The organism is Streptomyces sp. UF-297 (assembly GCF_058245575.1).
On the sequence record NZ_JBSIBZ010000035.1, the window covers coordinates 1 to 56294 of the forward strand.

Sequence of the window (56294 nt, forward strand, 5' to 3'; positions counted from 1 at the left end):
TGGAACGGTGTACCCCCGCACAAGCCGAAGATCGTGACGGACAAGCGGGACAAGGCCACCAACTCGGCGGCCGACACCGTGAAGAGCAAGGTCAAGCTGCCGGACACCCGGCCGCAGGTCCTCACCATCAAGAGCACCAACAACGGCACCGAGCCGCTGACCAAGGTCCGGCAGTCGGACAAGGTCACCCGGGGCAACGCGAAGGTCACCAACCTGCGCTGCTTCTGGCCCGACGGCACCAGCAGCTTCGATCCTGCGGGCAAGTCGGTGCGGTGGGAGAACACCTTCCCCTCGGGCCCGAAGAGCAAGCCCAAGTCCCGGTTCCGCGTGGGTGACAGCTTCACCTGCACCGCCCTGCTGACCGGCCTGCGGCCCGGTGAGCTGCACGCGGACCAGACCCGGGTCGACGGCGAGGGCGAGTTCTCCGGCATCCCCGTGCACGACGACAACCCGTGGCACGGCCAGCCGCCGGCCACGATCACCGTCCTGAAGCGGGACGCGAAGACCGGCAGGCCGCTGATGGGTGCCGTCTTCGAGCTGTGGCGCGAGAGCAACGGCCTTCCCGGCCTGCAGCCCTGGGACACCAAGATCGGCCCCGGGCGCGCGACCAACGGCAGCGGACGGATCGTCTTCACGGTCAAGGACACCGGCTGGTACTACCTGTACGAGCGGTCCGTACCGGGCGGCTACAAGCTGCCCGCCAAGCGGACCTTCGGCCCGTACCACATCACCGGAAACCACGTCCACAACCCCGTCGTGACGCTCTTCAACCAGCGGTACGAGCCCCCCAAGAAGAAGTAGGGAGTAGCGTTCGAAAATCCCGGGCGGCGGCCCCCCTCACCAGAAGGGGGCTGCCGCCCGGCCGTTTGAGCCGATCGTGTCCCTCGCAGTGGTGTTCGGGATCAACTAGCGGTCGCTTTCGGGGTGTTGGGTAATGAGGGGGCGTTTTCGGGGAGTTCGGTGAGTTCGGGGTACAGGGTGTCCATGCTGACTTCGGGAGGTAGCGGCGGAGGCAGGCGATCCATTCGTCGTGCATCTCGAAGAGCACGGCGGTGACCATCCGCAACAGGGCGTCGTCGTAGGGGAAGACCGGGGTGGGGAAGTCCGCGAACGCGGTCAGGTCCTCCTTCGCCTCCAGCAGCATGGCTTTGACCTTGGGAAACTGGGTGCCGAGCGTGTCGGCGACGGTGTCGAGTTGGGTACGCACGAGGTCTGCGGTGTGCTGGGTGAAGATGGTGCGGATCGTCGCGGCGGCCGTCTCGCCGGGGTCCCGGTCGATCACGTTGAAGACGTTGCGCAGGAGATGCACCCTGCACCGTTGCCAGGCGGCGCCGAGCATGGCCTTGCGGACTGCGGCGACCAGGCCGGAGTGCTGGTCGGTGGCGACGAGGCGGACGCCGGACAGGCCGCGTTCACGCAGGCAGCACAGGAATTCCTTCCAGAACGTCTCGCTCTCACTGTCACCGACCATCAGGCCGAGGACCTTGCGGTTGCCGTCCTCGGTGATGCCGGTGGCGACCACGACAGCCCGCGAGACGATCTGGTGGTTCACCCGCGCTGTGCAGTAGGACGCGTCCAGGTAGTCGTAGGGGAAGCCCACATGATCCAGGGAGCGGGTGCGGAACGCGGTCAGCGGCTCGTCCAGGGCCGCGCAGATCCGCGATGCTGCGGACACGTACTCGATCCGCCGCCCGGACAGCCTGACGGCACTATGCCGTGCGGACCAGCCCCCGACGGCGCGTCACTTTGTCGGTGAGTGACCACCTGCGGTGGCGGGGGCCTGCTTCCTCTGACGCCGAGCACGGTGACGATCCCGACGCCTGCGGCCAAGGCGTTGGTTCAGTGTCCTGAATCGGTGGCTGCCTGGGCGGTGTGCTGCCGGGTTGTGCTGCCAGGGGGTGTTCCCTGGGGCGGTACGCGTGGTTCGGGTTCGATCAGGATGAGGGCGACGTCGTCGACGGCGGTGTGGCGACGGTGGCGGGCCAGGGGCCGCCAGGACCGCTTCGAGGGATTCATCCAGGCTCGGCCCGGTGCACAGGGTGGCGATGCGGGTGAGGTCGGGCATGTCGCCGTCCGGGTTGCGGGCTTCGGTCAGGCCGTCGGTGTAGAACAGCAGCCGGTCTCCGGGTGCCAGGGCCACCTCGTGCACCTGCGGGTCCGGGTGCAGGCCGAGCGGGGTGGTGGGTTGGGGCGGGGCCAGCAGGGCGGGCCTGCCGGTGGCGGGCAGGTGCAGGGGCGGGTGGTGGCCGCAGTTGGCCAGCCGTACGGAGCCCGGGGTGATCTCGGCAGCCAGGGCGGTGATGAAGTCCTCCGTTTCCAGGTCATCGGTCAGGCGACGGTCCAGCTCGCGCACGATGGCGGGCAGGTGGGGCTGGGTGTAGGCGGCGTCGCGGAAGTGGCCGATGGCGGCGGCGGACAGGCGTACCGCAGCCAGGCCCTTGCCCCGTACGTCCCCGATCAACAGCCGCAGTCCGGTGGGGGTGCGGGTGAAGGCGTATAGGTCGCCGCCGATGACCGCCTGGGGCGCGGCCGAGCGGTAGCGGGCGCACACCGCGATTGGGCCGGTCCGGAAGGAGGCCGGCTGCAGGATGGCGCGCTGGGCCACGGCCGCGACATCGCCCAGCTGCTGGTCGAGGCGGGCGTGCTGGTGCGCTGCCCAGGTTGCGTAGAGGGATGCGGCGATCAGTGTCAGCAGGCGGATCAGCACGTCGCCGTGGGTCAGCGTGTGCTCCCAGGTGCTGACGGCTAGGGCCAGCAGGACAGTGCCGGCGGATACGGCGGCGGTCGAGCGGCCGTCGAGTTGGACGGTGGCCAGCAGTGGGCAGACGAGCAGCAGGCCGGTGAGGCTGGTGCCGCTGCCCAGGGTGATGTCGACGGTGGCGACGGTCAGGCCGAGAGCGCTGGTGAGCCCGAGCCACCCAGTGGATGAGGCAGCGCGCATCCGCCCCTCCTCTTCCTGCGGGCATGGCGCGATCAACCATTTCCTACCAGCCGTTCCCGTCCGCGGTGGCGGCTGTGCGCATCGGATCAGAACTGACCGCTGTGACGCCTGGATGTGACCGACATGGTCGCCAAAGGGCCGGCCATGGTGGCCTATTGGAGGGTCACCCTGCACCTGGCCAGGTGGAACGCTCTTTCGTAGAGTTACGGACAAAGGGTGAAGACCCCCGGCAACTCCGGCCCCCGTCACGCACTGTCGGGCTACGGTCGGCGGCGTGAATGCGAGCCGCAACGATCCTGCAGAGGCCCCCCGCGCCCTCATCGCCCGTATCGTCGCCTGCGTCCGCAAAGGCGATGACGCCGCCCTCAACGCCCTGGTCCGCGCCTTCGCGCGCCGCGCCGACCTGCACGACCTCTTCGCTCTGCGCGCCGCCCTCCATGCCGATCCGCCGTCGCGGCGCCACGCCCCTGGCGGGGGAAGGCGGACACCGTGTTGATTTCAGTGGACGGTGCGGCGCGGCCTCCACCGCGATACCGCGACGGCCCGGTGGAGGCAAAGGTGACGTGGCGGTGCCGCGCGCGGGCCGGTTGCTTGACCTCACGCAGGTGTTGCGCGACAACTTGCCTTGTGTGCAACGACAGTGCGCGTGAGTCACAGCAGTCCCGGCTGGCGGTCGAGGTGGTGCCCGCTGCGGGCGAGAGCCATGTGGTGCTGCGTCTGCGTGGAGATCTGGATGCCGAGACCGTCCGGGCGCTGTGTGACGCCGTCGTTGAGGTGATGGCCGACCGCAGGTGTCACCTGGACCTGGAGCTGTCCTCGGTCACATCGTGCGACAACGCCAGCCTCTACACCCTGCTCGGCGTCCACAGCGCTCTCCAAGCCGCCGGCGGCGGGCTCACGTTCACTGCCGAAAGCCCGCCGGTCCGCAGCGCCCTGGACCGTACCGGACTGCATGAACGTCTCTTCCCCGCCCCAGGGACAGGCCACATCCCGCCGTCCTGACCGGCCAGTCGCCGGGGATAGGGGATATCTGGATGAGCGGGGACAAAGGTGTGGGGGAACCCGGTCTGTGACCGTGTGTGGTCCGGCGAGGCTGGACAGGGCCGGGGCCTGGGCGGACGATGACGCCCTCAGGTCCTGGCTGCGGATGCCGGGCGGTGTTGCCGGCACAGAGGTGGCGGCCGGCGGCAGCAGAACCGGCATCCGGCGGCGGCCGGGCGCCGGGGCGGGGCTCCCCCTCCTGCCTTGCGCGCATCCGCCCTTCCCGGCAGGCCCAGGGCGCGCGGGAGAGCCCTGGGCAGGGCAGGCCGGGAAGGGCGGGCCGCAGCCACGGTTCGCCGCATGCCGCAGACCTCCGGCCGTCCAGGAGCGGTGACGCACCTCGGGGGTGGGGAGATGCGGGCCGGGCGGCCAGCTGCCAGGTCCCGGAACGGAGCCCCGCCTCGTGTGTGGGGGCCGGCGTTCCCGTACGACAGCGCGGGGCGCGCGCCGGGGCGCCCCGCGCTGGCATTCGCGTCACCGGGCGGTCTTGGGTGGCCGGATCCGGGGTACCCGCAAGGGTCAGGAAGACCGCGACGGCGGCCGAACGGCCGTGCCGAAGAGGCGAGTCCGCATGCCCGACCCCGACCCCCTATCCGAGACCTCGCTGGCCCGGGCGCTGCTCGGCCTCGCCGACACCGAAGCCCACGACGGCGACACCGTCGGTCTCCTGCGGCGGCTGACCGACCACAGCCTGCGGCTGCCCGGCATCGAAGCCAGCGGCGTCCTCCTGGACGCCGGCGAGCGGGGCCAGGCGGTGATCGCCTCCGACGCAGCCGCCGACCGGCTTGAACGCCTTGAGGTCGAGTACGGGGAAGGTCCGTGCGGGGATGCCTGCCGCAGCGGCAGACTCCTCGCCGACCTCCCGCTGCCGCATCCGCACTGCCGTGCCCGCTGGCCGCACTTCACCCCCTGCGCGCTGGCCGAGGGCTTCACCGCGATCACCGCTCTGCCCCTCCGCCGCCGCGAGCAGACCTTCGGCGCCCTCAATCTCTTCCACCAGCACCGCAGCGTCGGCCCGGCCGGCATCCGCGCCTGCCAGGCCCTGGCGGACGCCGCCGCCCTCGGACTGGCCCACCAGCAGACCCTGAACGACCTGCACCGGCACGTCTCCCGGCTGGAGGAAGCACTCGGCAGCCGCATCCTCATCGAACAGGCCAAGGGCATCCTCGCCGAACGCCTGCGTATCGGCCCGGAGGACGCCTTCGACCGGATGCGGCGGCATGCCCGTTCGCACCGGCAGAAACTGACCGACCTGGCCCTCCACATCATTTTCGGGCCCGCCGACGCCGGTCCCTTCCCCCGCCCCGGCGACAACCGGAAAAGCCGTCCGCCCGGCTCCTGAACGGCCCAAGCGGGCAGCGGAACAGAAACGGGGCGCCCGTACCGGAGGACAGCACGCGCCCTCCGGCGGCCGTCGGTGCTGCGAGACGCTCGCCAGCCGGACGTCGGAAGAATCCTCTCCTGCACCAGCGCCCGGAGCCTGCCGTGATGGCCACGGTGCGCAGGAGATCTCCGGACCGGTGCACCAGGCGGGCACGCGCCAGAGTGGGGCGCGCAGGTCATGCATCAAGCCCTGGTGTGCGCCGATGTGCCCCCGGGCAGCAGGCGTCTGCGCCGCTGCACGTACCTGTGCTCTGAGCACGGGGCGGTGGCAGCCAACGAGGCGCCCGCACCCCCGGCGTCCGGGCTGCCGAACACCGCGCCCCTCGCCTGAGCGGCCGGGGCCGCGTGCTGCGCCGGCCACGCGCTCCGGCCTTTGTCTCCTCCGGCCTTCGGGACTACTGCTGGACGACTATTGCTGGACAGCGAGCAGCCGGTGCTGATGGCGCTGGGCGGCGCGGTGGCGCCGTTGGTGGCCATCCGGCTGCGGTCGGCGTTCGGGGCGGCGTCGGTGGGGTGGTATGTGAGCGCGATGGCGGTGGTGTCGCCGGCTTGTGTGCTCGCGCTTCCGGAGACGCGCGAGCGGGAGCTGGCCTGAGAGAAGAAGGCTCGTGCCCTCACGTCCTCAGCCACCAGCGCTCGTTGTCCTGGGACAGTTCGTGCCACAGGAGGTTGATGGGGTGGTTGAGGCCGTACGAGGCGCGGTCGCCGCGCCGGGTGAAGACGCCGACCAGGACCTCGGTGCGGGGCCCGACGTCGCCGACGATCTCCAGGGTGCGCAGGCCGCCGGCCTCGGGGAGGCGGCCGTCCTCCGCCGCCTCGCCGATGCCCTGGGTCACCAGCATCGCGCCGCTCACCACTCCTGAGCGCAGGAGTTCGAAACCGTAGTGGGCGGCTTCTATCTCGGCGGCTATCGAGAGGCGTTCGCGGTAGCCGGAGCCGTACCAGGCGGTCAGGAAGCGGGGGATGAGGCCGCCCGCCGAGATGACCAGGGGGAGTTCGGGGAGGTCGCCGGCGCGTACCGAGGGGCCGGGGAGGCGGTCGGGCGGGAGGTTGGTGAGGAGGGAGAGGCCGCTGCGGCGCCACTCCATGACCTCGTACGGGTCCAGTTCCGCCTCCCGGCCCGTCGTGACCACCACGCTTCCGCAGACCAGGTCGAGTTCCTTGCCGCGCAGTTTGGCGAAGAGGTCGGCGGTGCGGACATGGGTGACCTTCAGGTCGACGCGGTGGCGCTCGTAGGTATCGCTGAGGCGCTCCACGGCGTCCAGGAGAAAGCCCAGCGTGTAGCGGGTGGAGCCGACCGAGAGCGTACGGCCGAGGCGGCGCCGGGCGTCCTGCACGCCCATGGACCACTCCCCCAGCGTGCGCCGCGCCAGGTCGACCAGCGCCTCGCCGGTCGCCGTGAACAGCACGTCCTTTCCGCGCCCCTGTTTGAGGACCAGCGTCTCGCCGCACAGCGAGCCGAAGGTGCGGTTCATGGTGTCCAACTGCTTCTGGACGCTGGACTGTTCGCGCCCCAGTCGGCGCGCGGCGCCCAGTGCCGTGCCCTCCTCGCGCACCGCGAGGAGCGTACGCAGCTGGTCCATGGTGGTGTCCAACAGCGCCGAGGGGAACTCCAGCGGACCCTGTAAGGCCATACCGCGTTCTCGCTCCTTCTCGCTTTCCAACTCCCCCTGTTTTTACGGCCTCGCAGCATAGTGCACATCCGGAAACTGATCCGCAGAACAGCCGGAATCATCTGGGGATTTCTTCCGGAAAATGGTGGATGCGTTCGCGGTCCCCATGGAATGGTCGAGTGTCGGCACTGACCGCCGTCATCGGCGCGATCATCGTGTTCACCGGCGGCAACGAGCTGGCCGAGCAGAACATCAAGGACGTCATCCAGGAGCACCCCGATGTCATCGGACTGTCCGGCGCCACCTCCGCCGCGGACCTCAAGTCGCTGGCCGGCGGCCCGCTGTGGGAGGCAATGGTCAGTGAGTGCTACGGCTCCCTGTCGGCGCGCGCCGGAATTGCCGTTTTCACGGCTCTCTGCCTGCTGATATTCGGGCTCTGTGCCCGTAATGGCGCGACCTGGGCCCGTGTACTCATCACCATTTCGGGCGTGCTGGCACTGTTCCCGCATTTCCTCGTACTGGGAGATTACGAACCCACTTCCGTCGCCGCGCTGAGCCTGGTGGCGCTGCTCGCCGCCGTCGCCGCGATCGTGCTGTGCTGGCTGCCCGCGAACAGCCGCTTCGCCAGGCAGCGCAGGCAGGCCTCGTAAGCAGCCAGGCTTCGTGCGCAGGCAGGCCTCGTAAGCAGGCAGGCCTCGTGAGCAGGCAGCGTGAAGCCGCGTCCTGACCGCGGGGTGCGGCGGCCGGTTCCGGGGCGGGGGTCCGCAACCGGCCGCCGCGCCGTGCCCACCGGCCGCCGCGCCACTCCCGCCCCTCATCGCGCCGTGTCCACCCAAGGGCGCCCGCGCCCGCGCCCCCACCTGCGCTCCGGCCCGCGCTCCGGCCCGCACCAAGTGGCCGTGCGCGACGTATGGCCACCTCCCCGCCCCCGCAGGACGATGCGCTGCACAACCCAGAGCGACACAGCACGACCCAGGGGGACTGCCATGACCGCCACGACAGACATCGGCGTGAGGCCGTATTGGGAGCTGACCTTCGACGCCGAGGGCGATGTGGACCGCAGACAGCGCGACCGCCTGGTGGCGGAGGCCGCGCGGCTGCGCATCACGGACCTGGTGATCGTCGCGCACGGCTGGAACAACGACCGCTCGATGGCCAACCGGCTCTACGGGCGGTTCCTGGCCCCCTTCCCCGGCACGGTGGGCCCCGACGTGCGCCTGGGGTACGCCGGGATCCACTGGCCCGCGATGCGCTTCACCGACGAGCCGATCCCCGACTTCCCGCACACCGCGATGGGCCCGGCCGGCAGCCAGGCGCTGCTGGACGCGCCGACGCGCCAGTCGCTGGCGACCGTCTTCCGGGGCCGGGAGCTGACGATCGAGCGGCTGGGCCAGCTGCTCCAGGAACAGCCCGAAGGGCGCTCCCGCTTCGACGAGTTCGCGCGGCTGGTACGGGACCTGGTCTCCGTACGGGAGAGCAGCCCGGCGGCGCAGCTGGCCGACGACACCGGGCCCGGCGCGCCCGCGATGCTCACCGACGACCCGGCCGAGGTGTGCGAGGTGTTCGCGGCGGCGCTGGAGAGCTGTTCGCCGCAGCAGCAACTGCTCGGCGGCGTACCGGGACGGCTGTGGAACGGCGCCAAGGAGCTGCTGCGGCAGGCCAGTTACTACGCCATGAAGCGGCGGGCCGGTGTGGTGGGCGAGCGGGGCCTGGGCCCGGTGATCGGGCAGCTGGCCCGCGAGGTGCCGGACGCCCGGCTGCATCTGGTGGGGCACAGTTTCGGCGCGCGCCTGATGTCGTACGCGCTGCACGGCATGCCGCAGGGGGTGCGCGGCGTGAAGTCCCTGACGCTGCTGCAGGCCGCCTTCTCGCACTACGCGTTCGCGGAGCGGCTGCCGTTCGCCGACACCCGGCGCAGCGGTGCGCTGCACGGGGTGCCGCGGCTGGTGGACGGCCCGGTGGTGTGCTGCTTCTCGCGCCATGACACGGCGCTGCGGGTGATGTACCCGCTGGCGTCCAAGCTGGCCGGGGACGCCACCAGCTTCCTGGGCCTGTTCGACCGCTGGGGCGCGATCGGGTACGACGGCATCCAGGCGGTGGACGGCGCGCACCGGATGGGGCTGGACGGGGACCTGGGCGCGGCGGTGAAGCCCGGCAGGTGCGTGAGCATCGACGCCTCGTCGGTGGTCCGCAACGGGCCACCGCCCGCCGGTGCGCACAGCGACATCTGCCATGACCAGCTGGCGCGTGTCGTGCTCACCGCCGGGCGGGTGGCCGGCGCGTAATCACCGGACCGTGACCGTACAGGCCCTGACCGGCCACCTCGTGCGTCCCGTACGCTCCTCGTCCCGCCGACTCCTAACGATGCGCAGGGAATTCGACGACCTGCTGATAGGTGGGCCGGTTCTGCCAGCTGATGGTGTCGTGCGTGATGCCGCCCACCGCCCGGTGGACGATCGCGTCCGCGCACCACTGGTCGCCCGCCTTGCAGCTCGCGTCGCCCGGGTAGACCTGCTCGGCCGTCTTTCCCGCCGCCTGCTTCAGGGTGGTGAGCAGGGTGTCGCGGCAGGCCGCCAGGTCGCCGTTGCCGCAGTAGGGGCGCGCGAGCGGGCCGTTGACCTTGTCGCCGAGCAGCGAGCGCAGGTCCTTGTCGACGTAGTTCCACCACCCGTACTGGAAGGCGGAACCGGCGTGTCCGCCGGTGGGCCCGTGGCCCGCCGAGGGAGCCTCGTCGATGGCCAGATTGGCGCGCAGCGCGTCGTACAGACCGTCGCCGAGCCCCGGCTTGAAGGTGCCCTCCACCATCAGCGGCCACCAGGCGTCCATGATCCGTACGGCGTCGGAGTGGGCGTAGGCGCGCGATCCGGGCGTGCTCTCGCGGCGCTGCGCCCCGTCCTTGCGCCAGGCCTCCAACTTCTCGACGACGCTGTGCATTTGGGGGTCGGTGACCGGCTTGCTGCGCAGCACCCTGAGCAGTTCGGGCAGGACGTCCTCGCCGCGCAGATCGGTCACCGCGGCCTCGGCCATCGCCCGGGTCAGCGCGGCCCGGGTCACCCCGCCGCTCTTGACCAGCTCGCGCACCCGGCCGTCCAGCAGGTTGGCGCGGTGCACCGAGCCGTTGCCGAAGCCGGCCGAGTCGTAGTCGGTGGCCTGTTTGTTGTTCCAGGAGATGTAGTAGTCCTGGTTGACGGACTGCGGGTGCTGGGCGGGCGGGGTGTAGGCGGCGGTGTTGCCCGCCGGGTCGTAGTCCTTCCACTCGTACGCCTTCTCGGCCCGGACGGGCAGCGAGGGGTCCACCTCGGGGTTGCGGACCGGGTTGAGGCCGCTGTTGTAGTACGCGGTGTCGCGGGAGTCGGCGTAGAACCAGTTGAAGGCGTAGCCGATGTGCTGGGCCGCGCTCTGGAAGCTCTTGGCGTCGCGCACGTACGAGGGGTCGTTCATCATCTGGAAACCGATGATGGAGTCGGCCTCGTGCCGGTAGGTGGTGCGCTGGGCGGTGTAGGCGACGGGCTTGCCGCCGACGGTGGCGCGGTGGGTGACGGTGCCGTACTTGGTGCGGAAGACCTGCATCCGGTACGAGCCGGCGGCCGTGGGGTCGGCGACGGAGGGCTTCCAGGCGTTGGTGCGCTCCAGCTTCTCCATGGGCACACAGGCACCGCGGTAGCGGTAGGAGGTGGAGTCCTTGGTGGGCGCGGAGCCGTCCGCGTTGCACAGCTCGACGGCGTAGGTGTCGGTGATGTCCTGGCCCGCGGAGGTGGCGCTCCAGGCGTAGTCCTGGCCGCGGCCGAGCTGGACGTACATGCCGACGCCCGCGAAGGAGGCGCCGCGCGCGCTGATGCCGGGGCCCTGGATCTCCTGGAGCATCAGCAGCTGCGGCGCGAAGTACCCGGTCTGCGGGCCGAAGACGGCGACGGGGTTTCCACTGGCGGTGTGCTGGCCGGAGACGAGCAGGGCGTTGGACATGCCGCGGCGCTGGGACGGGTTGAGGCTGTCCTCGGGCAGCACCCCGTCCTTGAAGAGCCCTGCCAGCTTCTTGAGCTTGGCGGGTGCCTTGACCGGGGTCCGCTCGGGGGTCCTGCCCTGGGAGGCGGCGGCGCCGGTGCGGTCGAAGACCAGGGGCTCGGGGGTGACCGAGCCGCGGTCGGGCAGCGCGGTGCCCTTGGCGTGCTCCGGCTTGACGGCGTACGGGAAGCTGCTGCCGTCGTGCAGGGTCTTCACGGCCTCGGGGTCGTTGCGCTGGCGGAAGGACTCCCAGACCTCGGTGCCCTTGGCCACGCCGTATTTGTCCTGGGCCGCCAGCAGCGACAGGGCGTTGGTGACCTCCCCTCCCCCGCCGTTGCCGAACAGGCCGCCGACCACCGAGGCCAGCGCGATCAGGTCGGTGAGCTTGAAGGGGGCGATCTCGCCGGCGTTGGTGACCGCGTCGACGTGGCCGGTCAGCACGTACTCGCCGGGGAAGTAGCGCCCGTTCTTGGACTGTTCGCGGTAGGCGTTGATGCCGTCGACGTAGGCCTGCGCGTCCGCCATGGCCTGCTCGCCGCGCTCGCCGTTGCTCTGTCTGATCCGGTCGACCTGGTCCTGGAGGTCCTTCTCGGTGTACGGGGCCTGCGGCCAGAACGTCTGCTCCAGCCCCTGGTTGGCGGCCGCGCCGCCCGCGAAGGGCGTCAGCTCGCCGCGGCCGATGTGGCGGAAGAGGTCCATGAGCCACAGCCGGTCCTGGCCCGCGGCGTATCCGGCCCCGAACTCGGTGCCGTAGCGGGTGGTGCCCTTGATGTGCGGCACGCCGGTCTTCTTGTCGCGGGTGATCGTCACGTCCGCGCGCGGCGTGGAGACCTTGCCGACCTGGCCGTCGGGGACCCCGAAGGAGGCGTCGTTGAAGAAGTCGGCCAGCTTCTCGTCGGTGAGCGACTGGTAGCCGCCCACCAGGGCGTTGTACGGGGCGAGTTGGTCGGAGGCGTGCCCGGGGCGGGTGCCGAGGGCCTTGTGGGCGAGGATCTCCACCAGGGTCGCGTTGCCGTTGGCGCCCGGCGGCAGGATGTCGGCGCACCGGCCCTTGCAGAAGTCCGGGGCGGCGGGGTCGGCGGCGGCGGGTGCGCCGCTCGCCGGTCCTGCGGTCACTGGTGTGGCGGTCGCGAGCGGGAGCGGTGCCAAGAGCGTGGCACCCAAGGCGAAGAGCCCTGCCACGGCGGCAGCTCTGAGCCTTCCGGTACGTCGTCGCATTGCTGCTCCTCGGGTGACGGGTGCGCTGGAGGTTACCGGCGGTTAATCGAGGCCGGAAGATGAACAACCGTCACCTTCGTGAAATCCCCACAGACGGCCTACGGACGACCCGGCGGAGGGTCCGTCGCACGGCCCCGTGAACGGCCCGTGAATGGCCTGTGCACGACCCCGGAACCGGGGCAGGAGGCGTAAGAGAGGACCTACGGATCACCCGCAAACAAGTTCGATGGATCCATGCGGCAGTCCGCTACGTCCATTCCATGTCCAGTCGAGTCCTCCCCACGGAGGTGGGATGAAATGGCCGGTTTCAGAGCTCTCGCGCAACAAGTGCGCAATCCACGTCTCGTCGCGGCCCAGCGGCGGACGGCACTGCGCAAGTGCCTGGAGCGCTTCGCCCCCTACGGGCACCGCGCGACCTGGCACCATCTGTGCACCCGGGCGGGCATCGGGACCCAGGACCGCGAGGCCGACCCGGAGCGGCTGGTGGCCGCACTGGAGGAACTGGAGGAGGCCCGCGCCGTCTGGCTCGCGTACGAGAAGGAGTTCGCGGCCCGGCGCAGGCGTGAGAAGCACGACGGCATCCGCCAGCCCAGCGCGCTGGACGACTGGCACCGCAGGACCTGGGGCGGCTGCGACATCGTGCCGTGCGAGTCGCCGCTGCGGCACCCCTCGGCGCGGCTGGCGGTGGTGCTGCGCAGGATGATCGAGGCGATGGAGTCGGGCCGTGCGCGCAGGGGCTGCCCGGTGTGCGGCGGGGCGCGCCTGGTGTGGCGTACCGATCTGGAGCGCTACCCGATGTCCGGGCCGGTGTGCGCGGACTGCGGGATCGTGGCGCCGGTGTCCGTGCTGACGTCCGAGGCGCTGGACCAGGCCCGGCGGGCGGGGCCGCAGCGGCAGTTCGCGGCGGCCTGAGCCGCCGACGGGCCGCGCCGGCACCGGGCGGGTACGCGGAGAGAGCCGCGTGCGGCACTCGGGGGGCATTGTCAGACCTCGCTGTCATCATCGAGACATGATCCAGCCGATGCGCACGAGCCAGGGCCCGGACCTTGGTCCCTTCATCCAGGTGTGCCTCAACGGCCCCCGGAGCACAGCCGATTCACCGGCCGTCCCGATGTCACCGGGCGCGCTGGCCGAAGCCGCGGGGAAGGCGGTCGCGGCCGGGGCCCGGGATATCCATGTGCACCCCAAGACGCCGTGCGGGGACGACTCCCTCTCGGAGCGGGTGCTCACACCCGTACTGGAGGCGATACGGGCCGTGGTGAACGTGCCGGTCGGGGTGACCACGGGCGCGTGGGCCGAGCCGGACCCGGCGCGCAGGGTGGAGCGGATCCGGTCCTGGACGCTCCTGCCCGACCACGCCTCGGTGAACTGGCACGAGCCGGGCGCGGAGGCGGTGGCGGCCGCCCTGCTGGAGCGCGGCATCGGGGTGGAGGCCGGCATCTGGTCGGGGACGAACGGCGCTCGGCTCTTCGCCGCCTCGCCGCTGGGGCCGCGGGTGCTGCGGGTGCTGGCCGAGGTCATGGACACGGATGCCGGCTCGGCGCGCGGTACGGCGGCGGCGCTGCTGGCGGAGCTGACGGGGCTCACGGAACGGGCGGAGCGGACGGAGCGAGGAGACACTAAGGGGGCCGGAGCGGCGGGCGGAGCCGAAGGGGTGGGCGCGCCGGGCGGGTCTGCCGTCCGCGGCCGTCCGGTGCTGCTGCACGGCGAGGACGGCGGGGCCTGGCCCGTGCTGCGCCTGGCGCTGGAACGGGGCCTGGCGACGCGTACCGGCATCGAGGACACCCTCCTGCTGCCGGACGGCACCCCGGCCGCCTCCAACGCCGAACTGGTCGCCGCCGCACGGGAGATGGCCCGGGCACCGGCGGCCGGGCCAGGGGCCGTTCGGGCGACGGGAGGCGCGCGGCCGGGTGACGCCGGGCTTTCGGCGGGTGCGTGAAGCAGGTACGTTCCGCGGCATGCGCGCGCTCGCCCGATCCCGTACCGTCGCCCCGCCGGGCTGGAGCCGTTGGCTCGTCCCGCCCGCGGCCCTCGCCATCCACCTCGCCATCGGGCAGGCGTACGCCTGGAGCGTCTTCAAGCCGCCCCTGGAGTCCTCGCTCGGCCTGAGCGGCACCCAGTCCGCGCTGCCCTTCCAACTGGCCATCGTGATGCTGGGGTTGTCCGCGGCCTTCGGCGGCACCCTCGTGGAGCGCAACGGGCCGCGCTGGGCCATGTTCGTCTCGGCCGTGTGCTTCTCCAGCGGCTTCCTGATCTCCTCCCTGGGTGCGGCCACCGGCCAGTACTGGCTCGTGGTGGTGGGCTACGGCTTCATCGGCGGCATCGGGTTGGGCATCGGCTACATCTCCCCCGTCTCCACCCTCATCAAGTGGTTCCCGGACCGCCCCGGCATGGCCACCGGCATCGCCATCATGGGCTTCGGCGGCGGCGCGCTGATCGCCTCCCCGTGGTCGACCGGGCTGCTGGACCTCTTCGGCCCGGACACCGGCGGCATCGCGCGGACCTTCCTGCTGATGGGCGTGGTGTACGCGGTGTTCATGACGCTCGGGGTGCTGCTGGTGCGCGTACCGCCCGAGGGCTGGCAGCCGCCGGGCGGGCGTCCGGCCGCCGCCTCGGCCGCGGCCCGCCGTATGGTCACCACCGCCCAGGTCTCGGCCCGCAGCGCCCTGCGCACCCCGCAGTTCTGGTGCCTGTGGGTCATCCTGTGCATGAATGTCACGGCGGGCATCGGCATCCTGGAGAAGGCCGCGCCGATGATCTCGGACTTCTTCGCGCGCACCGCGGTGCCGGTGAGCGCGTCGGCGGCCGCGGGCTTCGTCGGTCTGCTCTCGCTGGCCAACATGCTCGGCCGGATCGTGTGGTCCTCCACCTCCGACCTGGTCGGCCGCAAGCACATCTACCGCCTCTACCTGGGCGTGGGCGCCCTGATGTATCTGCTGATCGCGCTGCTGGGCGACTCCTCCAAGCCGCTGTTCATCGTGTGCGCGGCGGTGATCCTGTCTTTCTACGGCGGCGGCTTCGCCACGATTCCGGCCTACTTGAAGGACCTGTTCGGCACGTACCAAGTGGGCGCGATCCACGGCAGGCTGCTGACGGCCTGGTCCACGGCGGGCGTCCTGGGGCCGCTGATCGTCAACGCCATCGCCGACGCCCGTGAATCCACCGGCCGCACCGGACCCGACCTCTACACCACCTCGTTCTTCATCATGATCGGCCTGCTGGCCGTCGGCTTCGTCGCCAATGAGCTGGTACGGCCCGTACACCCCCGCCACCACGAGCCGCCCGCCGAGGGCGCCGCACCGCCCGGCCCCCGGCCCACCACCGCCGCCACCCCCACCCCCAAGGAAGCGACCCCGTGACGACCCGGCGCTCTCTCCTGCTCGTCTTCGTCTGGTGCTGGGTCGGTGCACCCTTCGCCTACGGTCTTTACGAACTCGCCCTGAAGCTGAAACAACTGTTCATGGGCTGACCACCCGGTCGGCCACGACCACGAAGGGCGGACCCCCATGCCGGAGCTGCACGATCTGACGGCGCTGGAACAGGCCGAGGCAATCCGGACCGGCGCCATTTCGCCCGTCGAGCTCACCGAGCACTACCTGCTGCGCGGCGAGCAACTGGACAGCACCCTGGGCGCGTTCTTGACCCGTACCCCCGAAATGGCCCGCAAGCAGGCGGCCGACGCCGAGAGCGAGGCCGTCGCCGCCCGCCGCGAGGGCCGCCCGCTGCCGCCGCTGCACGGCGTACCGGTGCCGGTCAAGGACCTCTTCCAGGTCGCGGGCGTGCGCTGCACGATGGGTTCGCAGGCGCTGGCGGACTACGTCCCCACCCTGGACGACCATGTGGTCACCAAGCTGCGCGAGGGCGGCACGATCCACCTCGGCAAGACCAACACCCCCGAGTTCGGCCTGACCTGCTACACCGAGAACCGCCTCGCGCCGCCCGCCCGTACCCCCTGGGACCTTCAGCGTTCGGCGGGCGGCTCCAGCGGCGGGGCGGCGGCCGCGGTGGCCGGCGGGCTGGCGCCGGTCGCGCACGCCAGCGACGGCGGTGGCTCGATCCGCATACCGGCCGCCGCCTGCGGCCTGTTCGGCATCAAGCCCAGCCGCGGCCGGATCAGCTCGGGCCCGCTGCTGCACGACGTCACGGGACTGAGCACCTCCGGCCCGCTCTCGCGCACCGTCGTCGACGGCGCCGCGCTGCTGGACGTCCTGTCCGGGCCGATGCCCGGCGACCCGTACGCCGCCCCCGCGCTGCCGCCCGGGGAGACCTTCGCCGACCACGCCCGGCGCGCCCCCGGCCGCCTGCGTGTCGGCTTCCTGACCGCCGCCCCCTTCGCCGGGGCCGAGGTCCACCCCGACTGCCGTGCCGCGGTCACCGAGACCGCCGCCCTCCTGGCCGAACTGGGCCATCAGGTCGAGGAGTTGTCGCTGCCCACCGACGAGCAGCCGCGCTACGACTTCACCCGCGTCTGGTCCGTGATGGCCGCGAACCGCCCCGTCCCACCGGGCGGCGAGGAGCAGTTGATGCCGCTCACCCGCTATCTGCGCGAGCGCGGCGCCGAGGTGCGGGCGACGGAGTACGCCGCCTCGCTGTACGCCTTCCGGATGCTCGCCCAGACCGTCGCCGACGGCCTCATGGCGCCCGGCACCGGCTACGACATCCTCCTGACGCCGACCGTCTCCGGCCCGCCCCTCCCCCTGGGTGCGCCGCGCGACGACCACGACCCCCAAGCGGAGTTCCGTGCCATCGGCGACTACACCCCCTTCACCGCCCTCTACAACGCCACCGGCCAGCCCGCGGTCAACGTACCGCTCCACTGGAACGCGCAGAACCTGCCCATCGGCGTCATGCTCGGCGGCCGCTACGGCGCGGAACCCACCCTGATCGCCCTGGCGGCCCAGCTGGAACAGGCCCGCCCCTGGGCGGATCGCAAGCCCTCCGTGTGGTGAGGGCCCTCGCCCGCGCCGACAGCCCCGGAACCCGTCGGCCGGTGACCGGAACCGATGGCCGCCGGGTCAGTTCTCGGAGCAGAGCGGGGCGCAGGAGTCGGTGTCGGCCGCGGTGGGCGCGGCGGCCTTCGGCTTGCGGGTGCCGTTCCTGGCGGTGGAGCGGGCGGCGTCCTTGGGCTTGCGGTCCACCCGCAGCATCTGGGCGCCCGGGCCCTGTTCGCCCAGTTCGTCGTAGGGGTTGGAGAGGGCGCACTTGGACAGGGAGAGGCAGCCGCAGCCGATGCAGTCCGCGAGGCGGTCGCGCAGTTCGACGAGCTGCTTGATGCGCTCCTCCAGCTCGCCGCGCCAGACCTCGGAGAGCTGGGCCCAGTCCTCGCGGTTGGGGGTGCGCTCGTCGGGGAGTTCGGCCAGCGCGTCCCGGATCACCGCGAGCGGGATGCCGACCCGCTGTGCGGCCCGTACGAACGCGACCCTGCGCAGGGCGTCGCGGGTGTAGCGGCGCTGGTTGCCCGCCGTCCGGGTGCTGCTGATCAGCCCCTTGGACTCGTAGAAGTGCAGCGCGGAGACCGCGGCGCCGCTCCGCGCGGAGAGCTGGCCGACCGTGAGTTCATGACACTTGTAGGGAAGCTGAGGCACATCGGCAACCCTAACCGGAGGTGGGCTGTTGTTTACCCGGCCGGGTGCCACCGCCTTCCGGCCGGGTGCCTGCGCCGTCCGTGCCGGGTGCCTGCGCCTTCCGGCCGGGCGGGCGTTGACAGCGGCTCACCCGCTGCGCATCCTGAGCAAGCGCTTAGCCGGCGTGCGTCAGGGCGCGGCAACCCCGCGCGGTCGAAGCCCGAGGAGGCACAGGGACATGGCGGAACCCAAGGTGTTCGGCTCGCTCGACGAACTGCGGGCCGCGGTCGGTGAGGAACTCGGGCCCACCCCGTGGCTGGAGGTCGACCAGAAGCGGATCGATCTGTTCGCGGACGCGACGGGGGATCACCAGTGGATCCATGTGGACCCCGAGCGCGCGGCGGCCGGCCCGTTCGGCTCCACCATCGCCCACGGCTATCTGACGCTGTCGCTGCTGCCCACGCTCGTCCCGCAGCTGATGCGCGTCGAGGGCGTGCAGATGGGCATCAATTACGGCCTGGACAAGGTACGTTTCCCCGCCACCGTGCCGGTCGGCTCGCGGCTGCGGGCGCTGGCCCGCATCGAGGAGGTGACCGAGGTGCCGGGCGGGGTGCAGCTGGCGACCGCGGTGACGGTCGAGCGCGAGGGCGGCCAGAAGCCGGTGTGCGTCGCGCGGACCCTCAGCCGCTTCTACCTGTGAGGGCCGCGCGGGCCTCCCCGCGCGCCGATTTCCGTACGCGGGACGTGAATGCGCCGGGGCGCGTCCGGCCACCCCGGCGACGCTTTCACGGCTGCACGAAGAAGTAATCGGCAACCAGACCTATGGGGTTGGGCCAGTCGATGAAGACGCGAATGGCCACCAGACCGTTGTCGGATGCGATGTTGTAGACGGAATAGCGTGCGTTACCGACGAACTTTCCACCGCTGCCCGTCGGCCCTTCGCTGATGCTCACGAAAGCGCGGGTGTTGGCGTTGAAGGTGTTCGAGGTGAGATTGAGGACCCACCACCCGTTGCGCGCGCCCCAGTTGTGCCGGTAGGTGTACCCGAACCCCTGCAGGTCCTGCGGTCCGAAGCCGGCGGGCTGGCGGTCGCCGACAAACTTGATCTGCGATTCCTCCAGTTTGGCTTCTTCGAACTGGACTTCGCCGTGCCCTGATGTGGAACCGGCCATAACGGTTTCCTCCATTCGATCTGCGCGATCGACGCCCGGGCGGACGATGGCGATTAACGTCCACCCGGACCCGGATACCGTCAAGGGCGTTTAATGGCCAGCATCTCTGACCTTTACCGCTTTTCCGCGCCGACCATGCGCAGTACGAGATCGGCATAAAGGGCACCGACATCATCGGGCGTACGCGGACCGTCCGCGGTGAACCAGCGGGCGACGTCCACACACAGCGAGAGCACCGCCAAGGTGGTGCCCGGCACATCGTCGACCGTGAACTCGCCCGCGTCCGCGCCGTCCTGGATGATCCCGCGCAGCAGCCGGTCGGTGCGCCGCCGCAGCCCGGCGACCTCGGCGTAGTGCTCCTCGCCCAGCGCCTGCAGCTCGTACTGGATGACCCGGGCCGTGGTGTGGTGCTCGGCGTGCCAGCGCGCGAAGGTGCGTACGGCGCCCTCCAGGCGCTCGGCGGCGCTCCCCGGGGCGGCCGCGGCCTCCCCCATGATGCGCAGCGCCTTTTCGTGACCGAGGCCGCTGATGCGGTAGAGCAGCTCTTCCTTGGTCTTGTAGTGGATGTAGAGCGCGGCCGGGCTCATCCCGGCCCGGCCCGCGATGTCGCGGGTGGTGGTGGCGTGGTAGCCGCGCTCGGCGAAGGCCTGGACGGCGGCGGTGACCAGTCGCCGGGCCGCGTCCGGGGCCACATCGGCCCACTGCGCGTCCTGGGGGCCGTGCCCCGGTTCCTGCTCCGCCTCCGCGCCCATCGCGCACCCCGATCCTGTGGTCCGCCGCGGGCCTTCCGGCGGCGGACCGAACACGATACCGCGAGGGTGAGCAAGCGCTTAGAGCACGGCCGGGCGCCGCTGGGGACGGCGGCGGTTCAGAAGGCGGAAACCCCGGTCAGCGCGCGCCCGATGACCAGTTTCTGTATCTGGCTGGTGCCCTCGTACAGGGTCATCACACGGGCGTCCCGCAGCAGCTTGCCGACCGGGTACTCGTCGATGTAGCCGTAGCCGCCGAAGACCTGGAGGGCGTTGCTCGCGGCGCGTACCGCGGCCTCGGAGGCGAAGAGCTTGGCCTTGGACGCCTCGGTCGCGAACGGCAGGCCGCGCTCGATGAGATCGGCGACCCGCCAGGTCAGCAGCCGCGCGGCGTCCACGTCCACGGCGATGTCACTGATCAGCTCCTGGACCAGTTGGTGGCGGGCGATCGGCTTGCCGAACTGCTCGCGCTCGCCTGCGTAGCCGATGGCCGCGTCCAGTGCGGCCTGCGCCAGGCCCACACAGCCGGCCGCCACCGACATCCGCCCCTTGGCCAGAGCGGACATCGCGACCGCGAACCCCTTGCCCTCGGGCGCCATCATCGCGGCGGCGGGCACCCTGGCGTCGGTGAGGACCAGCTCGGCGGTGGCCTGCCCGCGCAGCCCCAACTTGCCGTGGATCACCCGGCGTTCCAGGCCGGGGGTGTCGGTGGGGACGAGGAAGGCGCTGACCCCCTTGGGGCCGGGGCGGTCGCCGGTGCGCGCGAAGAGCAGCACCACATCGGCCCAGGTGCCGTTGGTAATGAACATCTTGGTGCCGTTGAGGACGTAGTCGCCGCCGTCGCGTACGGCCCGGGTGGCGAGGCTGCCCGCGTCGGAGCCGGTGCCGGGCTCGGTGAGTCCGAAGCAGCCGACGGCCTCGCCGGAGGTGAGCCCGGGCAGCCAGCGCCGCTTGTGCTCCTCCTCGCCCCAGACGGCGATGGTCTTGGCGACCAGGCCCAGCGATACGGACACGATGCCGCGTACGGAGGAGTCGCCGCGGCCCAGTTCCTCGGTGGCCAGGACGTAGGAGAGGTGGTCGCCGCCGGAGCCGCCGTACTCCTCGGGGACGGTCATCCCCAGCAGGCCCAGGCCGCCGAGCCGCTTCACGATGGCGCGGTCGACCTGCTCGGCGCGGTCCCAGGCGGCGGCGTGCGGGATGATCTCGCGGTCGACGAAGTCCTTGGCGAGCCGCCGCACTGCGGCCTGCTCCTCGCTGAGCTCCAGGTTCATCAGGGCCTCTGGTGGGAGTGGGCGGACCGTGACCGGTCGGGCACGGGAACGGCCGGGAGGGTGCCTTGCCTGTGGCCGGCGGGGCGCCTTGCCGGGTCGGGAGAACGCCTTAACTACCACCGCTAGTTTTCCGGCGGCAGGCTCTACTATGTGCGGCATGGCCCGACCCCGCAAGCCCCTCCTGAGCCGCGAGCGCATCGTCGCCACCGCACTGGCGCTCATCGACGCGGAGGGTCTGGCGGCGGTATCCACCCGCCGGCTCGCCGCCGAACTCGGCGTCAGCGGCCCGTCGTTGTACAACCACTTCACGACCAAGGACGAGATCCTGGACGCGGTCGCCGACACGGTCATCGCCAAGGTCGACGTATCGGTTTTCCAGCCGGGCGGGGACTGGCGCACGGGACTGCTGGACTGGGCCCGCTCCTACCGCGCGGCGCTCGCCGCACACCCGCACATCGTGCCGTTCCTCGCGCAGGGGCCCGGCCGCCGCCCGGCCGCGCTGAAGATGGCGGACACCGCGTTCGGCGCGATGGTCGAGGCGGGCTGGCCCCCCGCGCAGGCGACCCGGATCTGCGCGATGGTGCGCTACTTCGTCGCGGGTTCCGCGCTCGCCTCCTTCGCCCGCGGCTTCGTGGCCGACCCGACCGCCTACGACCCGGCCGACTATCCCCACCTGGGCCGGGCCCACCTCCTGGTGGAGCACCAACAGCAGGTGGACGAGGGCGCCTTCGAGACGGGGCTGCGGGCGCTGGTGGACGGGCTGGCGCTGCGCCATCCGCAGCTCGTACCGCCCCACCCGCCGGGATAGATGTAGAGTGCAATTGCCCGTCGCGGGCGGGACGCACCGGTGTGACGCGGGAGGCAGTGTGCGACAGCCCATCCCTGCCCTGGCACGGCAGTTCAGCAGGTTCCCACGGCCGGGCCGCTTGGCACCGCCGCCGGGGAAGGCCGCGGGGCCATGGGAGTTCGTGCTCCAGGTGCTGCGCGGCCAGGCCCAGGTGGACTTCCTGCCGAGCGCCCTCACCGGCGCGCTCTTCTGCGTCGCACTGTTCGCGGCGGGCTGGGAGTACGGGCTGTACGGGCTCCTGGGCACCGCCGCGGGCACGGCCACCGCCCGCCTGCTCGGCGTGGAGCGGGCGCGGGTCGCGGCGGGGCTGGAGGGGTTCAACGCCTGCCTGGTCGCCGTCGGATGCGCCGTCCTCCTCGGCGCCGACCGGCTCTCCACCGCACTGCTGGCCCTCGGCGGCAGCGCGCTGGTCACCGTCGTCACCGCGGCGGCCGCCCGCGGGCTCGCCACCTGGGGGCTGCCCACGCTCACCCTCCCGTTCTGCGTGACGGCCGGCGCGCTGACGCTGGCCGCCCCCGGCTTTCCCCGGGCCTGGCACCACGCCGCGGCCCCGGCGGCGCTCCCCGTCCCGGCCGACGGGACGGCCGCCCCCGGCTTCTCCGGCCTCTGGCACGGCTTCTTCACCAACTTCGCCGAGATCTTCTTCATGCCGCAGTGGTACGTCGGCCTGATCTTCCTCGTCGGCATCCTCGCGGGCTGCCGCCGCGCCGCGGCCGCCGCCTGCCTGGGCAGCGCCGTCGGCCTGCTCACGGCCTGGGCCCTGGGCGCCCCCGCCGACCAGATCACCACGGGCACCATGGGCTACAACGGCGTACTGACCGCGATGGCCCTGTGCGGGGTCTTCCTCCCGGTGACGCCCTGGGGCGTCGCCTACGCGGCGCTCGGCGCGGTCGCCGCGACCGTACTCACCCCGGCCCTCACCGCCCTGGCCGGCCCCTCCGGCGGCCACGCCTTCACCTGGCCGTTCGTCCTGGTCACCCTCGCCTTCCTGGCGGCGGCCCCGGCGTTCCCGCGCCTGCGGGCGAGCGGGGCGATGGCGGCGGCCGCGTAGTACGCAGGCGCGGCCTGTCACGCGCGGCCGAAACCCCTTGCCCCGCCGGGCCGTTCAGCCCGGCGGGGCCGTGCACTGCTTGGTGGGCGGGGTCCGCTCGGGCCAGGCCAGCTTCTCGAACTGGATGTGGCGGGCGGGGTCGGGGGACAGCTTCACGATGGCGACTGCCTTGTTGTATGGGGTGCCGTAGCTGTTCAGGCAGATCCAGCCCGCGGCGCCGCGGACGAGTTCGCGGCCGTGCAGGCGCGGCCAGGAGGCGGCGATGGACTCCAGCGGCGGTATGCGGTCCTTGACGACCGTGCGGTTGCGGATTCCGGCGATCGCGGTGAGTGCGGAGTCGTGGGTGGTGACGGTGCGGCCGTCGGCCAGGCCGGTGGGGCCGATGTCGCCGACGGCGGACCGCTTGTCCTTGTCGCGGACCAGCTCGGCCAGCGCGGTGGCGTCGGCCGCCGAACCGCCGGTCGCGGGCGGGTTGTTGGTGGTCCAGGCGTCCTCGTGGGTGATCGTGGCGTACTCCACGGTCAGCCCCGCGCCGTAGGTGAAGGCGTCCCAGTTCATGCTCGGGTCGAGGGCGAGGGTGGAGGCTCCGGAGACGGTGACCACCCGGAAGGGGCGGTCGGCGCAGCCCCGTTTGCCCAGGGCGTGCACCAGTTGGGTCAGGGCGCGCGGGCGGCCGGAGAAGTAGACCGTGGTCGCCTTGGAGTCGCAGAGGTTGTTGACCATCTGGACGAAGTCGTTGGCGGTGGCCGTGGAGGAGTTGTATTCCTCGGGGGCGTAAGGCGTCCCCTTGGTCTGCGCGCGGAAGGCGGCGCGCAGCGACCTGGCGTACAGGTCGTCCTCGTGGTTGTCCTCCACCAGGAACGTCTGCGCCGGTTTGACGTCCAGATGGTTGGCCAGGGCCCGCGCCTGGTCCCGGTTGGAGGGGACGATCTTGGCCAGTCCCGGGTACCGCCTGGGCCGCCGCTTGTCGTTGGCCAGGTCGTCCGCGGTGATCGGGCCGCCGACCACCGCGATGCCCTTGGTGTTGGTGAGGTAGTCGATGGTCTGCTCGGTGCGGGTGACGCTGAGGTTGAAGCCGAAGACCGCGCGCAGCCGGTCCCGGCCGGAGCGCGACATCCGTCCGAGCTGGTCGGCCACCTCCTTCCAACGGGCCATGTCCCGGCCAGGGTTGGCCAGGACGAGACGGATCGGCGGCTCCTCCTCACCCTCCTGGTTGGCCCGGTACTGCGCCAGGTAGGCGCCCTGGACCTCCCGCAGGACCTGGGCCCGCTCGGCCCGGTCCTCCTTCTCCAGGGTCATCGGGATCATCAGCGCGATGGTGGCGTAGGGCTTGCCGCCGCCGGTGATGCGGTCATTCTCCTTCTTGATCCGGTCCGAGACCGGGCGCAGTTCGTCCATGAAGGCGTACCCGCCATCGGTGACGCCGGTGCACTCACTGTCGCCGTCTCGCTTCTGCACGCCCTCCGCGCAGGAGTCGTCCGACCAGGTCAACGCGCCCCAGACGGCGAGCGGTACGAGAACCACGAGCGCCAGCAGCCAGTGCGCGGCCCGCAGGATCGGCGGCCTGGCGAGGTGCCAGTGCCACGCCCGGGCAAGGGGATTCACCATCGGCTTCCCTCAATCCACCGGTAGATCAGGTGCCTGGACTCCGCCGACCAGCGCGTCGATCCAGCCGCCGTCGGCGATGACGTCGACATAGGCGTTGTGGGCGCGGTCGCTGCGCGGATGGTGGTCGTAGTCCGTACAGAGCACTTCCAGGGCCGCCCGTACGCGCACCATGTCGCCGTCCCCGTGGCCCGAGGGGAGCGGGGCCAGGGGCGCGGACAGCCGCCACACGGTGGCCAGCAGCTGGCGGATCGCGGCGTGCACACCGCTGCCCGCCGCGCGCTCGGCGCAGCCCGGGCACTGCGGCAACAGGCTCTCGTCGGGCGGGTGTCGGGGCGCGAAGCCGTCGAAGGCCTGCGGTGCGGCGGCGAGGAGGTTGAGGTCTTGGAGCCACTGCGTGGGGGTGTGGCGCAGATAGCGGTGGTGCATCGCCCGTACGGCCAGGGTGTCGAACCGGCCCAGGGCCAGGGCATGGTGCAGATACCGCCGCTCGTGCCGCACGGAGTCGGCGGCCAGCACGTCGCCCGGGCTGTAGTGGGCGGCCAGCCGGGTGTGGATCTGCGACCAGCGCTCCGGGCCGCCCCGGGTGCGCAACTCGTGCAGCAGGAGGGCGCGCAGCGCCCGGTCCGTGACCAGCGGCGCCCTGCCGTACGCCCGCTGCGGCCAGGGGTGGTGGTTCCAGTGGGGCTGTTCCAGGGCTCCGGCCAGCAGCCGCCGTACGCTCAGCGCGGGGCTGGGGCCGGGCCCGTCCTGCTGGGCGGAGCGCAGCAGTTGCGCGGCGGCGTCCTCCTCCAGCGCGGGCGCGACGGCCAGGGCCTGTTCGCGTACGGCGGGGTCCGGCAGGAGCTGTGCCAGCAGCCGGGCGGTGATCCCGGGGGCCGCGCCGGAGGGCGGCGACGCGAGCAGGTGCTCCAGCGCGAAGGGCTCCGGCCCCTGCAACTGCTGGAGGGCGGCCCGTACGAGCAGCAGCGCGCTGCCCGCCCGGCCGCCGCTGAGCCTGCCGATGACGGTGGGGAGGGAGGCGGGGTAGTCGGTGCCGCCGAGCATGGTGCGTATCTGGGCGTCGCTGATGGGCGGGATGCCCAGCCGCAGCAGCCAGGTCCGCGGCGGGCAGCGCTCGGGGGCGCTCCAGGGCGCGGGGTGGGTGGTGGGGGTCAGGTGCGGGCCGGAGCCGGGGCCGAGCGAGGTGGCGAAGACGACGGGGAGCATGCCGCGGCGTCCCCTGCGCTGCTGGGCGAGAGTGGCATAGCCCAGCAGGAACGGGGTGAGGAAGCGCTCGCGCAGGGTCTCGTCGACGTTGTCCAGGAGGATGAGGCAGGGGTGGCGGGTCCTGCGGGCCCAGTAGCCGTAGGAGCCGTCGATGTCGGCCAGCAGGGCGGCGATCAGATGGGACTCCACCCAGGCGCGGTCCGGTCCGCCCCTGCGGAACTTCTGCACGAGGCCGAACAGGCGCTGTACGCCGTCGCCGTTGGCGTCCGCCAGACGCGAGCGCCACCACACTCCGCGGGCGTCCTCGCCGCCGCGCTCCAGGAAGGTCTCCGCGGTGGCCTGCAGCACGCTCTCCAGACCCGGCACGCCCGGCAGCAGGGGCCCCACCACCGCTCCCAGAGCATTGAGCCAGCGCCTGAGCTGAGCGTCGCGGGCGCCGGGGTCCGGATCGCGCTGCACGAGGATGCCGCGCAACTCCTCCTCCGCCTCGGCGAGTTCGGCGGGCGGCACGGGCTCGGGGTTGGCGGTCTCCCGGCGCCAGGCGGTGAGCACCAGCAGGGCGGGCGAGAGCCGTGGAAAGGACAGGGCGTGGCTGCCTCCGTCGGGCGCCTTGGACAGCTCGTGGCGCACCTCGAAGAGCAGGTTGGTGACCGGCGAGGCGTTCGCCGAGTCCAGCCGCTCGCGGTCCATCCGGTCCACCGCGGAGTACGGGAGCCCGGACAGGTCCACCCGGGCAGTGGGTACATGGGCGTGGTAGCCGTCGTAGAGGGCGTCGAGCACGGCGGTCTTGCCCGTGGCCCGGTCGCCGACGATCTCCACCACGGGCTCGCCGCCGGGGAACTGCGGCTTGGTCCAGCGCCCTCCGCCGGCCGGCATCCCCAGCATCGCCGGGGCGAGCGCGTCGACCACGGCCCCGAGGTTGTACAGATGGCCCCCCATGCCGTCCCCCCGGCAGTCCTCGTTCCCGCCGGGGCCGGCGTCGTGGCCGGCCCGGCGTCCCGATCGGCCCGGCGTCCCCGCGGTGGGCGCCGCAGGCACCGGGGCCGCGTGGAGGCAGACGATAGGACAGGATCCGGGGCGCGACAACAACTGCGCGCCGCCCACGCGGAGTTGGCCGGGAATCACAGTCGGCCAGGACCCGCGGTCGCACCCGGAGAACGGCCGAACCCGGCATCGGAGCCGAACCGGCAGGCAGGGACGGGCCAGGGAGCCGGGCTGGCCGGGCGTGGCCGAACCAGGAAGCAGGGCGAGCCCAGGGAGCCGGGGCGGGCCCAGGAAGCCGGGCCGGGCCGGGAAGCGGTCAGGGGTTCTTGATGGTGATGCCCCCGTTGCTGGTGGTCGCTTCGAGGCGGTACTTGGCGGCCGGGTCCTGGGTGACGCCTATGTTCTTGTCGCCGTTGTCGGTCGTGGCCAAGACCTGGTACGCGCCGGACGGCACGGTCAGGGTCACCTTGCCGTTGGACGTCTTGGCGCGGACGTTCTGCCGGGTGGCGGTGGCGAGGTCGATGGCGCCGTTGGAGCTCTCCGCGGCGATGCTGCCGCCCTTCAGGTCGCGCCCCGTGACCCGGCCGTTGCTGGTGCGTACGTCCACCGCGCCGGACACCCCCTCCAGGTCCACACGGCCGGAGCTGGTGCTCACCTGCACCGCGCCCACCCGGGTCAGTTTGATCGCGCCGTTGGTGGTCCGGCCCTTCACCGCCAGCCCGGCCGGTACATCGACGGTGTAGCTCACCGAGCAGCGGCTGCCGCAGCCGCCGAGCACCAGCTCGCCGCCCTCGACCCGGTGGCTCGCCCCTTGCGGCTTGTTGCCGCGGTACTCGACCGTGCGGTGCACGGACACCGTGGTGGCGCCTTGCTTGCCACGCAGCGTCACCGCGCCGTTGGTGTTGTCGATCCGTACGGAGGTGACCTTCTGCGTCAGCGCGGCGTCGTCCTTGAAGGTCGTCGCGGGCCCCAGGCCGCACGCGCCGAGCCCGCCCACGGCGATGGCGGCCAGCGCTACGGCCCCGAGGCAGCGGAACGGCTTGCGCATGGAACTCCCCCTGTTGGTTCTTTGAAGTCGCTGCTCCCGGCCCCTTTCCGGAACCGGCGCACTCCGAAGACTACGGGGAGCCGCACGGCAGCGACCATGGGGAAAACCCCCGGTTGTGAGGGGTGAAAACCGCAGTTCGCGACGGCACTCGGCGCCTAGAAGACGACCAGCGCGCGGCCTCCCTTGCCCGCCACCATCGCCTCGAACGCGGCCGGAATCCCTTCCAGTTGGATGCGCTCGGTAACGAGGGCGGAAAGATCGAGAGCTCCCGTACGGACGTGTTCGGCGATGACGGGGAGGTCCTTGGCCGGGTCGCTGTTGCCGTACACACAACCCGAGAGCGTACGGCCGTAGTAGAAGAGCTCCAGCGCGGAAAAGGTGACCTGCTGGTCCTTGCCGCCGATGCCCACGACGGTGGTGCGGCCCCCGCGACGGGTGGCCGTCCACGCCGTACGGATGGCGTCCGCCCGCCCCACGCACTCGATGGCGACATCCGCCCCGACGCCGCCGGTCAGCGCGCGTACCTCCTTGGCGGTGTCCGGCGTCGCGAGCAGGAAGTCGGTGGCGCCCGCGGCACGCGCCAGCTCCTCCTTGGCAGGGGACACATCGACGGCGACGATGCACCCGGCGCCCGCGATCCGCGCGGCCTGAAGCGTGGCCAGGCCCACCCCGCCCACGCCGAGGACGGCCACCGACTCGCCCGCGCGCACCCGCGCCGAGTGGTGCACCGCACCCCAGCCGGTAAGAACGGCGCAGCCCAGCAGGGCCGCGTCGGCCAGCGGCACCCCGGCGGGCAGCGGGAGGGCCGCGCGGGCGGCGACCACGGTCTCCTCCGCGAAAACGGCGGTGCCCAGCCCCGGGTACAGCTCTCCGCCGCCACCGGCCAGCCGCGCGTACGGCACAGTCGCCGCGGCCGCCGAATCGCCGCACAGCCAGGGCTCGTCCAGGCCGCAGTAGTGGCAGTTCCCGCAGGACGGCGCCCAGTTGAGGACGACCTCGTCGCCGGGCGCGACATGCCTCACGTCCGGGCCGACGGCGGTGACGGTGCCCGCGCCCTCGTGCCCCAGGACGGCCGGGACCGGCTGGCGCAGGGTGCCGTTGGACAGCGAGAGGTCGGAGTGGCAGACCCCGGCGGCGGCCAGGCGGATACGGACCTGGCCGGGTCCGGGCTCCGGCAGGTCGATCTCGACGATCTCCAGCGGAGCACCCACGGCGGGCAGTACGGCGGCACGGGTCATGGCGGCGGCTTCCGTTCATCGGCGGAGCTGGGCAGAACAGCAGAGACGACAGAAACGGCAGAGACGGCAGAGACGGCAGAGACGACAGGATCAGATGCAGAACAGGGACGGGGACAGGGGCAGGTGCAGAACAGCGACAGGCCCGGCGGGAGGGCGGCGAAACCGCCCTCCCCCGGTCACCGCCGCAACATCAGAACTGCAGCGACTTGGTCTGCAGATACTCGGTCAGACCGTGCACTCCCAGCTCGCGCCCCACGCCCGACTGCTTGTAACCGCCGAAGGGCGCAAGGAGGTTGAAGGACCCGCCGTTGATGTCGACCTGCCCGGTGTCCAGGCGGCGGGCGAAGGCGACGGCCGTCTCCTGGTCGCCCGCCCAGACCGCACCGCCCAGCCCGTAGGCGGAGTCGTTGGCGATGCGCAGCGCCTCCTCCTCGCTCTCGTACTTCAGGATGGACACGACCGGGCCGAAGATCTCCTCCTGCGCGATGGTCATGTCCGCCGTGACGTCGGCGAAGACGGTGGGGCGTACGAAGTAGCCGCGCTCCTGGCCCTCGGGGGCGTCCGGGCCGCCCGCCACCAGCCGGGCGCCCTCCTGCACACCGCGCTCGATGTAGCCGCGTACCCGGTCCCGCTGCTTGGCGTTGACGACCGGGCCCAGCCGGCTCTGGTCGTCCTGCGGGTCGCCCGCGATGTAGGTGCCCACGGCCTGTGCCGCCAGCGCCACCGCTTCCTCGTACTGGTCGGCGTGGACCAGCATGCGGGTCAGGGCGTTGCAGGACTGGCCGGAGTTGCGCATCACATCGGCGACGTTGACCTGCACCGCCTGGGCCAGGTCGGCGCCCGGGAGGATGACGTTGGCGGACTTGCCGCCGAGTTCGAGGGCGACCCGCTTGACGTCGCCGCCGGCGATCGCGCCGATCTTCTTGCCGACGGCGGTGGAGCCGGTGAAGGAGACCAGGTCCACGTCCGGGTGCTCGGCCAGCGCCTGGCCCGCGACCTGGCCGAGGCCGGTGACGAGGTTGAAGACACCGGCCGGCACGCCCGCCGCGTCCACGCACTCGGCGAAGAGCTGGGCGGTGAGCGGGGTGTCCTCGGCGGGCTTGAGGACGATGGTGCAGCCCGCGGCGAGCGCCGGGGCGACCTTGTTGACGATCTGGTGCAGCGGGTAGTTCCAGGGCGTGATCGCGGCGACCACGCCGACCGGCTCGTGGAAGACGGTGGAGTTCCCGATGCGCTCCTCGAAGGAGTAGGAGGCGGCGAGTTCGGCGTACGAGCCGGTGACGGCGACCGGCAGGGCGGCCTGCACCCGCCGGCTGAAGCCGAGCGTGGCGCCCAGCTCGGCGGTGATGGTCTGGGCGATCTCCTCCATGCGGGCGGCGAGCTGGTCGCGCAGCGCGGTCAGCCGGGCCGCGCGCTCGGCCGGGGCGGTGGCGGCCCAGCCGGGCAGCGCGGCGCGGGCGGCGCGCACGGCGGCGTCCACATCGGCTTCCGTGCCGGCCGGGACGGTCGCGATGACCCGCTCGTCGGCCGGGTTGACCACATCGATCGTCTCGGCCCCGGCGGCGGGCCGCCAGGCGCCGTCGATGAACATCGCGTCGTGGTACTTCACTTCGTCGTCCTCCCGGGCCAGTTGCTGGTGGTGCGCACCCCCAAACTATCGGCGGTAGTTTTCCCGCGCCAGAGACTCCCGGACATGCTGTGGCCGGTGTGGGGTGGTGCGGCCGCGGGCCGGGCCCGGTGCGGGCCCGGCCGTGCGCCGCCCCGCGCCTCAGGCGCCGGACGTACCCATGATCCGTACGAGCGGGGCGAAGCCACCGGTCTCGTGCCCGGCCGCGAGAGTCCGGTCGAGCAGGGACTTGGTGACGGCCAGGGCCTCGGTGTTCACACCCCGGGCGCGGGAGGCCTCGACGATGTGCGCCATGCCGGCCGACAGCATGGCGTTGCTGCCCTCGCCGCGGGAGATGGTGCCGGTGTCGAGGTCGTGTGCGAGCTGCGCGGCGATGGCGGGCATGATCGAGCCGATCCCGTCGGTGAAGGGCGCCAGTTCGCCCGCGGAGATGCCCTCCGAGGCGGCCAGGGCGAAGGCGTGCGCGAGCGCGCCGGCGGTGCCGTAGAAGTAGCTCAACAGGGACAGGTCGTACACCGCCGCGAGGCCGTGGTCGGCGCCCAGGTGGTGGGCGTTGCCGCCGAGGACCTTGAGCGTGTCCAGGTGGGCGTCGTAGGCGTCCTTCGAACCGCTGTAGAGGAGCAGCGCGTCGGGGGCTCCGACGACCTGCGGCGGCACCATGACCGAGCCGTCGAGGTAGTCGATGCCGTGCCCGGCCGCCCACACGGCCGCCCGGCGGGAGCGCTCGGGGGAGTCGGTGGTGAGGTTGACCAGCACCCGGCCCTTCAGCTCGGCGGCCACCGGCTCCAGGACCTTGTCGCTGACGTTGTAGTCCAGCACGCACACCACCACCAGGGGGCTGGCGGTGACGGCCTCGGCGACCGAGTCCGCGCGCACCGCGCCGCGGGCGACCAGGTCCTCCGCCTTGCCGGCGGACCGGTTCCACACGGTGGTGGGGTGGCCGGCGGCGAGGAAGGCGGCGGCCAGCGCATGGCCCATCGCGCCGAGCCCGAGGACGGTGACGGGGGTCTTGTTCACGAGGTGCTCCACTTCTGCCGGGACCGGCCGGGCGCCGGTCCTTCGTCGTGGCACCACCGTGCCCGCCCGCACTTTCGGTCGGCTCCGGGTTTCCTTTCGGTACGGCGGACGCGGCCGAAAGCGCCGTCGGTGCCGTGGGGCTAGGGCCTGTCCGCAACGTCCCGTCTGGCCTGCGGGCGGACGACGGGTGACGACAGGCCCTATGCCCGCGCCGTCAGCAGTGGCTGGAAATACCCGTCGGCGTCCGGCTCGTGCCAGCGCGCGTGCGTGAACCCCGCGGCCGTGACGAGGCCGGTCACCTGCTCGCGGCTGCGGGCGCGGGACCGGGCGCGGCGCACCGCCACCCGCCAGCCGTCGCCCTGCGGCAGCAGTTGGAAGTGCTCGAAGTCGTAGGTCTCGCCGTCCTCGTGCCACTCCCACAGCTGGAAGGTGATCACCCGGCTGCCGTCGGGGGTACGGGCGATCTGCGGCAGGGTCGCCGGGCGCCGCACTTCGTACGCGCGCACGCCGAGCAGCAGCAGCCCGCCGGGGCGCAGCACCCGCCGCATGGACGCCAGCGCACTGCCCGCGTCCTGGGGTGTGAGGAGGTGGGCCAGGGAGTTGTCGGCGCACACTACGGCGGCGAAGGTGCCGTCGGGGAAGGGGAGTTGGCGCATGTCGGCGGCGGCCAGGCGCAGCGGCAGGTCCCGCATGGCCGCTTCCCTGGCGGCGCGGGCCAGTGCGCCACCGCTGAGGTCCGTACCGGTGACGCGCTGCCCGGCGGCGGCGAGGCCGATGGCCTGGGTGCCGATGCCGCAGGCGCAGTCCAGGACGGGGTGCGGGCCCTCGCCGAGCGCGGCGCGGATACGGGCGTCCAGCGCGCCACCCTGCCGGGTCACCTGGGCGGGCCAGTCCGGGTACAGGAAGTGGTAGGAATCGGCGAGTTCGTCATAGAAGCGGCTGACCGGGGGCGGCAGGTGCTCCGACGGCTCCATGGGGAGACCGTAGCGCCGTTGCGCACGGCCTGCGGGCGCCCCGGCACCGACGAGGAGGAGCCCGGGTTCCCCCGCGCGGCGGAGGGGGCCGGCGGATCGGCCGTCCCGGCGGATGAGTGATCTTCGGTCCCGGGCTCGATGCCCTGGTGCGCGGCCCGATGGAACCGTGTCCGGTGAACACGATCTTCCATCCCGTCAGGAGGCCCGGACCATGTCCGAGTTCACTCTCCCCCGCCTCGCCGACGCTCCCGCCGAGGTTCCGCCGCCGTCGCGGCGGGCCGTCCGGGCCGCCTACGCCTCGGCGTTCTCCGCGACCGTCGGGTTCATTCCGCTGCACGCGGTCTGGGCGCTGGGCATTCCCCTGTGGGCCAACGAGGACAGGTTCCGGGAGTGGTACGCGATGGGCGGCGGGCCGTACCTCTTCGTGCTCAGTGGGCTGGCGCTGTCGGCGGGCATCCTGGCGCTGAGTCTGGTACGGCCGTGGGGCGTGGTCTTCCCCGGCTGGACGCCGTTCCTGGCGGGGCGCAGGGTTCCGCGCCGGGCGCTGGCCGGCACGGCCTTCGGCGTCGCGGTCCTTCTGCTCCTTTACACCGTCTGGGCCGCGGCGCGCACCGTCGCCGACTTCGCCGACGAGGGCGTCTTCAGTGCGTGGATCGTCGTCTACGGCATACCGCAGTTCCTGGTGTGGGGCGTCGGCCTGTTCGTCGCCGCGCTCGGCTACCGCCGGCGGACCGCGTGAGCGCTCCACCGGGTGTGCGGTGTGCCGCCCGCGGGTGCGTCGTGGCCGGTCGCGCCCACGCGGCAGCGCCGCATACCGACGCGGACCCGCGCCCCGTACGGGCGCGGGAGAGACCCGCTCAGATGATGCCGTACAGCAGTCCCGCGCCCAGGACCACCAGCGAGGTCAACGCCGCCCATTTCACGGTGAACTTGGTGTGGTCGCCGAATTCGACCTTGGCCATGCCGACCAGGACGTAGACGGCGGGGACCAGCGGGCTGGACATGTGCAGGGCCTGGCCGACCAGGGAGGCGCGGGCGATCTCCACAGGGGCCACGCCGTGGGCGGCGCCCGCCTCGGCGAGGATCGGCACGATGCCGAAGTAGAAGCCGTCGTTGGACATGAAGTAGGTCAGCGGGATGCTCAGGACGCCGGTGACGATGCCCATGTGCGGGCCGAGCGCGTCGGGGACGATGCCGACCAGCCAGCGGGCCATGTGCTCGACCATGCCGGTGCCGGTGAGCACGCCGGTGAAGACGGCGGCGGCGAAGACCATGCCGGAGACGTTCAGGACGTTCTCGGAGTGCGCGGCGATCCGGGCCTTCTGGTCCTTCATCTGCGGGAAGTTGACGGTCAGCGCGATGGCCGCGCCGATGAGGAAGAGGACCGGGATCGGCAGGGTCTGCAGGATGAGGAGGGTGAGCAGGGCCAGGGTGAGCGCGGCGTTGAACCAGTAGAGCTTGGGGCGCAGGGTGGCGCGGTGCGGGTCCAGGCCCTGGAGGTCGTCGTCGGGCGCGCCCGCGGCGCCGCCGGTCCCCGCGGCGCCCGTCCCCTTGTCCGTACGGGCTCCAAAGCCGCCGGCCGCGACCAGCACCGTCTCGCTCTCCCGCTCCTCGGCTGCCCCGGCGGTCCTGACCGCCCCCACGGCCTCGTCCAGCGTCAGGACGCCCAGCCGCTTGCGCTCGCGCCGGCCCAGCACGTACGCCAGCACGAAGACCGCGAGCAGGCCGGTGGCCAGCGCCGGGATCATCGGGATGAAGATGTCGCCGGCGTCCAGCTTGAGGGCGGTGGCGGCGCGGGCGGTGGGGCCGCCCCAGGGGAGGGTGTTCATCACGCCGTTGGCGGTGGCGGCGACGCCGGTCATGACCACCAGGCTCATCTTCAGGCGGCGGTAGAGCGGGTACATCGCGGAGACCGTGATCATGAAGGTGGTGGAGCCGTCGCCGTCCAGGGAGACGATCGCGGCGAGTACGGCCGTGCCGACCACGATGCGCAGCGGGTCGGCCTTGCAGAACCGCAGGATGCCCCGCACGATCGGGTCGAAGAGCCCGACGTCGATCATCACGCCGAAGTAGATGATGGCGAACATCAGCATCGCGGCGGTGGGCGCGAGGTCCCCGATGCCCTTGATGACGTACTCGCCCAGGTGCGCGCCCTTGCCGACCAGGACGCAGAACAGCACGGGGATGAGCACCAGCGCCGCCATGGGCGACATCTTCTTCATCATGATCAGCACCAGGAAGGTGGCGATCATGACAAATCCGAGGACTGTCAGCATGGGGACCTCACGTTCGCCGTTGAACTGCCGCTGAGGGCGGCAGAGGGCTGCCGCGCGGGCCGTGGTCCGCCCCCGGAGGGCGGTGAGGCGACGTTAGGGGCCGAAAACTTTCGTTAACAAGGTCTTGACGCGCGAGCAATACGAGCAAAACCACAGGTCACGAAATGGGGGTCACGGGCGTCAGCTGGACGGGCAGGCCGTTGAGCACCGCCGTCCCCGACAGCGGGTCCAGCCGCTTGCCGTCGTTGAGCTGGTTGACGTTGGCCCCGGGAGACGCGGAGGCGACGGCGGTGCGGGTGCCGGGCCGGTCGTGGCCCCAGCCGTGCGGCAGGCTCACCACTCCGGTCCGTACCGCCTCGGTGATCTCCACCGGCACCTCGATCTCCCCGCCGTCGCCTTTCAGCCGCGCCAGTCCGCCGTCCATGAGCCCCAGCCGGGCCGCGTCCTGGGGGTGGACCTGGACGGTGCAGCGGTTGGAGCCGCCGGTGAGCGAGGCGAGGTTGTGCATCCAGCTGTTGTTGGAGCGCAGATGGCGGCGGCCGACCAGCAGCAGCCCGTCGGCGCCCGGGGCCAGGGTGGTGCACAGCCGGGCGGCCTCGGCGGCGATCGGCTCCGGGCACAGTTCCACGGTGCCGCTGCGCGTCTTGAGCAGGCCGGGCAGGCGCGGGGTGAGCGGGCCCAGGTCGATGCCGTGCGGGTGCTCCAGTACGCGGGCGAGGTTCAGGCCCTGCGGGTCGGCGCCGAAGCCGTCCCCGTACGGGCCCAGGCGCAGCAGCAGGTCCAGGCGCCGCTCGGCGCCGTTCTCGCCCGTCAACTGCGCGGCGAGGTGCGGGACTTCGCGCCCGTGGACCGGGGAGTGCGCATCGGCGACGGCCTTGCCCAGCGCCGCGTCGATGACCAGGGCGTCCACCAGGTCCGGATCGGCGCCGTCCTGGCCGCCCGCGCACAGCACGAGCCGGGCGAAGATCTCGCTCTCGGCGAGCTGCCCCTCCTCCAGCGGGAGGGCGGGCCGGCTGTAGCGGACCTGGTTGCGCACGGCCAGCGCGTTGAACGCGTAGTCGTGGTGCGGGCTCTGGGAGGGGCGGGGCGGCGGCAGGACGACATGGGCGTGCCGGGAGGTCTCGTTCAGATACGGGTCGATGCTGACCATGAAGTCCAGGCCGGGCAGGGCGCGTTCGAGGCGGGCGCCATCGGGCACGGACAGCACGGGGTTGGCGGCGCTGGCGATCAGCGCGCGGATGCGCCCTTCGCCGGGGGTGTCGATCTCCTCCGCCAGTGCGGCGATGGGCAGTTCGGACTTGGCCTCGGGGTGGCGGCCGACCCTGCTGTGCCAGCGGCCGAGCGCGAAGCCCTTGCCGGGCGCGGGCGGGCGGGGTGCGCGGGCGGTGGCGGCGAGCGGGAACATGATGCCGCCGGGCCGGTCGAGGTTGCCGGTGAGGATGTTCAGTACGTCCACGAGCCAGCTGGTGAGGGTGCCGAACGCGACGGTGGTGGAGCCGAGTCGGCCGTATACGGCGGCGCGTTCGGCGCCCGCCACCTCGCGGGCCAGCGACCGGATGTCCCCGGCGGACACCTCGCAGGCCGCCGCGACCGCCTCGGGCGGGAAGTCGGCCGCCAGCGCGCGGACCTCCGGCACACCGGTGACGGCCGGGGCGGGGCGCACCAGCCCTTCCTCGAACAGGACGTGTGCCATGGCGAAGAGGAGCAGCGCGTCGGTGCCCGGCCTGATGGCCAGGTGCCGGTCGGCGAGGCGGGCGGTGCGGGTGCGCCGGGGGTCGACGACGGTCAGCCGCCCGCCGCGCCGGCGCAGTGCCTTCAGGCGGCCGGGGAAGTCGGGCGCGGTGCACAGACTGCCGTTGGATTCCAGGGGGTTGGCGCCGATCACGACGAGGTGGTCGGTGCGGTCCAGGTCCGGTACGGGGATGGCCTGGGCGTCTCCGTAGAGCAGTCCGCTGGAGACGTGCTTGGGCATCTGGTCGACGGTGGTGGCGGAGAAGAAGTTGCGGGAGCCGAGCGCGCCGAGCAGGACGGGGGTGTAGAGCTGGCCGGCGACCGTGTGCACGTTGGGGTTGCCGAAGACCAGGCCGACGGCGTTGGGCCCGTACTCCTCGATCACCGGGCGCAGTCCGCGCTGCACGGCGGCGAACGCCTCGTCCCAGGTGGCCTCCTGCAGCGCGCCGCCGCGGCGCACCAGGGGGCGGGTGAGCCGGTCGGGGTCGTTGTCCAGCTGGCCGAAGACCGCTCCCTTGGGGCAGATGAAGCCCTTGCTGAAGACGTCGTCGTGGTCGCCGCGGGCGGCGGTGACCCGGCCCTCCTCGATGGTCAGGGACAGGCCGCAGGTGGCCTCGCACAGCGGGCAGATACGCAGGGCGGTACGGCTCATCGGTCCCTCCCGGGGACGGTGGCTCAGGGCGCCTGCCGCACCGGGCCCGGGCACGATGGGGGCGCGCATACGCCACGACCATACCGACCGGTAGCCCGGTGTGTGGCCTCCGGGCCCGTGGCGCCAGGACGCCGCGGAGATCCGTCAGAAGCGCGCTAGTGCGGCCGGTCCAGGTGGCGGGCGAGGTAGGCCCGCAGCAGGTGCCGGGTCTCCGCGACGATGACCGGGTCGCCCGACGGGTCGGCGCGGAAGGCCAGTTGGAGCAGGGCGTCCGCCGACTCGACGCCGACCAGGAAGGCGGTGCGCAGCCCCTCGTCCGCCGCGTCCAGGCCCAGCCGCCCGGCGAGCAGGGCCAGCAGGCGGTCGGCGACCAGGTAGTTGGCCTGCCGGGGCTCGCGCGGCGCCGGGACGGTGAACTCCACCAGCGCGAAGCCCGGCACGGTCCGCTTCATGGCCAGGTACTCCTCCACCACCACGTCCATCGCCTGCCGCCAGCCCACCGGCGCCGCCCCCTGCCGCTCCGCGCCGTCCAGCCGGGCGGTGATGCGCTCGGTGTAGGTCTCCAGGTTGCGCAGGGCCAGCGCTTCGGCCATGGCGCGCTTGTTGGGGAAGAAGCGGTAGACCGAGCCGATGGGGACCTGTGCGCGCTCGGCGACCGCGCGGGTGCTCAGGCCTTCGTAGCCGGTCTCTTCGAGGAGTTCGGCGCACGCCTCGAGGATCGTGGCCAGGCGTTCGGCGCTGCGCCGCTGGACGGGGGCTCTGCGGAGCGAGGGTGGGTGCACTCCCCCATCCTGCCCGCAGTCCCGCCGCGGCAGGGGACTGCCGCCCCGTCCCGTTGATGCCCGGGTGTCCCTGGCCTGTTGACGGCCCTGTCCCGTTGACGACCCCGCGCCTCAATCCTAGGGTCTTGCATAGGATTCCTTGAGCGGCGGGAGCACGCGATGACAGGTACGGGCAACGAACAGGCGAGGAAGACGGCCGAGGGGCTGGTCTACTCCCCCGGCTTCGGCAACGAGCACAGCACCGAAGCCGTCCCCGGCGCACTGCCGCACGGCCGCAACTCCCCGCAGCGCGCCCCCCTGGGCCTGTACGCGGAGCAGCTCAGCGGCACCGCCTTCACCGAGCCCCGGCACCACAACCGCCGCTCCTGGCTCTACCGCATCCGGCCGTCGGCCGGCCACCCCCCGTTCGTACGGACCGGCAACGGCACGCTGCGCACCGCGCCCTTCACCGAGACCACCCCCGACCCCAACCGGCTGCGCTGGAACCCCCTCCCGCAGCCGGCCGGGCCCGTCGACTTCCTGGACAGCCTGTGGACCCTGGGCGGCAACGGCGACGCCACCCAGCGCGTGGGCATGGGCATCCACCTCTACAACGCCACCTCCTCCATGGAGCGGCGCGTCTTCAGCGACTCCGACGGAGAGCTGCTGATCGTCCCCGAGCAGGGCGCGCTGCTGCTCCGTACCGAACTGGGCCTGCTGCGCGCCGAACCCGGCGAGGTCGCCCTGATCCCGCGCGGCGTGCGCTTCCGCGTCGAGCTGCTGGAGGAGAGCGCGCGCGGGTACGTCTGCGAGAACTACGGGCAGCCCTTCCGCCTCCCCGACCTCGGCCCGATCGGCGCCAACGGCCTGGCCAACCCCCGGGACTTCCGCGCGCCGGTGGCCGCGTACGAGGACGTCCAGGAGCCGGTGGAGGTGATCAACAAGTACTGCGGCAACCTCTGGACGGCGACCTACGACCACTCCCCGCTGGACGTCGTCGCCTGGCACGGCAACCACGCGCCCTACGTCTACGACCTGCGCCAGTTCAACGTCATCGGCTCCATCAGCTACGACCACCCGGACCCGTCCATCTTCACCGTGCTGACCTCCCCCACCGACACCCCGGGGCTGGCGGGCGTGGACTTCGTGGTCTTCGCGCCGCGCTGGCTGGTGGGCGAGGACACCTTCCGCCCGCCCTACTTCCACCGCAATGTGATGAGCGAGTACATGGGCCTGATCGAGGGCGCGTACGACGCCAAAGCGGAGGGCTTCGTACCGGGCGGCGGCTCACTGCACAACATGATGTCCGCGCACGGCCCCGACCGGGAGACCTTCGAGAGGGCCAGCGCCGCCGAACTGAAACCGCAGAAGATCGACAACGGGCTGGCGTTCATGTTCGAGACCCGGTGGCCGGTGCTGCTGACCGAGCAGTCCCTGACCGCCGACCACCTGCAGCGGGGCTACGACGAGGTGTGGCAGGGTCTGGAACGCCACTTCCGCCCGTAATCCGCATACGGAGCCCGCCGTGACGACCTTCGCACCCGACTCGCTCGCCCTGAACCGCAAGCTGCCGCTGTGGTACCAGGTCTCGCAGTCGCTGCGTGCCTCGATACTGGGCCGCGCCCCCGAGGCGCCGCTGCGGCTGCCGACCGAGGACGCGCTCGCCGCCCACTACGGCGTGAGCGTGCTGACCATGCGGCAGGCACTCAAGGAACTGGAGGCGGAGGGGCTGATCAGCCGGCACCGGCGGCGCGGCACCTTCATCGAGCCGAGCGCGCAGCGCGGCGCGCCCGTGCGGCTGCTCGGCTCGGTGGACGCGATCGTGGCCCAGCAGTCCGGCATGAGCACGGACCTGCTGGACCACGGGACCGTCCCCGTACCACCCGAACTGTCCGAATATTTCCCGGACTTGGACGCCGACGGGGATACGGACCGGCCGGCCGCTGAGGTGGTCCGCTTCCGCCGGCTGCGCGGCGACGAGGACACCGGCGAGCCGACCAACCACGCCGAGAACTTCGTCCGCCCCGACGTCGCGGCCCGTATCGACCTCTCCGACCTCAAGCGCTGGCCGATGACGAAGGTGCTGCGCGACGGCGTCGGCGTACGCATCAGCCGGATCACCGACACCGTCCAGGCCCGCCTCGCCGACCCCGAGACCGCCCGCCTCCTCCAAGTCCCCCTGCTCAGCCCGATCCTGCACTACACGGGCATCACCTACGACCAGGACGGCCGCGTGGTGGACGTCGCCCGCATCCACTACCGGGGCGACCGCTTCTCCTTCACGGTCACCTTGGAGGCATGAGCCCCGGCAGGCGGCCCCTCGTGTACGCGGTGTCCGCCCAGGGCGCGCGGTGTTGCTTCCGCGCGCTCGCTCCTCCTACGGCCGTTGGATGCGTTCCAGGCTGCGGCCCGTGGTGCGGGGGCCGAGGAGGGCCACGTCCAGGCAGAGGAGGAGCATCAGGGCGGCGGAGCCGGTGAAGACGGCGGCGGGGCCCAGGTCGGCGAGGACGGTGAGGGCGACGAAGGGCAGGACCACCGAGGTGAGGCGGGAGAGGGAGTAGGCGATGCCGATCGCGCTGGTGCGCAGGCCGGTGGGGAAGATCTCGGTCTGGTAGACGTGGAAGGCGTTGGAGAAGATGTTGCTGCACACCGTCAGCGCGAAGCCGGCCCCCACGATGACCCAGGTGTCCTCGCCGAAGCCGAAGGCGAGTCCGAAGGCCGCGATGCCCAGCGCGGAGGCGATGATCAGCGTCTTGCGCTCGAAGCGGTCGATGAGGGGTACGGACAGCGCCGAGCCGAGCGGGTAGCCGCAGAAGCTCAGTGCGGCGTAGGTCAGCGACGCGGTGACCGTATGGCCCTTGGCGGTGAGCACGACGGGCGCCAGCGAGCCGAAGCCGTAGTAGCCGACGGTCTGCAGGACCTGGAAGATCCACCACATCACGGTGCGCCGCCGGTAGTCGCTGCCGAACATCTCGCCCAGCGGCACCCGCCGTTCGGGCACGCTCTGCGGCTCGGGCACCGTCGGGAGGCTGCCGCCGGTCTCCCGGCCCACCCGCGCCTCGATGTCGGCCACGATCCGCTCGGCCTCCTGCGGGCGCCCCCGTACCTCCAGCCAGCGCGGCGACTCCGGCAGCCGGGAACGCATCAGCTGGATGAACGCCGCGCCCAGCGCGCCGCCGGCCAGCAGCCAGCGCCAGCCCTCGATCCCCAGCAGCTCGTGCGAGGCCACCAGGCGCGCGCCCAGCAGCGCGGCGACGGGGACGCCGAGGAAGCCCAGGGTGTAGGCGTAGGCGATGTAGCGGCCGCGTACCGCGCGCGGCAGGAATTCGGCGAGGTAGGTGTCCACCAGCACCAGTTCGGCGCCCAGCCCCAGGCCCGCCAGGAAGCGCAGCGCGATCAGCCACTCGACGTTCGGGGCGAACGCGCACAGCAGCGAGAAGAGCGAGTACAGGCCGAGGTTGACCATGAACATCCGGCGCCGCCCGAAGCGGTCCGCCAGGACGGAGAGCACATTCGCGCCGACGAACATGCCTAAGAATCCGGCCGCGATGATCCAGGACTTGGCGGTGTGGCCCAGGTGCCACTGCTCGGAGAGCGCGGCGGCCAGCACCCCGCCGAGGAAGATCTCGTACAGGTCGAAGAAGGCGCCGATGCCCACGATGCAGGTGATACGGCGGTGCCAGCCGGCCGCGGGGAGCCGGTCCAGCCGGGCGGCGGCCCGTACGTCGGCGAGCCGGGACGTCTGCGTCATGGCGCTCCTCCTTCTCTGCCTGCACGGCGGTGCGGCCGCACGCGGCCGACGGCGAGGACCGTACCCGGCATGATCACTAAGCGGAAGACCGCCTTCTGCGCAGGGGGTGGCCTTGCGTCATCGGCCTCCGCCGCCAGGTACGCGCCGCCCGCGGCCCGGCGGACCGGCGCCCGCGCCGCCGTTACGATGCCCCCGTGAGCGGCGAACGTTCCGGGAGGGATGCCGGGTGACGGCGAAGCAGGGCGCTACGGGGCCGTCCGGTCCCGTGCCGCTGTCCGAACTGATGCCATGGTCGGTGGCTCCGCTGCGGCTGGGCCGGGAGTGGGTCCTGGCCCCCGACGCGGCGTCGCTGCGCTCCCGCTGGGACGCGCTGGCGCGGGCCGATGACGGCGCGGCGCAGGAGCGGCTCTTCCGCCCTTCGCGGGCCCGCACGCTGCACAGCGCCGTGGCCCAACTGCCCGGCCAGGCAACGCCGACCGGGCGGCTGGCGCGCGCCGCGGGACCGTGCCCGGAGCCGGTACGGGTGCTGTACGGCGGCTACGACCAGCAGTGGCTGCTGCCCGACCACCGGCTGATCGACGCCGCCCGGCCGGAGCTGTGGCGGGTCGCCGACGGCCACCAGGTCTTCGCCGTCGAGCAGGGACACACACCCCAGGCGCCGGGCCCCGCGCTGGTCTTCTCCGCCCTGCTGCCCGCCGGGGGCCCGCCCCCGGTGACCGGCGCGGCCCGGCCCGGGCGCATCCGGCCGCTGTACCGCCGCCCCGGCGGGCAGGAGCCCAATCTCGCACCGGGCCTGACGGAGCTGCTCGCGCGGCGCCTGGGGCGCCCGGTCGACGCCGGTGAGGTGCTCGCCTGGATCGCGGCGACCGCCCGCCACGCTCCGCCGGGCTGTGCCGTACCGCTGACCGCCGATCCCCAGGCGTGGGTGTCCGGCGTCGAGTTGGGCCGGCGGCTGCTGTGGCTGCACACCCGTGGCGCGCACGACGGCGAGCGCCCGCGGCTGCCCGGCGGCCGCCGCCCCTACGTCCGCGCGGCCCTGCCGGCGAGGGCGGCGCCGGAGGATCTCTCCTACGAGCCGGAGGAGGCCGCCCTGCTCATCGGCGCCGGCCGGATCTCCCCCGTGCCGCCCGGCGCCTGGGACTTCCACGCGGGCGGGGTGCGGGTGCTGCGGTCCTGGTTCGAGCGGCGTACGGAACCGGCCGGGGCGGACACCCTGGAGGCGCTGCGCCCGGCGTCCTGGCCGCAGGAGTGGACCTCCGAGCTGCTGGAGCTGATCACGGTGCTGGCACTGCTGGCCGAACTCGCGCCGGAGCAGGAGCAATTGGCGCGGCGGGTGGCCAACGCGCCGGCCATCGGGGCGGACGCGCTGCGCGAGGGCGGCGTGCTCCCCGCGCCGGAGCACGCGCGCCGCCCGGCCTCCGTCCTGGACCATCACGAGGAGGGACCGGAGGGCCAGTTCGCGCTGCTGTAGGGCCTGTCTTCACCGTACGTGGGGCGCGCAGGCCTCGATGAAGTCGTAGACCAGGGCGCGGGTGGCGGCCCGGCGCTGGTTCAGGACCGCCCGGTCCTCGGTGTGGTGGAGGTCGTCGATGGTGCCGAAGACCCGCCGGGCGTGGGCGATCAGCGCGGGGTCGTCGCTGAGCAACTGGAGCTTGAACAGGGCCTCCTGAGTGGAGGTGCGTATGTCGTAGGAGTGCAGGCGCACGGCGAGCAGGTCGGTCTTGTCGGGCCGGTCGTGCTCGGCGTACCAGCGGTTGACCAGGGTGCGGCGATAGCTCAGCAGCGCGCCGCCGTAGGTGGTGTAGGTGACGATGCGCTCCTGGCGGAGCCGCTCGCGCCGGGCGAACTCCTCGGTCCGCTCCAGGGCCCGGCGCTGGAAGGAATGGGTGACGCCGGAGCCCAAGAGGGTCCCCAGCACCGCGATGACGCCGGCCAGCACTGCCTCCATGCCAGCAGTGCAGCACGCGCCGGGGTGTCCGAAAAGTGTTCCGGCACACCGCGGTGCGTTCCGCTCGCGGAGCGCGGTATTCAGGCCCCGTACTGGCGGCAATCGACCACTTCGCCAAGGGTGGTACGTGACAAGGACATTGCCGGCAGGGTAGGACGTACGGCCATGACCAGCACCGCAGTTCCCCGCACCGCTGCACAGCCGCTGCCCCTTGAGGGCCTGACCGTGCTCGCCGTAGAGCAGGCCGTCGCCGCGCCGTTCGCCACCCGCCAGCTCGCCGATCTGGGCGCCCGGGTCATCAAAATCGAGCGGCCCGACGGCGGTGACTTCGCGCGCGGCTACGACACCTCGGTGCGCGGCCTGGCCTCGCACTTCGTCTGGGCCAACCGCGGCAAGGAGTCCCTCGCGCTGGACCTGAAGGACCCGCGCGGCCGGGAGTTGCTGGAGCAACTGCTAGGCGGGGCGGATGTGTTCGTACAGAATCTGGCCCAGGGCGCGGCCGCCCGGCTGGGGCTGGACGCGGCGGCGCTGTGTGCGCGTCACCCGCGGCTGGTGGCGGTGGACATATCCGGATACGGGCCGGACGGACCGTACGCGCACAAGCGCGCCTACGACATGCTCGTCCAGTGCGAGGCGGGGCTGGTGTCCGTGACGGGCACGCCGGAGCAGCCGGCGAAGGCGGGCATCCCGGCGGCCGACATCGCGGCGGCGATGTACGCCTTCTCCGGGGTGCTGGCCGCCCTGCTGCGGCGCGGCACCACCGGGCGCGGCGGGCCGGTGGAGGTGTCCATGCTGGACGCGCTGGCCGAGTGGATGGGGCACCCGCTGTACTTCGGGTCCTACGGGGGCACCCCGCCGGCCCGTACGGGTGTGGCGCACGCGGTCATCGCGCCCTACGGCGCCTTCGCGACGGCCGACGGGGCGCCCGTCCTGCTGTCCGTGCAGAACGACCGCGAGTGGCGGCGGCTGGCGGAGCAGGTGCTGGAGCGGCCCGAGCTGGCCGAGGACCCGGCGCACGCGACGAATCTCGCGCGGACCCGGCACCGCGACAAGACGGACCGGATCGTGGCGGAGGTGCTGGCCGGGCTGGGCGCGGACGAGGCGGTGCGGCGGCTGGAGGCGGCGGGGATCGCCTGTGCGCGCCTGAACGGTGTCGCGGAACTGGCCGCCCATCCGCAGCTGGCCGCGCGGGACCGCTGGCGGGAGGTCAGCTCGCCCGCCGGGCCGCTGCGCGCGCTGCTGCCGCCGATCACCCTGCCCGGAGGCCCCGAACCGGCCATGGGCGCCGTACCGGCGCTGGGCGAGCACACCGAAGCCCTGCTGGGCTCCCTGGGCCTGACGCGCGGTCGGATCGCGCAGCTGCGGCGGGACGGCGTGATCGGCTGATGCGGCCGGGGCGCCTGCGGGTGGTGGGACATCCGTGGGCGGCGGGGCGCCGTACACGCCTCACGGGTCACAGCGGGCGGGTGTGATGTCTCACAAAAAATCAGCGGACGGCTCGCACGCGGAGGGTGCCGTACGCCGGGGACGGGGCGGTCGTCAGCGGCGGGGCCGTCGGGGGAAGCGGTCGCCGGCCGCTGGGGCGACCGGCACCCCCTAGCCGCGTCCGCCGAAGAGCGAGCGGCGCAGCCTGCGCAGCGGTGCGAAGAGGGAGACCCTGGCTCCGCGGCTCTTCTTCGTACGCGTGTGGTCACGCGCGGTGAGTTCCTGCATCAGCAGTGTGGCGCCTTCCGCCTCGCGCTGCGGGACGGCCGGGCCGCCGAGCACCGCGAGATGGCGGTCCAGACGCGCGCTGGACGCGCCGCTTCCGCAGTTGATCGCAGGCACTCGCGGCCTGCTGCGCACTGTTATCTGTTCCATGACTCTCCCCACCCGTACGAGGGCACCCGCCCCGGGCAGAGTAACCCTATCGCTCTCCTATGACACCCGTGCAGCCCGGTCCCAGGATTCACCTGCCCAGCAAGGGGGTTGACGTACCCCCCGCGGACCGTTTTCCGGGCGGGGCCGTCCCGTGGGGCGTCCGGCCGGGCACATCCGGTGTGCCACCGGGCGGATACGGCGCTCTCGTACGGGAATCCGTGCGCGCTGCGTTCCCTTTTCCGCACCCTCCGTAGTGCCACTGGGTCGAGTGCGGCTCGATGCGACCGAGATCACGGTGCGACCGGGGCGTACGCCGTGGGGCACGGGGAGCGCGAGACCATCCGCAAATGGCGATATGCCAGGCAAGGGGCACTTTACCCTGCGACAGCGTGGACCTTCCCGCCGCCCCTCTGCCCGCACGTCAACCACCCACGCCCCGTCCCGCTACGCCCCTCGCGCGCCCCTCAACGCGCCGCGCCCGCGCGGCCGTTCGCGGTCGCACACCCCGGCGCATCAGGCGCCCCGCCCGCCCCGGACGCGGAATACGGTTCAAGGGGGCGGCAACGAGGCAGGATTGAGGTACGTTTCCACCGAATCGCTCTCTTGCGAGGGGGGCTCGTCCATGAGCGAGGGTCCGGGGAACGAGCAGTTGCTGGCGGGCCGTTACCGCCTCCTCGACGAGCTGGGCCGGGGCGGCATGGGGGTGGTGTGGCGGGCCCGCGACGAAGTGCTCGGGCGCGAGGTGGCCATCAAGGAGGTGCGGGCCCCGCGCGCGCTCACCGAGCGCGAGGAGCAGCTGCTGTACGCCCGCCTGGAGCGCGAGGGCAGGGCGGCGGCCCGGATCTCGCACCCCAATGTGGTCACGGTCTACGACGTGGCGACCTCCGGCGGCCGCCCGTGGATCGTGATGGAACTGATACGGGGCCTGTCGCTGGCCGATGCGCTGACGGCGGAGGGCCCGATGCCGCCGGCCCGGGCCGCGCGGATCGGCGCGGAGGTGCTGGCGGCGCTGCGCGAGGCGCACTCCGCGGGGGTGCTGCACCGCGACGTCAAGCCGGGCAACGTACTGCTCGCCAATGACGGGCGGGTGGTGCTGACCGACTTCGGAATCGCGACGGTGGCGGGTTCCTCCGCGCTCACCCTCACCGGCGAGCTGGTCGGATCGCCCGAATTCCTCGCCCCGGAGCGGGCGTTGGGCCGCACCCCGGGGCCCGAGTCGGACCTGTGGTCGCTGGGCGTGACGCTGTACGCCGCCGTGGAGGGCCACTCGCCGTTCCGCCAGGACACCCCGCTGACCACGCTGCGCGCGGTGGTCGACGAGGAACTGCCGCCGCCGCGCCGGGCCGGCGCGCTGGCCCCCGTACTGGAAGGACTGCTGCGCAAGGACCCGGGCGAGCGGCTGGACGCGCAGACCACGCAGCGGATGCTCCAAGAGGTGGCGAGCGGCGGGCAGCCGCGCACGGTGTCCGTGCCGCCCCCGGCCGCCCCGTACACCCCCACCACCGCCGAGCCCGGCCCCACGCGCACCGCTTACGGCCCGGCCGGGCCGCCGCCCCCCGCTCCCCCGCCGGGCGGCGCCGCCACCACGGCCACCACCGCTCCCGGGGAACCTTCGCCCCGGCGGCGGTCGGTGGCGCTGCTGGCGCTCGGCGGACTGCTGGCGGCGCTCATCGCGGCCGGGGTGACCTGGGCCCTGGTGGGCGGCGACGGGACTGCGCCCACCGCGGGCGGCGGCACACCGGGGAGCGCGGGCAATGGCGGTACGGCTCCCGCGGGCAGCGGCGGCGGGAACACCACAGGGGACGGGGGCGGCTCGGGGGGCGGCTCGACGCCGAGCCGGACCGCGACCGGCCACGGCGGCACGACGACCGCTCCCCCGCCCGCGGTGACCGTCACCGTCTACGTCACGCCGGTGCGCGCGGCCTATCGCGGCGCCTGCCCGCCGCCCGCCGCCGAGGTGCCGTCCTTCCGTGCCGAGATCAAGGTCAGCCGGGTCCCGGCCGATGTCGTCTACCGCTGGCGCACCAGCAGCGGGCAGACCTCCGACCCGGCCTGGAAGACCGTCCCCTTCGCGGCCGGGGACTCCGGCCGTCTCGTGGTACAGCACGAGGAGTTGACGTACAAGGACGGCGCCACGCTCTCGGACTGGATCAGCGTCCAGGTCAAGAGCCCGCAGTCGGTGCGGTCCAACCGCGTGGCGTTCACGGTGACCTGCGAGGAGGCCCCGACGGACGGGGCCTCCCCGAGCACACCCACGCCTTCAGGTACGCACGGCACCTATGGCGCCCAGGGCGCGCGGCGCACCGGTCAGGCGATCTTGCTGAAGACGGGCAGGTAACCGCCGGACTGTCCCTTGGCGGTGGGGTGGTAGGACTCGTCCACGGGGAAGGTGACGCTGTGCAGCCAGGCGTCGCCGGAGCAGATCTCATGGCCGGTGAAGGTGGTGTTGACGTCGCCGAAGGAGAAGCCGTGGTCGGCGGCGCGCTTGGCGGTGACCGCGTTGATGTGGTCGGCGGCGGCGTTTATGGCGGCGCGCGACTTCTCGCTCAGACCGGCCGAGCAGCTGCCGCCGAGCTTGTAGAAGCGCGGGTAGCCGAGCACCACGACGTGCGCGGCGGAGGCCTTCTGGTCGATGGCGGTGTAGACCTGGTCGAGCTTTCCGGGGAGCGTGTTGGTGATGTACGCGCGGGCCTGGGCGACGCGCGCCAGGCAGGCGCTCTCGCCCTGGAGGGCGCAGGTGGTCATGGTGTCGGCGAAGCCCGCGTCGTTGCCGCCGACGGTGATGCTGACCAGCCCGGTGGAGGCGTTCAGCGGGCCCAGCTGCCCGGCGATGACATCACCCGTACGGGCTCCTGAGCACGCGGTGAACGCGAAGGACGAGGGGGAGTTCGCACCGGCCCACAGTGCGGGATAGGCCCTGGTGCTGCGCTTGCAGGCGCCGCTGGCGGGGTCGTAGCCGCCCGCTCCGACGCCCGAGGAGTAGGAGTCGCCCAGGGCTACATAGCCGGTGGCGGCGGGGAGTTGAGCGGATGCGGCGGCGCTCGCGCCGAAGAGAGCGAGCGCGGTGGTGACGAGGAACGCGACCATGACGGCCACGTATCGGGACAGTCTCATGGAACCTCCCTTAGCAGGTCTCTGCATTACCCGTTGGTAGCAGGACCCGTGGACTACGGGAAGTGTTCATGCCAAACCTGACGAACTGGGGGGATCCCCGGTGCCACGTCATTGCATGAGCGTGTCGTGCATATGACATCCCGACAGAACCCTTGCTCCCGGCTGAAGCCTCGGCGAATCTTTCGTACGGCGGTCAACTGCACCACCCGTACCGCCTGTTGCGCATACCCCCGTGCGCAGCACCCCCACAGGCGCGCGCACCACGGCGCACCACCGATGAGGAGGACTCCCCCGCAATGGCAGTGATGCGTTCCACCACGATCTCCCGCCGGGCACGGATCGCCGCGGCGGTCACCGCTTCAGCGGCGGCGCTCACACTCGGCGCCGTCATCGTCCCCGCCCACGCGGCCCCCGCCGAAGGCACGGTGGTCGGAGCCGGTGCCAAGGACGCGGTCCAGGGCAGCTACATCGTCACGCTCAAGCAGAGCGCCGGCCTGAAGTCGGCCTCGGCGCAGGGCAAGAGCCTGGTGTCCGAGTACGGCGGCACCGTCAAGCGGACCTATACCGCGGCGCTCAACGGCTATGCGGCCGACCTGACCGAGCGACAGGCCAGACGCCTGGCCGCCGACCCAGCCGTGGACCGGGTCTTCCAGGACCGTACGGTCCGCGCCTCGGCCACCCAGAACAACCCGCCCTCCTGGGGCCTGGACCGCATCGACCAGGCCAAGCTGCCGCTGGACAAGAAGTACACCTACCCCGACAGCGCGGGCCAGGGCACCACGATCTACGTCATCGACACCGGCGTACGCATCTCCCACCGGGACTTCGGCGGGCGGGCCGTCAACGGCTACGACGCGATAGACAACGACAACGTCGCCCAGGACGGCAACGGCCACGGCACGCACGTGGCCGCCAACTCCGCGGGCACCTCCTACGGCGTGGCCAAGAAGGCCAAGATCGTGGCGGTGCGGGTGCTCAACAACCAGGGCTCGGGCAGCACCTCCCAGGTCGTGGCGGGCATCGACTGGGTCACCAAGAACCACAGCGGCCCATCGGTGGCCAACGTCTCGCTCGGCGGCGGGGCCGACCAGGCCCTGGACACCGCCGTGCAGAACTCCATCCGCAGCGGGGTGACCTACGCGATCGCGGCCGGCAACTCCGGTGCCAACGCACAGAACTACTCCCCGGCCCGGGTCCCCGAGGCGATCACGGTGGGCGCCACCACCAGCTCCGACGCCCGCGCCAACTACTCCAACTACGGCTCCCGGGTGGACCTGTTCGCGCCCGGCAGCGGCATCACCAGCGCCTGGAACTCGGGCGACACCGCCACCAACACCATCTCCGGCACCTCCATGGCCACCCCGCACGTGGCCGGTGCCGCCGCGGTCTACCTCGCCGGGCACCCCAGCGCCACTCCGGCACAGGTCGCCACCGCGCTCGTGAACGGCGCCACCTCCGGGGTCGTGACCAACCCCGGTTCGGGCTCCCCGAACAAGCTCCTGAAGATCGTCCCGTAACCCGGTAGGTCCGGGGCCCGCACGGAAGCGAGCGGCGCCCCGCGGGCCCCGGGCACCGCTGCCGTGCCCGCCGCTCAACTCGGCGGCGGGCACGGTGTGTTAACGCCGACTCCACGGCTCCTTTACGTCTTGACGGGCGCGCGCCCCCTGCGCGACATTGAGGCCCGGCACAAGGGGCTTATGGGGGGCAAAGCGGCCAATGCACACCACCAGCAACTTCAATGGCAGCCCGAACGCCGAGGACCCGGCCGGCGGGCCGGACAGCAGACCGCAGGGCGCGAGACCCTTGGGCGGGGAGACCGCCCCACTGTTCGCCGGGGCGGCGGTCGGCGTGGGCGGCGTGGGGGCCGTACTGGCCCTCATGGACGTCTCCTCGCCGCTGCGCGCCCCCTTCACCCTGTTCTTCCTCCTGGCGGCGCCCGCGGCCGCCATCGCCGCGGCGCTGGGCCGTATGGAGCGCTTCAGCCGGATCGTCGTCGCCGTGGCCGGTGCCCTGGCCCTCAACCTCCTGGTGGCGCAGGCGATGCTCGCGCTGCACAGCTGGTCGGCGCGCGGCGGGGTCGTGGCCGTCGGGGCGATCAGCGCGGTGGTCTTCGCGGCGGCGCAGCTGCGCCGCCGGCGTGCCGGTGACAGCGGCAGTGGGGCGGAATGACGTGAACAACAGCGACATCAGCGTGTACCGACCCGGCGAGCTGACCGGCGCCGACCGCGCCGCCTGGTCCACCGTGCAGTCCCAGGCCCATGTGGTCGGCTCGCCGCAGCTGGCCAACCCCTTCCTCTCCCCCGACTTCGCCCTCGCGCTGGGCCACTGCCGGCGCGGGGTGCGGATCGCGGTGATACGGGAGGACGGCGAGCCCGCCGCGTTCCTCCCCTTCCAGCGCACCGCGCTGGGCGTGGGCCGGGCCATCGGTCTGGGCCTCTCGGACGCCCAGGGGCTGGTGCACCGCCCCGGCTTCCAGTGGGACGCCCGCGAGCTGCTGCAGGCCTGCGATCTGGCGGTGCTGGAGTTCGACCATCTGGTGGAGGGTCAAAAACCCTTCGAGGGCGGCCCGTTGCGTACGTTCGCCTCGCCCGTCATCGATATCGACCAGGGGTTCGAGGCTTATCTGGCGCGGCTGCGCAAGCGCTCGCCGAAGTTCGTGCGGAACACCTACTCCAAGGAGCGCAGGCTGGGGCGCGAGGTGGGCGAGGTGCGCTATGTGCACGACGAGCGGGATCCAGCCGTGCTGCACCTGCTCAGGGAGTGGAAGTCGGCGCAATACCGCAGGACCGGGCGGAGCGACCGTTTCGCACACCCCTGGATAGTGCAGCTGGTCGACCGGCTCTTCCACACCCGCACCGACACCTTCGCCGGTCAGCTGTCCGTGCTCTACGCGGGCGGGCGGCCGGTGGCCGCGCACTTCGGGCCGCGCACCGAGCGGATACTGGCGTGCTGGTTCCCCGCGTACGACCCGGCGTTCGGGAAGTACTCGCCGGGGCTGCTGCTGCATCTGCACATGGCGCAGGGGGCGGCCGGGGACGCGCTGTCCTACATCGACCTGGGCCGCGGCGAGAAGCAGTACAAGACCTCCCTGAAGACCCGTGAACTCCTGGTCTCCGAAGGGTGGGTGATGCGCCGTCACCCCGTGGCCCTGGGGCACCGGGCCCGGCGTGCGCCGGTGCGGGCGCTGCGCAACACCGTGCTCTCGCGCCCGGAGCTGTTCGCTCCCGCCGACCGCTTCCTCAAACGGATGGGCCGGATCCGCTCGGGGCGTTGAGTAGCGCACCGCTGCGTATGCGCCAATAACACCAAAGGGGATTTGGAGTTCCAGGTCTTGCCATAGAGTCCCAATCATCAATACCGTCGTACATCCACCCGCATCGGACCGTCATGCAAAGCGGCTCTAGGGGAGGGCTCAAGCGTCGCGACGAGGCCCGGGCGGGGCGCGGTAGGGGGGTGCCGTGCTCGATCTTTGCGTTCCGATCATCGAGGCACGAGCCGCACGGCCGGTACCACGTATGCCAGCTCGCCCTGTTCGCACTGCCATGAGATCCATGGCGTCATGACCGGGGTGTGAACCCCCCTTTCGACCCGGATACCCAGATGGACCGCCCGGGGGTGGGCGGTCCACCGGACGAGAGGGAAACAGACTCATGAGCTCGTTCCTTCGCCCTGTGGAGACGGAGCCGGATCCGCTGCCGCGGATCCCCGCACCCGTCCAATACCGTCCCGTCTCCTCGCACTTGGCCATCGCCCCGCCCGTCAGCGTCGTCATACCGGCGATGAACGAGGCGGAGAACCTTCCCTACGTCTTCAAGACCCTTCCGCAGTGGATACATGAAGTGGTCCTGGTGGACGGCAACTCCACGGACGACACGGTGCGGGTGGCCCGGGACCTGTGGCCGGACGTCAAGGTCGTCCCGCAGCGTGGCAAGGGCAAGGGCGACGCCCTGATCAGCGGCTTCGCCGCATGCACCGGCGACATCATCGTGATGGTGGACGCCGACGGCTCGGCGGACGGCGCCGAGATCGTCTCCTATGTCTCCGCGCTGGTGGGGGGCGCGGACTTCGCCAAGGGCTCGCGGTTCGCCAACGGCGGGGGGACGGACGACATGACGCCGGTGCGCAAGCTCGGCAACCGCGTGCTGACGGCGGTGGTGAACGCCAAGTTCGGGGCCCGCTACACCGATCTGTGCTACGGCTACAACGCCTTCTGGCGGCACTGTCTGGACCATATCGCCCTGGACTGCGCGGGGTTCGAGGTCGAGACGCTGATGAACATCCGCGTCGTCAAGGCCGGACTGCGGGTCCAGGAGATCCCCAGCCACGAGTACAACCGCATCCACGGCGTGAGCAACCTGCGCGCGGTCAGAGACGGCTTCCGGGTGCTGAACGTGATCCTGCGGGAGCACGGCAGCCGCAGAGCGCGCCGCAACCGCCCCACCCGCCCGGCCGTGATCACGGGAGAAGCGTCTTGAGCGTCCGCTTCTCCGTCGTGATCTGCGCCTACACCGAAGACCGCTGGCAGGACATTCTCGCCGCCGCGGCCTCGGTGCGCGACCAGTCCCACCCCGCCCACGAGACGCTGCTCGTGGTCGACCACAACCCGGCACTGCTGGCCCGGCTGCGCGCGCACTTCACCGCGCCGCGGTGGCCGTCCGTACACGTCCTGGCCAACGACGGGCCGCGCGGCCTGTCCGCCGGGCGCAACACCGGCGTCGCCCGCTCCACCGGCGAGGTCGTCGCCTTCCTCGACGACGACGCGGTCGCCGAGCGCGACTGGCTGCTGCACTTCGCCGAGGCCTACGCCGACCCGCAGGTCATGGCGGTCGGCGGGCGCACCGAGCCGGTGTGGGCCGCCGGCCGGCGCCCGGCGTGGTTCCCCCGGGAGTTCGACTGGGTGGTGGGCTGCACCTACCTCGGGCTGCCGCCGGGCAAGGCGCGGGTGCGCAATGTGCTCGGCGGCAACGCCTCCTTCCGCAGGGAGGCATTCGAGATCGCGGGCGGCTTCGCCACCGGCATCGGCCGGGACCGCGGCAAGCGGCCGCTGGGCGGCGAGGAGACGGAGCTGTGCATCCGGCTCAGCCGCGCCGCCCCCGGGGCCGTACTCCTGATCGACGACCGGTCGGTGATCCACCACCGGGTCCCGCCGGGGCGGCAGCGCTTCGCCTACTTCCGCAGCAGGGCGTACGCCGAGGGCCTGTCCAAGGCACTGGTGACCCGAAGTGTCGGCGCGGGCAAGGGACTTGAGTCGGAGTTGCGCTACACCACACGGGTGCTGCCCGCGGGCGTACTGCGCGGGGTGCGGGACGCGCTGCTGCTGCGCCGGGGCGGCGCGGGCCGGGCCGGGGCGATCGTGGTGGGCGTGGCGGCCACCACGGGCGGCTATGTGCTCGGCAGCGTACGGGCCCGCAGGCGCGGCACGGCCTTCGCTGTGGCGGGGCCGCCGGGCGGCGAAGCGGAAGCCGGGCCGCCGGGGCGTACAACTCCCGTGCCCCTTCACGGGTCTTCAGGGCAGCAGGGGCCTTCGAGCAGCTCCGACAGCGGGGAGGCGGTCGCATGAGCGCCGACGGGCGCGCGGTACCGATACTGATGTACCACGCGGTGGCGCACGCTCCGACGCCCGCGGCGCTGGAGCTGTCCGTCACCCCCGAGGCGTTCGCCGAGCAGATGGCGGTCCTGGAGGACCGTGGCTTCACGGCACTGACCACCTCCGGCCTGGCCGCCGCCTGGCGCGGCGGCGGCCCGCTGCCGGACCGCCCGGTGCTGATCACCTTCGACGACGGCTACGAGGGCGTGCACCGGCACGCCCTGCCCGCCCTGACCGAACACGGCCTGGCCGCCACGCTCTTCGTCTCCACGGGCTGGCTGCGCGGCCCGTACGACACCGGCGGCGGCCTGGACACCATGCTCGACTGGGACCAGGTGCGCCAACTCGCCTCCTGCGGCACCGAGATAGGCGGGCACAGCCACACCCACCCCAAGCTCGACCAGCTCTCGGACGACGCGCTGTGGTTCGAGGTGATGCGGTGCAAGGAGATCATCGCCGGTGAGCTGGGGAGCGCGCCGCGGTCCTTCGCCTACCCGTACGGCTACTCCAGCCGCCGGGTGCGGCAGTCCGTGCGCGGGGCGGGCTTCCGGCAGTCGCTGGCCGTCGGCAACTCCCTGGCGGGCAGGCGCCAAGGGCCGTACGCGCTGCGCCGGCTGACGGTGCGGCGCAGCACCGGCATCGAGGAGTTCGAGCGGATCGTCGAAGGGCGCGCCATTGGGCGTACCTTCGCCGCCGACCGGGCATTGACCAAGGGGTACGCGGTGATCCGCAGGACCGGTCAGACATACAGGAAGGTGCGCGGAACTCGTGTCTGACACGACCACCCGGACCGAGGAGAGCAGGAGAGAACGACAGGCGGCAGGGGGGCGCAAACTGCGATTTCCCGGGAGCGGCGGTGGCAGCCCGCTGTTCCGCAACGCCTATGCCCTGATGCTCAACACGGGCATCTCCGGCCTCCTCGGTCTGGGCTTCTGGCTGGTCGCGGCCCGGTACTACACCGACGCCGCGGTCGGCCAGGGCTCGGCCGCCATCGCCGCGATGAAACTGCTGGCGGGCCTGACGGCGGTGACCCTGACCGGCGCGCTGGCCCGCTTCATCCCGGTCGCGGGCCGGCTGACGGGCCGGCTGGTCTTGCGTACGTACGCGGGCTCCTCGGTGATCGTCGCGCTGGCCGCGACGGTCTTCCTGCTCACCCTGAACCTGTGGGGCCCCTCCTACCGCTTCCTGCACGGGCCGCTGAACGGCATCGGCTTCATCGTGGCGGTGATCGCCTGGTCGCTGCTCACCCTCCAGGACGGTGTGCTGACCGGGCTGCGCAGCGCCCTGTGGGTGCCGGTGGGCAATCTGACCTTCTCGGCCGTGAAACTGGCGCTGCTGGTGGCCTTCGCGGCGGCGATCCCCACCGCCGGGGTCTTCGTCTCCTGGGTCGCGGCCATCGCCTGCTCGGTGCTGCCGCTGGGCTGGCTGGTCTTCCGCAAGCTGGTGCCCCGGCACGTCAAGGCGACCGTGCGCACCGCCCGGCCGCCCACCGCACGCGAGCTGGGCCGCTTCCTGGCCGGCGACTACACCGGCTCGCTCTTCTCCCTGGCCGTGGTCTATCTCGTGCCGGTGATCGTGGCCGCCCAGGTCAGCTCGGCCCACAACGCGTACTTCTACATCACCACCACCATCGGCGGCACGGTCAACCTGCTGGCGATCAACATGGGCGCCTCGCTCACCGTCGAGGGCTCGCACGACCCGGCGCGGCTGGCGGAGAACACCCGCGCCGCGCTGCGCCGCATGGCCCGCATCATGATCCCGGTCTGTGTGTTCCTCTTCGTCTGCGCGCCCTACATCCTCGCGGTCTTCGGCCGGGGGTACGCGGACGCCGCCACCCCGCTGCTGCGCTGGTTCGCCGTCGGCGCGGCGCTGCGGGTGGTCATGGAGGTCTACTTCGCGGTGCTGCGCGCGCAGAGCCGCACCTCAGGACTGGCCTACCTCCAGGGCCTGTTGTGCGTGCTCGTGCTGGGTCTGACGCTGATCCTGCTGCCGCGGATGGGCCTGGCGGGCGCGGGCGTCGCGGAGGTCTGCTCGCTCGCGGTGATCGTCTCGATCGCCAC

At 72.3% G+C, this 56294-nt stretch carries 49 protein-coding genes and 1 pseudogene (1 of these 50 running past the window's edge); 28 read left to right on the forward strand and 22 right to left on the reverse strand.

Features of this window, described 5'->3' with window-relative positions; all coding sequences use genetic code 11:
* On the forward strand, positions 1-801 hold an 801-nt coding region (locus tag AC4IJH_RS20785; RefSeq protein ID WP_490853291.1), incomplete at its 5' end, for an MSCRAMM family protein.
* Between the two features lie 101 nt (positions 802-902).
* Here the strand turns inward: AC4IJH_RS20785 and AC4IJH_RS20790 are convergent.
* Positions 903-1672: pseudogene (locus tag AC4IJH_RS20790) on the reverse strand (IS256 family transposase); the annotation flags it as partial.
* Between the two features lie 69 nt (positions 1673-1741).
* Entirely contained in the window at positions 1742-2941 is a 1200-nt protein-coding gene (locus AC4IJH_RS20795; RefSeq protein ID WP_490853292.1) for a PP2C family protein-serine/threonine phosphatase, read from the reverse strand.
* 274 nt (positions 2942-3215) lie between these two features.
* Between AC4IJH_RS20795 and AC4IJH_RS20800 the strand changes: the two genes are divergently transcribed.
* The 4 genes from AC4IJH_RS20800 (at position 3216) to AC4IJH_RS20815 (ending at position 5960) form a co-directional block, all read left to right on the forward strand.
* Positions 3216-3437 carry a hypothetical protein gene (locus tag AC4IJH_RS20800; RefSeq protein ID WP_490853293.1) on the forward strand — a complete coding sequence of 74 codons (222 nt, stop codon included), beginning with the start codon at positions 3216-3218 and terminating at the stop codon, positions 3435-3437.
* A 131-nt stretch (positions 3438-3568) separates the two neighbouring features.
* Positions 3569-3943, forward strand: coding sequence for an STAS domain-containing protein (locus tag AC4IJH_RS20805; RefSeq protein WP_490853294.1), 375 nt, complete (start codon positions 3569-3571; stop codon positions 3941-3943).
* 610 nt (positions 3944-4553) lie between these two features.
* Complete coding sequence (locus AC4IJH_RS20810; protein WP_490853295.1) at positions 4554-5324, forward strand: GAF and ANTAR domain-containing protein; 771 nt, start codon at positions 4554-4556, stop codon at positions 5322-5324.
* 453 nt (positions 5325-5777) lie between these two features.
* A complete protein-coding gene (locus AC4IJH_RS20815; protein ID WP_490853296.1) occupies positions 5778-5960 on the forward strand; it encodes a hypothetical protein in 183 nt (60 codons plus the stop codon).
* A 19-nt stretch (positions 5961-5979) separates the two neighbouring features.
* On the opposite strand, the gene AC4IJH_RS20820 is transcribed toward AC4IJH_RS20815, so the two are convergent.
* The gene (locus AC4IJH_RS20820) at positions 5980-6999 is read right to left on the reverse strand and encodes a LysR family transcriptional regulator (protein ID WP_490853297.1); all 1020 of its coding nucleotides are present in this window, start codon (positions 6997-6999) and stop codon (positions 5980-5982) included.
* Positions 7000-7157: 158 nt separating this feature from the next.
* Between AC4IJH_RS20820 and AC4IJH_RS20825 the strand changes: the two genes are divergently transcribed.
* A complete protein-coding gene (locus AC4IJH_RS20825; protein ID WP_490853298.1) occupies positions 7158-7628 on the forward strand; it encodes a hypothetical protein in 471 nt (156 codons plus the stop codon).
* 336 nt (positions 7629-7964) lie between these two features.
* Positions 7965-9263 (forward strand): serine-threonine protein kinase, encoded by a 1299-nt coding sequence (locus AC4IJH_RS20830; protein ID WP_490853299.1) that lies wholly within the window; start codon positions 7965-7967, stop codon positions 9261-9263.
* 73 nt (positions 9264-9336) lie between these two features.
* On the opposite strand, the gene AC4IJH_RS20835 is transcribed toward AC4IJH_RS20830, so the two are convergent.
* Positions 9337-12198, reverse strand: a complete 2862-nt coding sequence (locus AC4IJH_RS20835; RefSeq protein ID WP_490853300.1) for a penicillin acylase family protein — start codon at positions 12196-12198, stop codon at positions 9337-9339.
* A gap of 297 nt (positions 12199-12495) precedes the next feature.
* Here AC4IJH_RS20835 and AC4IJH_RS20840 point away from each other — a divergent pair, with 297 nt between their 5' ends.
* The 5 genes from AC4IJH_RS20840 (at position 12496) to AC4IJH_RS20860 (ending at position 17147) form a co-directional block, all read left to right on the forward strand.
* Positions 12496-13110 (forward strand): hypothetical protein, encoded by a 615-nt coding sequence (locus AC4IJH_RS20840; RefSeq protein WP_490853301.1) that lies wholly within the window; start codon positions 12496-12498, stop codon positions 13108-13110.
* Between the two features lie 109 nt (positions 13111-13219).
* On the forward strand, positions 13220-14137 hold the full coding sequence (locus tag AC4IJH_RS20845) for a 3-keto-5-aminohexanoate cleavage protein (protein WP_490853356.1): 918 nt from the start codon (positions 13220-13222) through the stop codon (positions 14135-14137).
* Positions 14138-14156: 19 nt separating this feature from the next.
* Positions 14157-15557 (forward strand): L-lactate MFS transporter, encoded by a 1401-nt coding sequence (locus tag AC4IJH_RS20850; RefSeq protein WP_490853302.1) that lies wholly within the window; start codon positions 14157-14159, stop codon positions 15555-15557.
* Positions 15554-15667, forward strand: coding sequence for an MFS transporter small subunit (locus AC4IJH_RS20855; protein WP_490853303.1), 114 nt, complete (start codon positions 15554-15556; stop codon positions 15665-15667). Before AC4IJH_RS20850 ends, AC4IJH_RS20855 begins: the two co-directional genes overlap by 4 nt.
* 37 nt (positions 15668-15704) lie before the next feature.
* The gene (locus AC4IJH_RS20860) at positions 15705-17147 is read left to right on the forward strand and encodes an amidase (RefSeq protein ID WP_490853304.1); all 1443 of its coding nucleotides are present in this window, start codon (positions 15705-15707) and stop codon (positions 17145-17147) included.
* Positions 17148-17213: 66 nt separating this feature from the next.
* Here AC4IJH_RS20860 and soxR read toward each other — a convergent pair whose 3' ends face one another.
* Positions 17214-17783, reverse strand: a complete 570-nt coding sequence (gene soxR / locus AC4IJH_RS20865) for a redox-sensitive transcriptional activator SoxR (RefSeq protein ID WP_490853305.1) — start codon at positions 17781-17783, stop codon at positions 17214-17216.
* Positions 17784-18000: 217 nt separating this feature from the next.
* Between soxR and AC4IJH_RS20870 the strand changes: the two genes are divergently transcribed.
* Complete coding sequence (locus tag AC4IJH_RS20870) at positions 18001-18462, forward strand: MaoC family dehydratase (RefSeq protein ID WP_490853306.1); 462 nt, start codon at positions 18001-18003, stop codon at positions 18460-18462.
* Positions 18463-18547: 85 nt separating this feature from the next.
* Here the strand turns inward: AC4IJH_RS20870 and AC4IJH_RS20875 are convergent, their stop codons facing one another.
* The 3 genes from AC4IJH_RS20875 to AC4IJH_RS20885 all read right to left on the reverse strand — a co-directional run bounded on the left by AC4IJH_RS20875 (position 18548) and on the right by AC4IJH_RS20885 (position 20954).
* Entirely contained in the window at positions 18548-18934 is a 387-nt protein-coding gene (locus AC4IJH_RS20875) for a hypothetical protein (protein WP_490853307.1), read from the reverse strand.
* Positions 18935-19047: 113 nt separating this feature from the next.
* Complete coding sequence (locus AC4IJH_RS20880) at positions 19048-19686, reverse strand: TetR/AcrR family transcriptional regulator (RefSeq protein WP_490853308.1); 639 nt, start codon at positions 19684-19686, stop codon at positions 19048-19050.
* A gap of 116 nt (positions 19687-19802) precedes the next feature.
* On the reverse strand, positions 19803-20954 hold the full coding sequence (locus AC4IJH_RS20885) for an acyl-CoA dehydrogenase family protein (protein ID WP_490853309.1): 1152 nt from the start codon (positions 20952-20954) through the stop codon (positions 19803-19805).
* Positions 20955-21111: 157 nt separating this feature from the next.
* On the opposite strand from AC4IJH_RS20885, the gene AC4IJH_RS20890 reads away from it, so the two are divergent.
* Both AC4IJH_RS20890 and AC4IJH_RS20895 read left to right on the forward strand, forming a co-directional pair.
* Positions 21112-21762, forward strand: coding sequence for a TetR/AcrR family transcriptional regulator (locus tag AC4IJH_RS20890; RefSeq protein WP_490853310.1), 651 nt, complete (start codon positions 21112-21114; stop codon positions 21760-21762).
* A 118-nt stretch (positions 21763-21880) separates the two neighbouring features.
* Entirely contained in the window at positions 21881-22852 is a 972-nt protein-coding gene (locus AC4IJH_RS20895) for an urea transporter (RefSeq protein WP_490853311.1), read from the forward strand.
* A 54-nt stretch (positions 22853-22906) separates the two neighbouring features.
* Here AC4IJH_RS20895 and AC4IJH_RS20900 read toward each other — a convergent pair whose 3' ends face one another.
* The 7 genes from AC4IJH_RS20900 to AC4IJH_RS20930 form a co-directional block, all read right to left on the reverse strand.
* Positions 22907-24460, reverse strand: a complete 1554-nt coding sequence (locus tag AC4IJH_RS20900) for an ABC transporter substrate-binding protein (RefSeq protein WP_490853312.1) — start codon at positions 24458-24460, stop codon at positions 22907-22909.
* A gap of 9 nt (positions 24461-24469) precedes the next feature.
* Positions 24470-26605 (reverse strand): hypothetical protein, encoded by a 2136-nt coding sequence (locus tag AC4IJH_RS20905; protein WP_490853313.1) that lies wholly within the window; start codon positions 26603-26605, stop codon positions 24470-24472.
* 361 nt (positions 26606-26966) lie between these two features.
* Positions 26967-27698 (reverse strand): DUF4097 family beta strand repeat-containing protein, encoded by a 732-nt coding sequence (locus AC4IJH_RS20910; RefSeq protein ID WP_490853314.1) that lies wholly within the window; start codon positions 27696-27698, stop codon positions 26967-26969.
* A gap of 155 nt (positions 27699-27853) precedes the next feature.
* Positions 27854-28936 (reverse strand): zinc-binding dehydrogenase, encoded by a 1083-nt coding sequence (locus AC4IJH_RS20915; RefSeq protein WP_490853315.1) that lies wholly within the window; start codon positions 28934-28936, stop codon positions 27854-27856.
* A gap of 190 nt (positions 28937-29126) precedes the next feature.
* Positions 29127-30545 (reverse strand): aldehyde dehydrogenase family protein, encoded by a 1419-nt coding sequence (locus AC4IJH_RS20920; RefSeq protein WP_490853316.1) that lies wholly within the window; start codon positions 30543-30545, stop codon positions 29127-29129.
* Between the two features lie 159 nt (positions 30546-30704).
* Positions 30705-31580, reverse strand: a complete 876-nt coding sequence (locus tag AC4IJH_RS20925) for an NAD(P)-dependent oxidoreductase (RefSeq protein WP_490853317.1) — start codon at positions 31578-31580, stop codon at positions 30705-30707.
* 200 nt (positions 31581-31780) lie between these two features.
* Complete coding sequence (locus tag AC4IJH_RS20930) at positions 31781-32554, reverse strand: class I SAM-dependent methyltransferase (RefSeq protein ID WP_490853318.1); 774 nt, start codon at positions 32552-32554, stop codon at positions 31781-31783.
* Between the two features lie 211 nt (positions 32555-32765).
* On the opposite strand from AC4IJH_RS20930, the gene AC4IJH_RS20935 reads away from it, so the two are divergent.
* Positions 32766-33293, forward strand: a complete 528-nt coding sequence (locus tag AC4IJH_RS20935; protein WP_490853319.1) for a hypothetical protein — start codon at positions 32766-32768, stop codon at positions 33291-33293.
* A 118-nt stretch (positions 33294-33411) separates the two neighbouring features.
* Here AC4IJH_RS20935 and AC4IJH_RS20940 read toward each other — a convergent pair whose 3' ends face one another.
* From AC4IJH_RS20940 to AC4IJH_RS20950, 3 genes are all read right to left on the reverse strand, one after another.
* Positions 33412-34830, reverse strand: coding sequence for a CitMHS family transporter (locus AC4IJH_RS20940; protein ID WP_490853320.1), 1419 nt, complete (start codon positions 34828-34830; stop codon positions 33412-33414).
* A gap of 157 nt (positions 34831-34987) precedes the next feature.
* Complete coding sequence (locus AC4IJH_RS20945; RefSeq protein WP_490853321.1) at positions 34988-37213, reverse strand: molybdopterin-dependent oxidoreductase; 2226 nt, start codon at positions 37211-37213, stop codon at positions 34988-34990.
* A 155-nt stretch (positions 37214-37368) separates the two neighbouring features.
* Positions 37369-37995: a TetR/AcrR family transcriptional regulator gene (locus tag AC4IJH_RS20950; RefSeq protein ID WP_490853322.1), complete on the reverse strand. Its 627-nt coding sequence runs from the start codon at positions 37993-37995 to the stop codon at positions 37369-37371.
* A gap of 159 nt (positions 37996-38154) precedes the next feature.
* Between AC4IJH_RS20950 and hmgA the strand changes: the two genes are divergently transcribed.
* Positions 38155-39480, forward strand: coding sequence for a homogentisate 1,2-dioxygenase (gene hmgA, locus AC4IJH_RS20955; protein ID WP_490853323.1), 1326 nt, complete (start codon positions 38155-38157; stop codon positions 39478-39480).
* Between the two features lie 19 nt (positions 39481-39499).
* Positions 39500-40276 carry a GntR family transcriptional regulator gene (locus tag AC4IJH_RS20960; protein WP_490853324.1) on the forward strand — a complete coding sequence of 259 codons (777 nt, stop codon included), beginning with the start codon at positions 39500-39502 and terminating at the stop codon, positions 40274-40276.
* Between the two features lie 75 nt (positions 40277-40351).
* Here AC4IJH_RS20960 and AC4IJH_RS20965 read toward each other — a convergent pair whose 3' ends face one another.
* Entirely contained in the window at positions 40352-41725 is a 1374-nt protein-coding gene (locus AC4IJH_RS20965; RefSeq protein WP_490853325.1) for an MFS transporter, read from the reverse strand.
* Between the two features lie 226 nt (positions 41726-41951).
* Between AC4IJH_RS20965 and AC4IJH_RS20970 the strand changes: the two genes are divergently transcribed.
* Positions 41952-43196, forward strand: coding sequence for a type ISP restriction/modification enzyme (locus AC4IJH_RS20970; RefSeq protein ID WP_490853326.1), 1245 nt, complete (start codon positions 41952-41954; stop codon positions 43194-43196).
* A gap of 9 nt (positions 43197-43205) precedes the next feature.
* On the opposite strand, the gene kilB is transcribed toward AC4IJH_RS20970, so the two are convergent.
* On the reverse strand, positions 43206-43673 hold the full coding sequence (kilB, locus tag AC4IJH_RS20975; protein ID WP_490853327.1) for a plasmid transfer protein KilB: 468 nt from the start codon (positions 43671-43673) through the stop codon (positions 43206-43208).
* A 165-nt stretch (positions 43674-43838) separates the two neighbouring features.
* Between kilB and AC4IJH_RS20980 the strand changes: the two genes are divergently transcribed.
* Positions 43839-45059: a CaiB/BaiF CoA transferase family protein gene (locus AC4IJH_RS20980; RefSeq protein WP_490853328.1), complete on the forward strand. Its 1221-nt coding sequence runs from the start codon at positions 43839-43841 to the stop codon at positions 45057-45059.
* Positions 45060-45269: 210 nt separating this feature from the next.
* Here the strand turns inward: AC4IJH_RS20980 and AC4IJH_RS20985 are convergent, their stop codons facing one another.
* Positions 45270-45533 carry a hypothetical protein gene (locus tag AC4IJH_RS20985; RefSeq protein WP_490853329.1) on the reverse strand — a complete coding sequence of 88 codons (264 nt, stop codon included), beginning with the start codon at positions 45531-45533 and terminating at the stop codon, positions 45270-45272.
* A 622-nt stretch (positions 45534-46155) separates the two neighbouring features.
* Between AC4IJH_RS20985 and AC4IJH_RS20990 the strand changes: the two genes are divergently transcribed.
* Entirely contained in the window at positions 46156-47871 is a 1716-nt protein-coding gene (locus tag AC4IJH_RS20990) for a serine/threonine-protein kinase (RefSeq protein ID WP_490853330.1), read from the forward strand.
* On the opposite strand, the gene AC4IJH_RS20995 is transcribed toward AC4IJH_RS20990, so the two are convergent.
* On the reverse strand, positions 47841-48647 hold the full coding sequence (locus tag AC4IJH_RS20995) for an SGNH/GDSL hydrolase family protein (protein ID WP_490853331.1): 807 nt from the start codon (positions 48645-48647) through the stop codon (positions 47841-47843). The genes AC4IJH_RS20990 and AC4IJH_RS20995 overlap by 31 nt on opposite strands.
* Before the next feature lie 296 nt (positions 48648-48943).
* Between AC4IJH_RS20995 and AC4IJH_RS21000 the strand changes: the two genes are divergently transcribed.
* The 7 genes from AC4IJH_RS21000 to AC4IJH_RS21030 form a co-directional block, all read left to right on the forward strand.
* Positions 48944-50164, forward strand: coding sequence for a S8 family peptidase (locus tag AC4IJH_RS21000; protein ID WP_490853332.1), 1221 nt, complete (start codon positions 48944-48946; stop codon positions 50162-50164).
* Positions 50165-50363: 199 nt separating this feature from the next.
* Entirely contained in the window at positions 50364-50816 is a 453-nt protein-coding gene (locus tag AC4IJH_RS21005) for a hypothetical protein (protein ID WP_490853333.1), read from the forward strand.
* Position 50817: 1 nt separating this feature from the next.
* Complete coding sequence (locus tag AC4IJH_RS21010) at positions 50818-51921, forward strand: GNAT family N-acetyltransferase (protein WP_490853334.1); 1104 nt, start codon at positions 50818-50820, stop codon at positions 51919-51921.
* A 376-nt stretch (positions 51922-52297) separates the two neighbouring features.
* A complete protein-coding gene (locus AC4IJH_RS21015) occupies positions 52298-53122 on the forward strand; it encodes a glycosyltransferase family 2 protein (protein WP_490853335.1) in 825 nt (274 codons plus the stop codon).
* Positions 53119-54207, forward strand: coding sequence for a glycosyltransferase family 2 protein (locus tag AC4IJH_RS21020; protein WP_490853336.1), 1089 nt, complete (start codon positions 53119-53121; stop codon positions 54205-54207). Before AC4IJH_RS21015 ends, AC4IJH_RS21020 begins: the two co-directional genes overlap by 4 nt.
* Entirely contained in the window at positions 54204-55010 is an 807-nt protein-coding gene (locus AC4IJH_RS21025) for a polysaccharide deacetylase family protein (RefSeq protein ID WP_490853337.1), read from the forward strand. The genes AC4IJH_RS21020 and AC4IJH_RS21025 overlap by 4 nt, the downstream gene beginning before the upstream one ends.
* Positions 55003-56294: the start of a lipopolysaccharide biosynthesis protein gene (locus tag AC4IJH_RS21030; protein WP_490853338.1), read on the forward strand. 2533 nt of this gene lie beyond the right edge of the window; the window shows 1292 of its 3825 coding nt (coding positions 1-1292); the start codon lies at positions 55003-55005; the stop codon falls past the right edge of the window. The genes AC4IJH_RS21025 and AC4IJH_RS21030 overlap by 8 nt, the downstream gene beginning before the upstream one ends.

What these genes read in the sequence shown, in the direction of transcription:
- AC4IJH_RS20795 (WP_490853292.1), bottom strand. Translation starts at nt 2,941, where the DNA reads ATGCGCGCTGCCTCATCCACTGGGTGGCTCGGGCTCACCAGCGCTCTC.
- AC4IJH_RS20810 (WP_490853295.1), top strand. Translation starts at nt 4,554, where the DNA reads ATGCCCGACCCCGACCCCCTATCCGAGACCTCGCTGGCCCGGGCGCTG.
- AC4IJH_RS20820 (WP_490853297.1), bottom strand. Translation starts at nt 6,999, where the DNA reads ATGGCCTTACAGGGTCCGCTGGAGTTCCCCTCGGCGCTGTTGGACACC.
- AC4IJH_RS20830 (WP_490853299.1), top strand. Translation starts at nt 7,965, where the DNA reads ATGACCGCCACGACAGACATCGGCGTGAGGCCGTATTGGGAGCTGACC.
- AC4IJH_RS20835 (WP_490853300.1), bottom strand. Translation starts at nt 12,198, where the DNA reads ATGCGACGACGTACCGGAAGGCTCAGAGCTGCCGCCGTGGCAGGGCTC.
- AC4IJH_RS20840 (WP_490853301.1), top strand. Translation starts at nt 12,496, where the DNA reads ATGGCCGGTTTCAGAGCTCTCGCGCAACAAGTGCGCAATCCACGTCTC.
- AC4IJH_RS20845 (WP_490853356.1), top strand. Translation starts at nt 13,220, where the DNA reads ATGCGCACGAGCCAGGGCCCGGACCTTGGTCCCTTCATCCAGGTGTGC.
- AC4IJH_RS20850 (WP_490853302.1), top strand. Translation starts at nt 14,157, where the DNA reads ATGCGCGCGCTCGCCCGATCCCGTACCGTCGCCCCGCCGGGCTGGAGC.
- AC4IJH_RS20860 (WP_490853304.1), top strand. Translation starts at nt 15,705, where the DNA reads ATGCCGGAGCTGCACGATCTGACGGCGCTGGAACAGGCCGAGGCAATC.
- AC4IJH_RS20870 (WP_490853306.1), top strand. Translation starts at nt 18,001, where the DNA reads ATGGCGGAACCCAAGGTGTTCGGCTCGCTCGACGAACTGCGGGCCGCG.
- AC4IJH_RS20875 (WP_490853307.1), bottom strand. Translation starts at nt 18,934, where the DNA reads ATGGCCGGTTCCACATCAGGGCACGGCGAAGTCCAGTTCGAAGAAGCC.
- AC4IJH_RS20880 (WP_490853308.1), bottom strand. Translation starts at nt 19,686, where the DNA reads ATGGGCGCGGAGGCGGAGCAGGAACCGGGGCACGGCCCCCAGGACGCG.
- AC4IJH_RS20885 (WP_490853309.1), bottom strand. Translation starts at nt 20,954, where the DNA reads ATGAACCTGGAGCTCAGCGAGGAGCAGGCCGCAGTGCGGCGGCTCGCC.
- AC4IJH_RS20890 (WP_490853310.1), top strand. Translation starts at nt 21,112, where the DNA reads ATGGCCCGACCCCGCAAGCCCCTCCTGAGCCGCGAGCGCATCGTCGCC.
- AC4IJH_RS20900 (WP_490853312.1), bottom strand. Translation starts at nt 24,460, where the DNA reads ATGGTGAATCCCCTTGCCCGGGCGTGGCACTGGCACCTCGCCAGGCCG.
- AC4IJH_RS20905 (WP_490853313.1), bottom strand. Translation starts at nt 26,605, where the DNA reads ATGGGGGGCCATCTGTACAACCTCGGGGCCGTGGTCGACGCGCTCGCC.
- AC4IJH_RS20910 (WP_490853314.1), bottom strand. Translation starts at nt 27,698, where the DNA reads ATGCGCAAGCCGTTCCGCTGCCTCGGGGCCGTAGCGCTGGCCGCCATC.
- AC4IJH_RS20915 (WP_490853315.1), bottom strand. Translation starts at nt 28,936, where the DNA reads ATGACCCGTGCCGCCGTACTGCCCGCCGTGGGTGCTCCGCTGGAGATC.
- AC4IJH_RS20930 (WP_490853318.1), bottom strand. Translation starts at nt 32,554, where the DNA reads ATGGAGCCGTCGGAGCACCTGCCGCCCCCGGTCAGCCGCTTCTATGAC.
- AC4IJH_RS20935 (WP_490853319.1), top strand. Translation starts at nt 32,766, where the DNA reads ATGTCCGAGTTCACTCTCCCCCGCCTCGCCGACGCTCCCGCCGAGGTT.
- AC4IJH_RS20940 (WP_490853320.1), bottom strand. Translation starts at nt 34,830, where the DNA reads ATGCTGACAGTCCTCGGATTTGTCATGATCGCCACCTTCCTGGTGCTG.
- AC4IJH_RS20945 (WP_490853321.1), bottom strand. Translation starts at nt 37,213, where the DNA reads ATGAGCCGTACCGCCCTGCGTATCTGCCCGCTGTGCGAGGCCACCTGC.
- hmgA (WP_490853323.1), top strand. Translation starts at nt 38,155, where the DNA reads ATGACAGGTACGGGCAACGAACAGGCGAGGAAGACGGCCGAGGGGCTG.
- AC4IJH_RS20965 (WP_490853325.1), bottom strand. Translation starts at nt 41,725, where the DNA reads ATGACGCAGACGTCCCGGCTCGCCGACGTACGGGCCGCCGCCCGGCTG.
- kilB (WP_490853327.1), bottom strand. Translation starts at nt 43,673, where the DNA reads ATGGAGGCAGTGCTGGCCGGCGTCATCGCGGTGCTGGGGACCCTCTTG.
- AC4IJH_RS20980 (WP_490853328.1), top strand. Translation starts at nt 43,839, where the DNA reads ATGACCAGCACCGCAGTTCCCCGCACCGCTGCACAGCCGCTGCCCCTT.
- AC4IJH_RS20985 (WP_490853329.1), bottom strand. Translation starts at nt 45,533, where the DNA reads ATGGAACAGATAACAGTGCGCAGCAGGCCGCGAGTGCCTGCGATCAAC.
- AC4IJH_RS20990 (WP_490853330.1), top strand. Translation starts at nt 46,156, where the DNA reads ATGAGCGAGGGTCCGGGGAACGAGCAGTTGCTGGCGGGCCGTTACCGC.
- AC4IJH_RS20995 (WP_490853331.1), bottom strand. Translation starts at nt 48,647, where the DNA reads ATGAGACTGTCCCGATACGTGGCCGTCATGGTCGCGTTCCTCGTCACC.
- AC4IJH_RS21000 (WP_490853332.1), top strand. Translation starts at nt 48,944, where the DNA reads ATGGCAGTGATGCGTTCCACCACGATCTCCCGCCGGGCACGGATCGCC.
- AC4IJH_RS21005 (WP_490853333.1), top strand. Translation starts at nt 50,364, where the DNA reads ATGCACACCACCAGCAACTTCAATGGCAGCCCGAACGCCGAGGACCCG.
- AC4IJH_RS21015 (WP_490853335.1), top strand. Translation starts at nt 52,298, where the DNA reads ATGAGCTCGTTCCTTCGCCCTGTGGAGACGGAGCCGGATCCGCTGCCG.
- AC4IJH_RS21025 (WP_490853337.1), top strand. Translation starts at nt 54,204, where the DNA reads ATGAGCGCCGACGGGCGCGCGGTACCGATACTGATGTACCACGCGGTG.